The organism is Dysgonomonas sp. 520 (genome assembly GCF_010501095.1).
GTDB lineage: Bacteria > Bacteroidota > Bacteroidia > Bacteroidales > Dysgonomonadaceae > QVMP01.
The window spans coordinates 115,343-159,308 of record NZ_QVMP01000003.1 but is presented as its reverse complement, the minus strand read 5'-3'; the positions used below and the strand labels follow the sequence as shown (position 1 = coordinate 159,308).

General features: G+C 39.8%; 41 protein-coding genes and 2 pseudogenes (1 of these 43 only partly in view). 14 read left to right on the top strand and 29 right to left on the bottom strand.

Annotated elements, in window-relative coordinates:
* Both D0T56_RS03120 and D0T56_RS03115 read left to right on the top strand, forming a co-directional pair.
* A partial coding sequence (locus tag D0T56_RS03120; protein WP_255491008.1) for a hypothetical protein occupies positions 1 to 513 on the top strand: 513 nt, incomplete at its 5' end.
* Positions 514 to 542: 29 nt separating this feature from the next.
* Positions 543 to 1,076, top strand: a complete 534-nt coding sequence (locus D0T56_RS03115; protein WP_163318666.1) for a hypothetical protein — start codon at positions 543 to 545, stop codon at positions 1,074 to 1,076.
* A 63-nt stretch (positions 1,077 to 1,139) separates the two neighbouring features.
* Here the strand turns inward: D0T56_RS03115 and D0T56_RS03110 are convergent, their stop codons facing one another.
* Positions 1,140 to 1,673 (bottom strand): dihydrofolate reductase family protein, encoded by a 534-nt coding sequence (locus D0T56_RS03110; RefSeq protein ID WP_163318665.1) that lies wholly within the window; start codon positions 1,671 to 1,673, stop codon positions 1,140 to 1,142.
* Positions 1,674 to 2,369: 696 nt separating this feature from the next.
* Here D0T56_RS03110 and D0T56_RS03105 point away from each other — a divergent pair.
* A complete protein-coding gene (locus D0T56_RS03105) occupies positions 2,370 to 2,600 on the top strand; it encodes a hypothetical protein (protein ID WP_163318664.1) in 231 nt (76 codons plus the stop codon).
* Positions 2,601 to 2,707: 107 nt separating this feature from the next.
* A pseudogene (locus D0T56_RS03100) lies at positions 2,708 to 3,505 on the top strand (TraM recognition domain-containing protein); the annotation flags it as partial.
* Between the two features lie 104 nt (positions 3,506 to 3,609).
* On the opposite strand, the gene D0T56_RS03095 reads toward D0T56_RS03100, so the two are convergent.
* From D0T56_RS03095 to D0T56_RS03065, 7 genes are all read right to left on the bottom strand, one after another.
* On the bottom strand, positions 3,610 to 4,125 hold the full coding sequence (locus D0T56_RS03095; protein ID WP_370458778.1) for a flavodoxin: 516 nt from the start codon (positions 4,123 to 4,125) through the stop codon (positions 3,610 to 3,612).
* Positions 4,126 to 4,150: 25 nt separating this feature from the next.
* Positions 4,151 to 4,978 (bottom strand): carboxymuconolactone decarboxylase family protein, encoded by an 828-nt coding sequence (locus tag D0T56_RS03090; protein ID WP_163318662.1) that lies wholly within the window; start codon positions 4,976 to 4,978, stop codon positions 4,151 to 4,153.
* Entirely contained in the window at positions 4,975 to 6,003 is a 1,029-nt protein-coding gene (locus D0T56_RS03085; protein ID WP_255491011.1) for an alpha/beta hydrolase, read from the bottom strand. Before D0T56_RS03085 ends, D0T56_RS03090 begins: the two co-directional genes overlap by 4 nt.
* Before the next feature lie 57 nt (positions 6,004 to 6,060).
* A complete protein-coding gene (locus D0T56_RS03080) occupies positions 6,061 to 6,600 on the bottom strand; it encodes a flavodoxin family protein (protein ID WP_163318660.1) in 540 nt (179 codons plus the stop codon).
* Between the two features lie 20 nt (positions 6,601 to 6,620).
* Positions 6,621 to 7,115: a cyclophilin-like fold protein gene (locus D0T56_RS03075; RefSeq protein ID WP_163318659.1), complete on the bottom strand. Its 495-nt coding sequence runs from the start codon at positions 7,113 to 7,115 to the stop codon at positions 6,621 to 6,623.
* Between the two features lie 13 nt (positions 7,116 to 7,128).
* On the bottom strand, positions 7,129 to 7,689 hold the full coding sequence (locus D0T56_RS03070; RefSeq protein ID WP_163318658.1) for a sugar O-acetyltransferase: 561 nt from the start codon (positions 7,687 to 7,689) through the stop codon (positions 7,129 to 7,131).
* 78 nt (positions 7,690 to 7,767) lie between these two features.
* Positions 7,768 to 8,640, bottom strand: coding sequence for an AraC family transcriptional regulator (locus tag D0T56_RS03065; protein WP_163318657.1), 873 nt, complete (start codon positions 8,638 to 8,640; stop codon positions 7,768 to 7,770).
* 184 nt (positions 8,641 to 8,824) lie between these two features.
* Between D0T56_RS03065 and D0T56_RS03060 the strand changes: the two genes are divergently transcribed.
* Both D0T56_RS03060 and D0T56_RS03055 read left to right on the top strand, forming a co-directional pair.
* Positions 8,825 to 9,271: a DUF1896 family protein gene (locus tag D0T56_RS03060; RefSeq protein WP_163318656.1), complete on the top strand. Its 447-nt coding sequence runs from the start codon at positions 8,825 to 8,827 to the stop codon at positions 9,269 to 9,271.
* A complete protein-coding gene (locus D0T56_RS03055) occupies positions 9,258 to 9,653 on the top strand; it encodes a hypothetical protein (RefSeq protein ID WP_255491007.1) in 396 nt (131 codons plus the stop codon). The genes D0T56_RS03060 and D0T56_RS03055 overlap by 14 nt, the downstream gene beginning before the upstream one ends.
* Here the strand turns inward: D0T56_RS03055 and D0T56_RS03050 are convergent.
* The 8 genes and pseudogenes from D0T56_RS03050 to speD all read right to left on the bottom strand — a co-directional run bounded on the left by D0T56_RS03050 (position 9,610) and on the right by speD (position 20,690).
* On the bottom strand, positions 9,610 to 9,924 hold the full coding sequence (locus D0T56_RS03050) for a helix-turn-helix domain-containing protein (protein WP_163318655.1): 315 nt from the start codon (positions 9,922 to 9,924) through the stop codon (positions 9,610 to 9,612). The genes D0T56_RS03055 and D0T56_RS03050 overlap by 44 nt on opposite strands.
* Positions 9,925 to 9,936: 12 nt before the next feature.
* The gene (locus tag D0T56_RS03045; protein WP_163318654.1) at positions 9,937 to 11,982 is read right to left on the bottom strand and encodes a bifunctional DNA primase/helicase; all 2,046 of its coding nucleotides are present in this window, start codon (positions 11,980 to 11,982) and stop codon (positions 9,937 to 9,939) included.
* A complete protein-coding gene (locus D0T56_RS03040) occupies positions 11,972 to 12,292 on the bottom strand; it encodes a helix-turn-helix domain-containing protein (protein ID WP_163176784.1) in 321 nt (106 codons plus the stop codon). Before D0T56_RS03040 ends, D0T56_RS03045 begins: the two co-directional genes overlap by 11 nt.
* 189 nt (positions 12,293 to 12,481) lie before the next feature.
* Positions 12,482 to 13,837 carry a TolC family protein gene (locus D0T56_RS03035; RefSeq protein ID WP_163318653.1) on the bottom strand — a complete coding sequence of 452 codons (1,356 nt, stop codon included), beginning with the start codon at positions 13,835 to 13,837 and terminating at the stop codon, positions 12,482 to 12,484.
* Positions 13,834 to 17,024, bottom strand: a pseudogene (locus D0T56_RS03030) (efflux RND transporter permease subunit). The gene D0T56_RS03035 and the pseudogene D0T56_RS03030 overlap by 4 nt, the downstream one beginning before the upstream one ends.
* Before the next feature lie 5 nt (positions 17,025 to 17,029).
* Positions 17,030 to 18,118, bottom strand: coding sequence for an efflux RND transporter periplasmic adaptor subunit (locus D0T56_RS03025; protein ID WP_255491005.1), 1,089 nt, complete (start codon positions 18,116 to 18,118; stop codon positions 17,030 to 17,032).
* A 152-nt stretch (positions 18,119 to 18,270) separates the two neighbouring features.
* A complete protein-coding gene (locus D0T56_RS03020; protein ID WP_163318652.1) occupies positions 18,271 to 19,122 on the bottom strand; it encodes an RteC domain-containing protein in 852 nt (283 codons plus the stop codon).
* 11 nt (positions 19,123 to 19,133) lie between these two features.
* Positions 19,134 to 20,690: an adenosylmethionine decarboxylase gene (speD, locus tag D0T56_RS03015; protein WP_163318651.1), complete on the bottom strand. Its 1,557-nt coding sequence runs from the start codon at positions 20,688 to 20,690 to the stop codon at positions 19,134 to 19,136.
* Positions 20,691 to 20,914: 224 nt separating this feature from the next.
* On the opposite strand from speD, the gene D0T56_RS03010 reads away from it, so the two are divergent.
* The 5 genes from D0T56_RS03010 to rlmD all read left to right on the top strand — a co-directional run bounded on the left by D0T56_RS03010 (position 20,915) and on the right by rlmD (position 28,502).
* Positions 20,915 to 21,763, top strand: coding sequence for an AraC family transcriptional regulator (locus D0T56_RS03010; RefSeq protein ID WP_163318650.1), 849 nt, complete (start codon positions 20,915 to 20,917; stop codon positions 21,761 to 21,763).
* 685 nt (positions 21,764 to 22,448) lie between these two features.
* On the top strand, positions 22,449 to 23,645 hold the full coding sequence (locus D0T56_RS03005; protein WP_163318649.1) for an aminopeptidase C: 1,197 nt from the start codon (positions 22,449 to 22,451) through the stop codon (positions 23,643 to 23,645).
* Positions 23,646 to 23,769: 124 nt separating this feature from the next.
* Positions 23,770 to 25,293, top strand: a complete 1,524-nt coding sequence (gene gltX / locus D0T56_RS03000; RefSeq protein WP_163318648.1) for a glutamate--tRNA ligase — start codon at positions 23,770 to 23,772, stop codon at positions 25,291 to 25,293.
* Positions 25,286 to 26,521 (top strand): 3-deoxy-D-manno-octulosonic acid transferase, encoded by a 1,236-nt coding sequence (locus tag D0T56_RS02995; protein WP_163318647.1) that lies wholly within the window; start codon positions 25,286 to 25,288, stop codon positions 26,519 to 26,521. The genes gltX and D0T56_RS02995 overlap by 8 nt, the downstream gene beginning before the upstream one ends.
* Positions 26,522 to 27,092: 571 nt before the next feature.
* Positions 27,093 to 28,502, top strand: coding sequence for a 23S rRNA (uracil(1939)-C(5))-methyltransferase RlmD (gene rlmD, locus D0T56_RS02990; protein ID WP_163318646.1), 1,410 nt, complete (start codon positions 27,093 to 27,095; stop codon positions 28,500 to 28,502).
* A 28-nt stretch (positions 28,503 to 28,530) separates the two neighbouring features.
* On the opposite strand, the gene D0T56_RS02985 is transcribed toward rlmD, so the two are convergent.
* From D0T56_RS02985 to D0T56_RS02930, 12 genes are all read right to left on the bottom strand, one after another.
* Positions 28,531 to 28,938 carry a biopolymer transporter ExbD gene (locus D0T56_RS02985; RefSeq protein WP_163318645.1) on the bottom strand — a complete coding sequence of 136 codons (408 nt, stop codon included), beginning with the start codon at positions 28,936 to 28,938 and terminating at the stop codon, positions 28,531 to 28,533.
* The gene (locus tag D0T56_RS02980; RefSeq protein ID WP_163318644.1) at positions 28,928 to 29,647 is read right to left on the bottom strand and encodes a MotA/TolQ/ExbB proton channel family protein; all 720 of its coding nucleotides are present in this window, start codon (positions 29,645 to 29,647) and stop codon (positions 28,928 to 28,930) included. Before D0T56_RS02980 ends, D0T56_RS02985 begins: the two co-directional genes overlap by 11 nt.
* A gap of 125 nt (positions 29,648 to 29,772) precedes the next feature.
* Positions 29,773 to 31,200: an NADH-quinone oxidoreductase subunit N gene (locus tag D0T56_RS02975; RefSeq protein WP_163318643.1), complete on the bottom strand. Its 1,428-nt coding sequence runs from the start codon at positions 31,198 to 31,200 to the stop codon at positions 29,773 to 29,775.
* A 57-nt stretch (positions 31,201 to 31,257) separates the two neighbouring features.
* Positions 31,258 to 32,727, bottom strand: coding sequence for a NuoM family protein (locus tag D0T56_RS02970; protein ID WP_163318642.1), 1,470 nt, complete (start codon positions 32,725 to 32,727; stop codon positions 31,258 to 31,260).
* A 24-nt stretch (positions 32,728 to 32,751) separates the two neighbouring features.
* The gene (gene nuoL, locus D0T56_RS02965; protein WP_163318641.1) at positions 32,752 to 34,686 is read right to left on the bottom strand and encodes an NADH-quinone oxidoreductase subunit L; all 1,935 of its coding nucleotides are present in this window, start codon (positions 34,684 to 34,686) and stop codon (positions 32,752 to 32,754) included.
* 12 nt (positions 34,687 to 34,698) lie between these two features.
* Entirely contained in the window at positions 34,699 to 35,016 is a 318-nt protein-coding gene (gene nuoK / locus D0T56_RS02960; RefSeq protein ID WP_163318640.1) for an NADH-quinone oxidoreductase subunit NuoK, read from the bottom strand.
* 15 nt (positions 35,017 to 35,031) lie between these two features.
* Positions 35,032 to 35,535, bottom strand: a complete 504-nt coding sequence (locus D0T56_RS02955; RefSeq protein WP_163318639.1) for an NADH-quinone oxidoreductase subunit J — start codon at positions 35,533 to 35,535, stop codon at positions 35,032 to 35,034.
* Positions 35,536 to 35,680: 145 nt separating this feature from the next.
* Positions 35,681 to 36,241, bottom strand: a complete 561-nt coding sequence (locus tag D0T56_RS02950; RefSeq protein ID WP_163318638.1) for a 4Fe-4S binding protein — start codon at positions 36,239 to 36,241, stop codon at positions 35,681 to 35,683.
* 15 nt (positions 36,242 to 36,256) lie between these two features.
* The gene (gene nuoH / locus D0T56_RS02945; RefSeq protein WP_163318637.1) at positions 36,257 to 37,351 is read right to left on the bottom strand and encodes an NADH-quinone oxidoreductase subunit NuoH; all 1,095 of its coding nucleotides are present in this window, start codon (positions 37,349 to 37,351) and stop codon (positions 36,257 to 36,259) included.
* A 25-nt stretch (positions 37,352 to 37,376) separates the two neighbouring features.
* Entirely contained in the window at positions 37,377 to 39,005 is a 1,629-nt protein-coding gene (locus D0T56_RS02940) for an NADH-quinone oxidoreductase subunit D (protein WP_163318636.1), read from the bottom strand.
* A gap of 110 nt (positions 39,006 to 39,115) precedes the next feature.
* The gene (locus D0T56_RS02935) at positions 39,116 to 39,679 is read right to left on the bottom strand and encodes an NADH-quinone oxidoreductase subunit B (RefSeq protein ID WP_163318635.1); all 564 of its coding nucleotides are present in this window, start codon (positions 39,677 to 39,679) and stop codon (positions 39,116 to 39,118) included.
* Entirely contained in the window at positions 39,670 to 40,020 is a 351-nt protein-coding gene (locus D0T56_RS02930; protein ID WP_163318634.1) for an NADH-quinone oxidoreductase subunit A, read from the bottom strand. Before D0T56_RS02930 ends, D0T56_RS02935 begins: the two co-directional genes overlap by 10 nt.
* 963 nt (positions 40,021 to 40,983) lie before the next feature.
* Here D0T56_RS02930 and D0T56_RS02925 point away from each other — a divergent pair.
* Positions 40,984 to 41,370 carry a hypothetical protein gene (locus D0T56_RS02925; RefSeq protein WP_255491004.1) on the top strand — a complete coding sequence of 129 codons (387 nt, stop codon included), beginning with the start codon at positions 40,984 to 40,986 and terminating at the stop codon, positions 41,368 to 41,370.
* 32 nt (positions 41,371 to 41,402) lie between these two features.
* Positions 41,403 to 41,951 (top strand): RNA polymerase sigma factor, encoded by a 549-nt coding sequence (locus D0T56_RS02920; RefSeq protein WP_370458779.1) that lies wholly within the window; start codon positions 41,403 to 41,405, stop codon positions 41,949 to 41,951.
* 141 nt (positions 41,952 to 42,092) lie between these two features.
* On the opposite strand, the gene D0T56_RS02915 is transcribed toward D0T56_RS02920, so the two are convergent.
* A complete protein-coding gene (locus tag D0T56_RS02915) occupies positions 42,093 to 42,824 on the bottom strand; it encodes a hypothetical protein (protein ID WP_163318632.1) in 732 nt (243 codons plus the stop codon).
* Between the two features lie 361 nt (positions 42,825 to 43,185).
* Between D0T56_RS02915 and D0T56_RS02910 the strand changes: the two genes are divergently transcribed.
* Positions 43,186 to 43,966, top strand: the 5' portion of a protein-coding gene (locus tag D0T56_RS02910) for a helix-turn-helix domain-containing protein (RefSeq protein WP_163318631.1). Its footprint extends 77 nt past the window's final position; the window shows 781 of its 858 coding nt (coding positions 1–781); its start codon is at positions 43,186 to 43,188; its stop codon lies beyond the right edge, outside the window.

The following is a 43,966-nucleotide window of genomic DNA, read 5'->3' as shown; positions in this document are numbered from 1 at the left end:
CTCTTACGGAACTTGCTTCACAGAAGGAACAGGAAAACAAGCCCCGTAAGCGCATTGGTTTTAATGTTCAACAAGATGAAGAATAATATAATTATGGAACGGGGATATATCAAAATTAAAGAAAATGATGAAAATCAGCTAATTGTTGAAGCAAAACTCGTAAATTGCACCCTGTGGATGACAAAGCATGAGATAGCTGATTTATTCAACGTATTTGTTAGCTCGGTTGGTAATAACCTTCGGTCAATATTCAAATCAGGCTTATTGCGGGAAGAAAACGTTACGCAAATACACAAATACGAGAACAGCGGTCGTCAATGTGAAATGACTTTATACAATCTGGAAGCATTGATTTTTGTCAGTTATCGAATCGCTTCGTTTGAAGCGCAAGCGTTCAGGGAATGGGTAATGAAAGCATTAACCGAATATACCCGGACGAAACCGAAAAAAGAAGCGGAAGTTCTGATTGTATATAACTTGTCATCAAAACTCCCTGCAATAACATTGAATTAATTCAAACTCTTATAAACAGAAATATAGTCATGAAAAATGTAATCTATCTATTAATTGCGGTTTTCTTGGTTTCCTGCGGCTCAAACTCGTCAAAGAGTAATTACGAAAAAACCATTACTGGCTATCTGCTAAAAGGTAGCGACACAAAAGAAAATCTCAACTTCAAAATTGTTGAGATGAACGAACATGGCACTGTTACAGTTGCCGACAGTATCGCTTATCTTACTGACGAGTTCAGGAAAGATAAAGAGCTTATAATAAAACGTGTCGAGTTGGCAAAGAAAATGAGTGAGACGCTATTGGCTAAAGCAAAAAAGCAAAGCGATATTGATAAGTACAATACTGATATTGCTGAAATTAGCAACACTATTGATTCGCTTAAAAACCTTACGCCCGATAATCTGCGGGGATATGACAGCCGAAATACCAATGACGTACTTGCTGTAATCGTTCGTTGCAAATACTCGCTTGTTCCCCCGGGCAGAACAGCCGTTGAAGAAACATTTGATTTCTATTTATCGCCCGACGGAAGTAAATGCTATGGTAAGAAAAGAGCCAAATAATAATACATGCTACTCCAATATAACGAAGCCTGTTTCTGATATGGAAGCAGGCTTTTTCTGTTATTATGCGTATTGCAACGTCTTTTGATACGCTTTTCTAACAGCATTATTTTCGTATATTTTATCCTCGCTTAAAACCCAACCCATTTCTTCAGGTTTTTGAGAGAATAGTGATATTCCCTTTTCAAGTGTTTCGGGAATATACGTAATTATCATTTCGTCAATCAAATCATTGTCGAGCAGCATTGTCGTTAGTTCTGCACCGCCAACGAGCCAAATGTCTTTTCCGTTTTCTTTTTTAAGTCCGGAAACAGTTTCAAAGACGTTTTCCGTAATGAAATTTATGCTATCCCTTTCCATCATTGGATTACGAGTAACAATATGGACATTTTTATCCTCATATGGCCAGAGAATATCCATTATTCGCATATTGCGATAGGTGTTAGCGCCCATTATAACGGTATCGACCGAATCTACAAAGTTTTTGTGATCTTCTTTCGAAGGAACGGGATAGCCGATTAACCAATCCAAATCGCCGTCTGGTGGAGCGATATAACCATCATTCGATGCCGTAATGTACAATTTCAACTTTTTCATGCCCTTATCCTTTTATAAATCCATCCTTCAAGAACATTCGCCAGACCAAAAAAGAAGCGTGGAGCTCACGCCATTTCAAAGTAGAGGTACTGGCATACCCGAAGAATGAAAATGGGCAAGTCCACGCTATACAGTGTATAGCATGAACATTGCGCATCAGTCTCATTCTTCATGAAAAGTGTGAAAAGTGCCAGTTTTCTACTTCGAGACGTTCAGCGAACGTTATGTTATATATATGAATTGTAGAATATTGATTTCTACAATTATACTATCATGTTTTACTCCACAAAGATACTGATTTTATAAGATATATCATCATTTTCAATGTTTAAGTATTGGTGGCTTCTGTAAGCCCCTGTTTATGTTCTTTGTGAATCAAAGAACTTCTGCGTTTATAATAACAAACGCAATGTATTTGCCCAAATTCCTTTTTACTACACTTCTCTCCGGTATAATTTCTTCCTCATTAGCGAGTATCAAACCGGGTACTTATTGACCCCATGTTCAGGATACAAAGGTATTTCGGCTAATCCTGTCGCCAAATTGTTGCCTGAAAAATCTTCCTCTTTCCCTACAGGCGAGCGTATTTATTCCCTCAAAATTTGTCTTCGGCGGATTCAGCCGACCTTTTCACGTATCCGAAACATAAGGTCAGTACACCGGCTCCGATACGGCATAAAAAAAAAGTCAGAAATTATGAGAAGTATAGTAAAAAACAGGAAACAAGGTAGTAACCTTCCAATTAGCATAAAATTGGTTGTGAAAATCGTTCTCGTGGCTTTGGGTTGCTCCGTGTGGGGAACAGGGTTTATTTGGGCTTTAGTGGGCTTGTATCTCTTTCTTCCTGTTATTCGGGGTATCCTCTCCTTCTTCGTGGGTTTAGGTGCTATAATCCTGTTTATTCTCATTCTTTTCTCCTTTTTATAATCCCTTAAAATTTAGAGTTATGAGCAAAGTATTTTTATTAGGAGCAAATAAGGAAATTAACAGAGCCAAACAAGTGGTAGAGGTTAATCAAATAATCCAAATGGAGGGTTATGAGCGGCGACGAATTTACGCTTGACATAAACAATCCTGATGATCCGAAAGTGTTGGTTGTCGGTAACAATCCCGACAGACAGAATATTTACGGTGCGGCATTGGGACTTTACAACTCCCGTATCGTGAAATTAATAAACAAAAAGGGGCAACTGAAAAGTTCGGTAGTCATTGACGAGCTGCCAACAATTTACTTTAAAGGATTGGATAATCTGATAGCAACCGCCCGAAGTAATAAAGTTGCAGTACTTTTAGGGTTTCAAGATTTCAGCCAATTAACAAGGGATTACGGCGACAAAGAAGCAAAAGTCGTGATGAACACCGTCGGTAATATTTTCTCCGGTCAGGTTGTGGGAGATACGGCAAAAACGCTTTCCGACCGTTTCGGGAAAGTATTGCAGAAACGCCAATCCATGACCATTAACCGCAACGATAAATCGACCTCTATCAGTACCCAAATGGATAGTTTGATACCGCCTTCAAAAATTTCCAACCTTACACAAGGAATGTTCGTCGGTGCGATTGCCGACAATTTCGATGAATGTATCGAGCAGAAGATATTCCATTGCGAAATTCTGGTTGATATTGCAAAAGTAGCTGCAGAAACAAAGGCTTATCAATCCATTCCTGTTATTACCGATTTTACGGACGAAAATGGAGTTAATAAGATGAAAGAGCAAATTCAACTCAACTATAATCGTATCAAAGAGGAAACGAAACAGATTGTCGCTGAAGAACTGGAACGGATAAAGAATGATCCGGCTTTGGCTCATTTGTTGCAGCAACAAGAATAATATATAACAAGGAATGTTGTTATGCTAAAAATCCTGCAATCTTAATCAAAACAGATTAGAATTGCAAGATTTTTTAGTTTTAGACAGTTTCAAATGCCCTGTTATTATTGAACTGCAATTACCTTTTCAGCCCATTCCTTGACACAGGCAGTACCGTCATTGAATAGTTTTCCAGTGTGCCAATTGATTTTATTATACTGCTGCTTCAATTCTTTTACACTGTTCTCTATAGTACTGCTGCCCGATGTGGCAAACGGTATGACCGTCTTGCCATCCAGCTTATAGCATTCGATAAACGTGTTGATGATATGCGGACACACGTTCCACCATATCGGATAACCAAGGAATATCACATCGTAGGTTTCCGCCTTCGCATTTTTATCTGCCAGTGCGGGGCGTGAACCGATGTCGCTCATCTCTTTACTGCTGCGGCTCTCTTTATCACGCCAGTCAAGGTCAGCAGATGAATAAGCTGTTTGAGGTTGAATACGGTATAGCGTTGCGTCTGTAGCCTGAGCAATGGCTTTAGCCACTATCTCGGTATTACCTGTACAGGAGAAATAGGCTACCATTACTTTCTTCTCCTGGGCGTATGTCAGTGTCGCCGACAACACACACATAATAGTTATAATCAGATGTTTTAAATTATTCATTTCTTGTTAATTTATCATATTCTTCATCACTTACAACTTCCAGCCATTCGTTGCTTCCCTTCTCGCCCGGCACTTCAATAGCCAGGTGCGCAAACCAACTGTCGGCTGTTGCTCCATGCCAGTGCTTTACGCCTTGCGGTATGTTGACCACATCGCCGGGTTTGAGCAACTGTGCAGGTTTGCCCCATTCTTGATACCAGCCTTCTCCGGCTATGCAGACAAGAATCTGTCCTCCGTGTTTGGCAGCGTGGTGTATGTGCCAGTTGTTGCGGCAGCGGGGTTCAAAGGTTACGTTATAAATACCGACCTGCTCCTGCGATAACGGAGCAAGATAACTTTGACCAATGAAATATTGCGCAAAAGCATCGTTGGGCTTACCGATAGGGAATAGCATCTCCTGCTCAAATGCGGCCTTTGCATCGGCGGCATCTGTATCCTCTGTCCAAACTTCTTTCGCCAAACGAAATGCCGCCCATGCTTTCGGCCATCCGGCATAAAAGCCGATATGAGTAAGCATTTCGGCGATTTCCGTGCGTGTAATCCCATTGTTCTTAGCCGACTGGAGGTGATATTTCAAAGAAGAATCGGTAATACCCATGCTGACAAGAGCAGTTACGGTAATCATACTTCGGTCGCGTAAACCGAGTTTATCTGTGCGACTCCATACTTCGCCGAAAAGAACATCATCGTTCAGTTCTGCGAATTTGGGTGCGAAATCGCTCAACTGCTCCTTCCCGGCTGTCTGTTTTACTTTGGTCTGTGCCATAATCGTTGTTGTAGAAATGGTTACGATTAATAATGTGCAAAATAAATATTTCATTTCAAATACTCTTTAAAGAATGACTCCAACTTATCAAACGGTATAATGTCAGTGCGGTCATATAAGTCCACATGACTGGCGCCCGGGATTATCATCAGTTCTTTGTTATCCCCTTTGAGCATTTTGAAAGCATCTTCTCCCATATAGCGAGAATGGGCTTTCTCCCCATGTATAATCAATACTGCATTGCGGATTTCTCCGGCATAGGATAGCTGCTGCATATTAATGAACGAAAGCGAAGATGTTATATTCCAACCCTTGTTCGAGTTAAGCGAACGTTCGTGATAGCCGCGTTCTGTTTTATAATAGCTGTAATAATCTTTCACAAACTGCGGCGCATCCTCCGGTAGTGGGTCAATCACACCACCGGCCAACTCATACGTACCGTTTTTGGCATCAGCAGTACGCTGAGCATTGAGTTGCTCGCGAAGCTCGTAACGAGCATCCTCGTTCATTGAATAGTTGTAGCTGTTAGCACTTACACGGCTTATATCGTACATGGTAGATGCTACGGAAGCCTTGATGCGGGTATCCATAGCTGCGGCATTAATCGCCAGACCTCCCCAACCACAAATACCCATGATGCCGATACGCTCTGGGTCTACATTATCCAATGTGGTAAGAAAGTCTACGGCTGCACTGAAATCTTCGGTATTAATATCGGGCGAAGCCACATAGCGAGGCTCACCTCCGCTTTCACCAGTATAAGACGGATCAAAAGCAATAGTCAGAAAACCACGTTCCGCCATCGTTTGTGCGTATAAGCCGGAAACCTGTTCTTTAATTGCACCGAAAGGCCCGCTTACGGCAATAGCCGCCATTTTTCCGTTCGCATTTTTGGGTACATACATATCGGCAGCAAGCGTAATGCCGTAACGGTTGCGGAAGGCTACCTTACTGTGATTGACTTTATCGCTTTGGGGGAATACTTTATCCCATGCTGTTGTTAATTCTAACTTTTCCATATTCTTATCGTTTGTTTGACTATTGTCGGTCGTTTTATTGTTTACGCATGCCGTAAGCATTCCGCCCACGAGCAAAGCTATTGTTGCTATTTTCTTCATATACTATATTTTATTTGTTTATACTTTAAGACCGGATTCGTAGGCCTCCTGCATTGCCGGATTATCTTTCACTTCCCCAAGTACGTGTACCCCCTGACCTAAAATTAATCCCACTTCCCGTACATTTTCAAGACAGTCGAGAAAGCCCCGGAAAGAGGTAATTGTCCCTTCCATAGCTTGCATTCCGTCTTCTCCCGCTGTTGCGATCAGATAGGCATCTTTGTCTTTTATTTCCGTGTAACGGGCTACTGTGCGGTCAATTACTGTTTTCAACTGTGCGTTCATGCAATAGAAATAGACTGGAGTGGATAATACCAATACATCTGCATCAATCATTTTTTGCAGAAGTTCGGGCATATCATCTTTATAGGCACACACGCCGTTTGTCTTTTCACAAGTATAGCAGCCGGAGCAATACTTGATATGCTTATCTCTTAGAAATACTTTCTCTACACTATGTCCAGCTTCGCCTGCACCCAAAGCAAATTGGTCGCATAGAATATCCGAATTTCCATTACGTCGTGGAGATGCGGATAGAATTAAAACTCTTTTACTCATATAAATTGTTTTTTAGATTGTTATTCAGCTTCAAAAGTAACGGTTACACTTCCGGAACCTAATGCGGATGCTAATCCTGTCGCATCATCTACTTTGCCCAATCGGGTGTAGCTGTACGATGTAGAGAAACTTTTGTAGAACAAAACTAATGTTTGTGAGCCATAAAGCATTAAATCTCCGTTTTGTATAGTTCCCGGATTGAACGAATTAGTCGGTAAACTGTTTGGTAGGCTGTAATATTTTTCATTTCCGGCATGTTCGGTCATACTTATTGTCATCGGCAACAGTTTTTTGAACGCAGTTGTTGTCGCATTATCTTGCAGAGTTGCTGTAAATACTGCTGAATCTACTGTTATTTTCAATTTCATACTTTCTTCTGAATCATCCTCTTCATTATCATCTTCGGTATTCTCCGGTTGTTGTGGTACTTCCGGATTGTTTATGTCAACGGTATCACAGGCAGAAAGACCTGTTATCATCATAAAAGAGAGTATTATTATTACGAACTTTCTCATTCCTATTCTATTATTAGATTGTTTTAATGACTTTCGCAGGAATACCACCGACTATGGTATTGTCGGGAACGTCTTTCGATACAACTGCCCCAGCGGCTATAACGGCATTCTCGCCAATCGTTACTCCTTGCAGAATAGTTGCTCCCGCACCAATCCAAGCGTTCCTTTTGATATGAATAGGTTTAGGAATAAGTGAGTGCCTGTTTTCAGGCGAAAGAAGATGTCCTTCGGATAATAGACTGACATTAGGGGCTATCAACACATTGTCATCAATGGTGATACCGCCTAAATCCAAAAAGGTACAATTGAAATTGATAAATACGTTTTTGCCTATCTTGGTATGCTTCCCGTAATTGATATACAGGGGAGTAAATACCCCTACGCTCTCGTCGATAACACGATCCGTTATCTGACTTAATAAACTCCTTATTTCTGCCGGGTCGGCTGAGTTATTCATCTTCATTAACAGTGCTTTCGTACTGTATGAAGCCTCTCGCATTCTATACCCTTGAGGGTCATTAGGAGGAATGGTTTCTCCGTTTCTTAGCCGCTCGAAAATATCCGTCTTATCCATCTTTGCATTACTTTAATGCAAAGATCGGGGCTAATCAGGCTTATCGGTTAACGATATTCAAACCGATAATTAAGAAATTCAAACCATCGCTTCCCGAAGTGCCTTAGGGTTTGTCCCTGTTTGTTTTTTGAAGAAGTTGTTGAAATAGGTTGGATATTCAAAACCGAGAGCATAAGCAACTTCCGAGATATTCCAGTCGGTATGTTGCAACAAGGCTTTTGCTTCCGCAATAATACGTTCAGTAATATGTGTAGTGGTTGACTTTCCTGTAATCTCTTTTACCGCGCGGTTCAGATAGTTAGTGTGTACATTCAGGTAGTTGGCATAATCCTGAGCTGTCCGCAGTTGTAATGGACTGTCGAATGTCTCAATCGGAAATTGCCTTTCCAACAGTTCAAGGAAAACGGAGGTAATCCGGGCGGTAGCTTTCTTCGCTTGATGATAATGCTCTGAGGGTTGTAGTTTTAATGCTTCATGGATAATCAGGCTGATATAATTGCGAATCAATTCATCCTTAAACGTATAGTCATTCTCCTGTTCTTCAATCATCTTTTTGAAAAGAGAGTTTAGAAACAGTCTTTGTTCCTCTGATATTTCCAAGACAGGTGTTCCGTCTATTTTGAAGAATGGCGATTGAAGCAGGCTCTCTGAACGGTCGGATTGTTTCAGGAAATCTTCTGAGAAAAGACAGGTATAACCTTTGTAAGTAGTCGATATGGTCTCCCATGAATAAGGGATATGCGGGTTGCCGAAAAACAGAATGGTTCCTTCCTGCTCAAAACTTCTGTCGGCATAGTTGATAATACTTTTACCGGTAGTAAGACAAATCTTATAAAAATCCTTGCGGCTGTAGGTACGCGTTTCCTTACAGTCGTCGTCGATCTGAAATGCTTTGAAGCCTTTTAGTTTAAGCTCGTTGTTAAACTTTGATAGTATGCGTTCTGTTTTCATGTTGCAAAGATAAGAATTTCAAACTAACTATACCAAAGTTTCCCTTTTTTACTTCGTTTAACGCCACACCTACCCAAATCGAAGTCACAAGCGTCCACCTGCCGACAAATCCACTGCTAACCATCTGATTAAGCCTACTTTTATTCTGCATTAATAGTGATGCAAAACAAAATTAGTAATCAGTATGAAATACAATTCAAATTTAGAGCCAGCGGAAATGTCTTATTTCCGGCTCAATCTACTATCTTATTTACGAGATTCACACCCTGACAAAGCCAATGACCTTTCCTTTATCGCTGGGCGTGGTGATATGGCAGCTGAAGCGTATAGTGAAGCTATTAAAAGCGGTTTAGACCATATTCAGGCTGCCGAAATCGCAAACGAAGCCTTATTCAAAGGCTTGCACTTCTCTCCATATAATACTGTTATCGAAATCCTTTGGAATGAGTTTTTCGATGAAGTTTCGCCAAGTGAAGCCCATGCGAAAGCAAAAGAATTACTGCCCGAATGTCAGGCGGTATTTGCTAAATACAACCTGAATGATGATTATGCCGAAACGACCGAGTACCGGTCGCTCTATACGGAGCTTGTCGGCACAATCCTGATATTGCTCGAAAATGAGTTACAATAAGCGAACTCATTTGCGTCAGAACATTGATGCAATTAAGTTAGCGTTAAGGCTCGATAAGGAACAACGACAGGCAATACCCGAAGAACGGGAAATACTCGCTAAATATTCAGGGTTCGGAGGAATAAAGGCAATTCTTAACCCTGCCGACAAACCCGAAGATATTCAGCGGTGGTCTAAATCCGAAGTCGAGCTTTTTCCGTTGGTGCAGGAACTTCACGAGGTACTCCGTGAAAGTTCTCCCACTCCGGAAGTTTACAAACGCTATGTCAGTTCCCTGAAAAGTTCTATCCATAAAAACTTCAACTATGAACATAAAAGATTGAAAATAAGTATCGCCCTCACGGGTTTTTATTTTTATTGTTGTTACCCCTTTTCTTATTAAAGTTTGTTCTAATAAAAGCATGAACATCACTTTCCTTATAGTAAGTTTTGTGATATAGCGTTTGAAAAGGCAATTCGCCCGTAGCACGATATCGTTGTAAAGTCCGTTTGCTGACATTAAGCAGCATACATAAATCCTGATTATCAAGCAGGAGTTCTCCGTCTAACATATTGCGATGTTTACTCATTTTATCAAGTGTTTTATCTTGTTTGTCGAAGCGATCTATGATTCGTTCCATCCACGCTTCAAAATTATTTTTGTCTATATACATGGCTGTTGGGTTTTAGATGATGTGCCCTATCATGAAATAATTCTGATTGGACGGGTCTTTTATGATTATTTCTTTCTCTCGCATAAATTTGATATAGCTTTTGGCTGTACGCTCCTTTACATCCATTATCTGCTGAATGCGGTCGCACAGGTCGATATAAGTCAAGTGTTTTTGTACATTGAATATCTCACAGGCAACATTCGCCAGTTCTTTTTCTTTGCGTTTTTCCTTTTCCTCTCGTGGCTTTTCGCCTATATAGATGTGCATTCCCAATTCTTTGTCCCATGAGAACTGCATTAGAGGAACATCAAGAGGGCTGCCGTCCCTTACTTTGAGAGCCTTTACCACCGATACCGACGGTTCGCTGTCAAGTTCTATACTCATAATTGCAGCAGCTTTACGTTGCAGTTCTGAGCCAAGATGTCCCCGTAATTTCAAACCATTCGGCACATAATGAAGTACACAAACTATGCAGGTGCGGTATATTCCCGCTAAACGATATAGTTCATCTACAATCCTGATACTTTCCGCTTCGTCATTGGCAGACAGCACCAAATCCGCAATGCCGTCAATCACGACCAAACGAATACCTTCATACTCATAATGATATTTGTCCATACTCTGAACTATGGCTTGCAGTCGTTCTTTTCGGGACATCCCTGTAAGTGAGAACGCCCGCAGTTCTTCCGGCTTTTCGTTTAGTTTGGCACGTTTCAGTAGGTTGGAAACATTTTTAAATAACTGTACTTCGGATTGTTCCGTATCATAAAGCAAGACAGCTTTACTGTCTGAGTTATCACGGACGCTCACGCCCAGTGTATCTATGGTACGATTATCTTTAATTATCGAACCTGCAATCAGCGCAGCAACATAGTTGCTTTTCCCTGTACCCTCTCCGCCAGTAATACAAAGGATGTTACCTTGCGTACCGAGTGGTACATCTCCGGCTGAAATAACTTCCTCGGCTTTCGCCGGAGGATTATTGAAATCAATTTCACAGGATTTTAGCATGGTCATTGTTTCGTTATATAGATTATCAAGAAAATCAATGAATAGTTGGCGGAACTCTTTCCGGCTATTTCCTTTGCTGAAATAGTCCGTTATATCTTTGTCTTTTTTCTCTCCTGAAAGCGGCAGCATGAGCCGTTTAACGCCGTATTCAGCTAATGCTTTTTCGTGCCTGATTGCAGCTTCTATTCCTGTTTTATCTGCATCGTAGAGCAATACAATATGTTTGAATCGGAAAGTGAGTTTATAAATTATTCCTGCCGGAATAGTCGAGGTTTCGCTGTTGAAGCTGATTGCATGGAAACCGTGAGCAGCCAATGTCATTACATCTTTTTCTCCGCCTGTGATGAACAAAGTATCTCCTTTGGCGGGTAACTGTTCCAATCCGAAGCAGTAGCTATCTCCGATATTTCCACCATACAGAAAACGAACTTCAGAGAATGGTCGGTAGATTTTTACATACCGTTTACCCATATATCCGAAAATCGGTTCGCTTTCCGATGAAGCATAAAAGAATGGCTTACCGTCTTTATTCTCACTTCTAAACTCTTTCAGGGATACGGCTTTATATTGTTTCAATACTTCGGGAGTAATGCCCGACTGCATCCAAAAACCCAGTTCTTTTAGAGAGAATCTCTGTTGTATGATGTTATAGGGTTTTGGTTTCTCTTGTTGCAGTTCTGGTACAGCTTGTTTATTGGTAGGTTGTTCCTGTTGTGGAGAAGTGTTATATTCTGAATCACCCAACCCTAAACATAAATCCCTATTTATTATTTTCAGTATTTCTACGAAATCCGTTCCGTTACCACAATCCAGACCTTTCAACTTACCGACATAGAAAAAACAGTCGCCACTATAAGCATCATTCCCGAAATCTTTTATTTTATATATACGGCTGTTCCGGTCGAAATAGATATTGCATGATGCTTTTTTATCTTCATATAATGGGTTAAGAAAGTTTTTCCCTAATTGCCATTTTGTGGAAATATAAAAACGGAATATCTCAAAGCCGTTATTTGTTCTATCTAATAGAGCCTGCTTACTTATCATTCTTGTAATAATTATCTAATAATTCTTGAAAACCATTAGGATTGCTCTTGATGAGATTTTCATTAAGCATCCGTTCAATCTCACTTAACTGATAATAGGTTTTCCCTCGTATTATTGAGAAAGAGATAAGTTTTTGTGAGCGTAAGCGTTGTAATGTACGGGTGCTTACATTTAAGTATTTACAAACATCGTGATTGTCTATCCAACCCTCGTGTTGGCTTTCAGAATGTTTTTTTACATAGCGTGCTATTTCATCTAACTTACCTACGATTTCTTTGTAAGCCTTTGCTTCTATTGTTATGACCTCCATATCTATAACTATTTGATTCGCTGCAAAGGTCAACCGATAAATTCATTAAAATTGCCAAGTTGGTTGATATTTATTTTAAGGTTTTTTCTCTAAAAAGAACGGTTTTAGGGGGTTTTGCATGGGGCGTATATGGGCAAAAAAAAACTACCAAGTTGGTAGTTTTTTTTAGTAGATTATGTATTTGGGATTTTATATTCCTCCCCCCAAAGCATGATATAAGTTGATAATTCCCTGTATCTTATCGAAATTATTTTGGGCTTGCGATAATTCTGCCAATAGTAAATTTTGTTGGGCAGTTAGTACTTCCAAATAATTTACAGAAGAATATCGCATTAATAGTTCTGTTTGGCGAATAGTTTCCTGTAAGGTTGTTATCTGACGTTCGCCTAAGTCTAATTTCACATTGGCAGATTGCCAAAGTATGAGAGCATCATTTACTTCTTTACCTGCATTCAATATGGTCTGCTGGAACATGAGTTGTGCTTCCTCTTGTTGTGCTTTAGCGATTTTGAGGTTGGCTGTATTGGTTCCTTTATTGAATATCGGTTGAGTTAATGAACCTATTACCGACCATATCAAGCCGCCGGGATTGCTTATAATTCCATTTCCATTGTTTGTCCAACCTGCCGATCCACTTAATGTAATGCTTGGATAAAAGGCTGCACGTGCAGCATTCGTTGCGTAAAATGCTTGCGCAAGACTAAATTCTGCCTGTCGAACATCCGGACGATTACGTAACAGTTGCACTGGGATACCTATTGCCAACGAATCGGGGAATGATTGAGTAAATAGTACGCTACGCTCAATACTATGAGGCACTTCGCCCAAAAGAACAGATAATTGATTTTCGAGTTCTCTGATAGTTTGCTTATTTGAAACAATAGAAGATTCCAACGCAAGTCTGTTGGCTTGCGCCTGCAATACCGCCGTTGTGTTCGTTTCTCCTGCTTTTTTCAGGGCTTCAAAAGTTTTAATTGTCGATTCCCAAGTGACTAACGTTTCTTGATTAATAGCCAACTGCCTGTCGAGCATAAGCAACGTGTAATAGCTGTCTGCTATGGAAGCTATCAGTTGTGTCTGGACTACTTGCCTATACGCATGGCTACCTTCAAGAGCAGCCTTTGCTCCACGCTTTGCGTTGGTTGTTTTGCCAAAAACATCCAGCTCCCAACTGGCTGAAGCCGATAAATTGTAAGCCTTTGCCGCTTTCGAACCATCAAATCCGCTTAGCGACCCTTCGGGAGTAAGAGACACCGAAGGAAGATAAGAAAGTTTGGCATTAAGCAAAAGCGCTTCGGCTTGCTCTACCCGCAAACGGGCAATATTGAGGTCGGCATTCTGTTCTAATCCTTTTTTGATAAGGTTCTGCAACAAAGGATCAGTAAACAGTACTTCCCATGAAATACTTGCTAATGATAGGGTATCCGTTGTTTCCATATCCCGATACAAACTGTCCGTCTTAACATCGGGACGTGAATATTTGCTATATACGCCACAACCGCTAAATAGCAAACATACGATTGATATTAATAGTATTTTTTTCATTTGTCTTTATTCTTTTTTTTCTCCTTTACTTCCTCAATTTCCGCTTGAATAGCCCAATCTTCTGTATTTCCAAAAGGAATTTGCGGATTGAATTTCTCTTGTAATGTTTGGAACACAATAAATAATGCCGGAACAAGGAATAATAGCACCAAAGTTCCTACAAACATACCACCCACTGCTCCTGAAGCCAAAGAACGACTTCCATTTGCTCCAACGCCTGAAGCAAACATCAAGGGCAATAATCCGAAAATCATCGTTAAAGCCGTCATTAAGATTGGACGCAAACGGATTTTAGCTGCACCGTAAGCCGCTTGTGTAAGCGACATTCCTGCTTGACGGCGCTTTGTTGCGTACTCTGTTATAAGAATAGCCGTTTTAGCAAGCAATCCGATTAGCATAATCAATCCTGTTTGCATATAGATATTGTTTTCCAGTCCTAACAAAGTGGCAAATAAGAAACTGCCCATCAACCCAACGGGAACTGCAAGCAAAATAGCAAACGGAAGAAGAAAGCTCTCATATAATGCACTCAAAATAAGATATACAAGTACAATACAAATAATAAAGATAATGATTGTATTGTTGGAACTGTTGCTTTCTTCCCGTGTAATACCTCCAAATTCGTAGCCATAACCATGCGGTAATGCTGTCTCCGCTGTTTCACGAATGGCATTGATTACATCTCCCGAACTATACCCGTCGGCAGGAGAACCGTTTATGGTAATAGAACTGTACAGATTGAAACGGTCTAACGTTTGTGTTCCGTAAGTTCTTGTTAGTGTTACAAACTGGCTGATTGGAGCCATTTCATCACCTATCCTTACATAGATATGGTTGGCAGATTCAGCAGTTACACGATATTCAGGCGCAGCTTGTTGTATAACACGATACAATTTAGAAAACCTGTTGAAGTTCGAGATATATTGTCCGCCATAATAACCCGAAATAGTTTCGAGTATTTCCGCAGGAGATATACCTGCCTGCTCACATTTTGCAGCATCGACTTCCACTTTGTATTGCGGATAATTGATTTCAAATGGAGAATAAACCATCATAATTTCCGGTCTAAGACTTAGTTGCTCCACATAAGCATCAACAACATTCTTGAATACTTCAATATCTCCGTCATTTTTATCTTGAACATATAGCTCAAAACCGGAACCTGAGCCATAACCCGATATAATTGGCGGTGTCATAGCAAATATGGAAGCATCGGGAATTGTAGCTGCTATTTCATAAATCCTACCGATAATTTCATCGGTTGAACCTCCTTCGCCTTTACGCTCATCCCAGTGTTTTAACTCGATGATAAACATACCGTAAGAAGAACCTGAACCGCCGAATGAATAGCCCGGTACTGCCGCATAATGCCTGATTGCTTCGATTTGTTTCAGTTCTTCTTCGAATTGGCTCATCACTTCACGTGTGCGGTGTAATGACGTTCCGGGTTGCGTATTAAGGCTTATCATAATGTTGCCTAAATCTTCGTCAGGCACAAGCGACGTTTTTGTTGTATTCATAAAAAACACTAATAAAATCAGCCCTATAACAAGCGTTCCCCACATCAACCAACGTTTTCTGATAAATGCCAAAACACCACGCATATAACGACTTGTCATTGCATCGAATGTTGCATTGAAAGCATTACGGAAACGTCCTGCGAAGTTCTGTTTCGTTTGCCCACTTTCGTCTTTGTATGGTTTTAGTAACATTGCACAAAGGGCAGGCGATAATGTAAAGGCATTGATTGCGGATATACCTACCGCTACTGCCATCGTTATACCGAATTGCTTATAAAATTCGCCCGACGTACCACCCATCATGGAAACAGGAATAAAAACCGCCATGAGAATTAGAGTAGAACTCGTAATCGCCCCCGATATACCTTTCATTGCATCATTTGTAGCCATGTAAGAAGATTGATAACCTGCATCGAAACGGGATTGTACAGCTTCGACTACAACAATGGCATTATCAACCACAACGCCAATTGCTAATACAAGAGCAAACAGCGTCAAGAGATTAATACTGAATCCGGCAATAAGCATAAAAGCAAACGTACCCACTATGGATACAATAATGGAAATGGCAGGTATCAATGTCGAGCGTATGTCTTGCAAGAAAACATAAACGACCAGAATAACCAATAAAACGGCTAACAGCAACGAAATAACAACTTGCTCAATAGAAGCAAAAAGAAAGTCGTTGGTATTCATCAACGTAATTAATTCCACGCCTCTCGGCAATCCACTTTCTATTTCTTCCAACACTTCATTAATACCATTGATAACTGCTGTTGCATTTGAGCCTGCCGTCTGATAAAATTCGGCAACTGCGGCATGGTGTCCATCTGTTGTTGTCAGATAGTTGTACGCTTCATCACCCAATTCTATATCAGCAACTTCACGCAGACGCAATATTTCTCCACCGGGTAATGCCCGAACTACGATATTCCCAAATTCTTCAGGAGTAGAAAAACGTCCGGTGTATTTCATTGCATATTGAAATGCGGTTTCTTGATTTTCACCAAATGAACCTGTTGCCGATTCTAAGTTTTGACGTGCAAGGGCGGCTGAAATATCAGATGGGACAAGTTTATAATGCGCCATTGCATCGGGTTTAAGCCAAACACGCATACTGTAATTGGAGCCTAATACCATTACTTGTCCAACTCCTGCAACTCGTTTTACCCGTGGTTCAACATTAATTTTCATGTAATTATTGAGGAACTGCATATCATAAGAATCATCCGGGCTATAAAGTGCAATCTGCATCAGACGGGAATTTTGCTGTTTAAGGGTTGTTACTCCAATTTGAGTAACTTCAGCAGGCAGCAATCCCAAAGCAGTGGAAACACGATTCTGAACGTTAACGGCAGCCATGTCGGGATCTGTTCCTTGTTTGAAATAAACTATCATAAAAACTTCTCCTGTATTTGATGCTGAAGAAGTAATATAATTCATGTTTTCAACCCCGTTGATTGCTTCTTCCAAAGGAACAATAACTGCCTTTTGAACTGTTTCGGCACTTGCTCCGGGGTATGAAGTTACCACCTGAATTGTTGGGGGGCTATGTCTGGGTACTGCTCAACCGGTAATGAGAATACTGATATGATTCCCAATAACACAATTGTAATTGAAATGACCAATGAAAAAACTGGTCGGTCAATAAAGTATTTTAAGTTCATATATCTTACTGATTTTGTTTGATTGAAATTTCTACTCCATCCTGCAATAAGCCTACGCCTTCTGCAACAATGGTGTCGCCTGTTTGTACTCCTGTTTTAATAATGTAGCTTTTCCCGTCCGACAGGCTTTCAACGGTAATTTGCGTTGCGACGGCTTTCCCATCCACAACTTTATATACATAGATTTTATCTTGTATTTCAAAAGTTGCTGATTGTGGAACGGATAACACATTTTGCAGCCTGTGCGGAATGATTACATTGCCCATACCGCCACTGAAAAGAAGTCTTCCTTCATTCGGGAAAACACTGCGTATTGAAACCGTTCCCGTTCTTGGATTAATAACCCCGCTAATACTCTCTATATGTCCTTGTTGGTCATATATCGAACCATCGTTTAGCATTAGATTAATTGCAGGCATTTTTTCAATGGCTTCATCCAGTGAGCCGGATTGCTTAATGTTTGACCGCAACTGATTCTCCGTCATAGAGAAATAGACAAACATTTGTGAGTTGTCCGAAACGGTTGTGAGTGGTTGTGAAATTTGAGGATTTACCAATGTTCCCACTCTGAATGGTATTGTTCCGACAACTCCGTCGGCAGGACTTCTGACTTCTGTAAACGTAAAGTTGTTGCGAGCATTCGCCAATAATGCTTCTGCCTGTTCTTGTTGTGCTTTTGCCGTAAGCAGAGCATTCTTCGCATTTTGTAGTTCATAATCTGAAATTACATTCTCGTCATATAATTCTTTCTTGCTGTTATAAGCTAATTCCGCAGTAGCGGTATTTGCTTTTGCAGCATTGAGATTGGCAACAGCGGTATGCAGTTCGGATTGATAAGGAATTTGGTCAATCGTAAAAAGAGATTGTCCTCTTTTTACCCGTTGTCCTTCTTTAACGCTTACTTGCGTGATTGTACCTGATACTTGGGGATAAATATCTATATCCTGCCTACCTTGTATTGAAGCAGAATAAGATTCTGTTATCTCCATTTCAGACGGAGCTAATGTAATTACAGCATATTGCTGTGCTGACTCTTCGTTAGAATTATTCCGGCAAGAGCCGAAAAAGAAAATGGCAGTAATACTAACTGCCAAGATTAATTTTTTTATCACTTTTAATTATTTATATTTATCTGTCTTTATTGCAGTATTTTTTTTGCGGGTGCAAAGGTATGTCGATTGCACAGCTTGTTAGCAAGAGTTTTCTTGCCAGAATCGGTACTTTTCAAAACAGTTTATCGAATTACCTATTTTGAATCATCATCATCCATTCGTTTGGTCATGGAATCGATTAGTGATTGCAAGAATGGCGTTCTGTCTTTCTTGCGTTGTTTTATGGAAATGTAAGTTCTATAATACTCGCCTAAGTCTATGTTAAAGCAGGTCTCTATTAGGAGCATGATTTCTTTAATATCTGCATTTCCTCTGTTTATAAAACGACTTGATTCGAGAGCGTATCCTAATTCAACGGCAGCAACTTTTGAACCTGTCCATTTGAGGTTGTTAAATGGAAGTACTGCTCTGTTCTTATTTATTGTCATCTGCTTTTCTATACCATTCATTTTCTTTATTAAGTAAATGCGTAGCATTTCATTACAGTTAATTTTCGCAACTTTATAGTCATATCCGGGAGAAAAGTCGGTGTCAATAACATAATATATGCTATCCATACACAGTTTATGCGGTTTCTTTATTCGTTGGAAATAATACTCGTCCATGTAGGTTGCACCTGATCTATAATATTGATAGAAATCAAGATTGCGATCAAAGAAATAAGTTAAATTCTTTAGTTCTGTTTCGTAATACTCGCGGAGGGTTTCGTTGCTTCCTGTGGGGCGTTTAAGTTCAATTGCATGTGTCTTATTGAAAAATAATAGAAGCCCAAGAATTTTAGGTTTGTATTCTTTAAAAAACCGTATCTCATTTTCAACAGGTATTGACTTTTGTGATATGAAACATGATTTTATTTCACTCAAACAGTCATCAATATAATCTATCATTGCTGTTGATTCCTCAATAGAGATATTGCTGTTTTCTATATCAATCGTTTCCAATTCCGAGTGAATAGACTCTATTTTTCGTGTAAGATATTCGTTCATATATAAAAATATTATGTGTCGAAATATTGAATGTCACTTAAATGTCCTCTCGAAATATCGCTAAATTCCACATGGTCGCTTTTAAGCATTATTTTTAGGTAGTCAAATGCAGTCCATGCATCAACGTCCTCCCCACAAGTAAATAAATCGACGGAAGCGTAGGAATACTCCGGCCATGTATGAATTGTTAAATGCGATTCTTGGATCACGATAACTCCACTAACGCCCCAAGGACTGAACTTGTGGAAATCTTCCTGCACAATAGTTGCTTTTGCTTTGATTGCAGCATTACGCATGGCATTCTGTATATAATCCGTATCATCTAAGTTTTTCACTTGACAACTATAAAAATCAGCCAGAATGTGTCTTCCTAAAGGCTTTGACAACAAGTGTATTTCTTGTTTAGTATGGTTGTTTAACTGCTCGAATTTATTATACCCGCAAAACGGACAACCATTGGACTTCAATTCTTCTATCGTAAGAAACTCTTCAGTACCACTCATTAGGAATGTTTTTTTACAGTTCTTACAACTGTATTTCTTGTTCTTCGGCTTATTATCTCTTGTATAAATTGAACGATTGCTGTTTTTATCGACCGGAATTACAGCTCTTGTTTGTTCCGTTGTTTCAAGTATTATCATCTGCCCTCTATTGCCTAAAAGAGAAGCACCTTCGTATTCGTTAAATGTGTGGTATATCTGTTTTACGACCAATCCATGTAATTGAAAACATTTCTGCAAAGCATAGGTCTCGTTGATCGGCTTATTGGCAAAAGAGAAAAAGATATTTAATCCGAATTCTTTTTTCAATGCACTAATCCCACGGGATAAAAACAAAGACGCACCTTGAACTGTGTAAGGAGGGTCTGCGAAAAAACTATCGAAATAGTTTAGGAATGGCAATGGCAACGGGTCTTTCAAATCAACCCTTTCGCATTGCACCGGTAAAGAAAAACTATCCGACAGTTCGTCGATATATTTAACATATCTCTCGTCCATTTCAAAAATGCATATTTCCGTTTTTGATTTATGGTTTTCATGAAAGATATGCTTTAACAGAAGCCCCATAGCAATACTCACTAAGTCGTCATCCCCAACGCACAATACTTTCTTTCCGATTAACGAGCCATTGCAAAGGCACAACATCGCCCTTCTGAAAGATGTTTCTACGGTGCATTTTACCTGATCTATCGTAACATCTACTATTGGTCTTGAATCAAATACATTTCGGTATTTATCACTCAACTCATGTATCAGTAGTTCTCGCTCCCGTTCGTCTTTCATCAAATGCAAATAAGTGTCCTTGCAGATTTCTCCAAAACCTAAATCTTCTTCAAAGTATTGTTTTCCTTTCCCAGTAGTCTTCAGCCCACCACCTTGCTCCCAAAGTCCAAGTTTTTTACATTCGTTTTTCAATGCTGTTAAGACAGGTACTGGAATAAGTAGTTCGCGAGCTAATGTTTTACTTGAATATGAGCCATAGAAATACACGTTGTGAAGTGCTTTTTCTATAACCTTCTTCCCATCTTTACAAGCTATGCGTTTATTTATTTCGTCTATATAATTCATACTACAATGCCATATGCTACATAGTATTTCAGTTTCTTTTGTTGCTAAAAATCGAAACCTGAACTACTTTTCTTTTTTATAAAATTCACGATTATGCAGCCTGCAAAACTACCTATATGTTTAGGTATCTAAAGAATAAGAATATTGCCAAAGTCGGTACTTTTCAAAACAATTTGCACGTAAAATAATAATGGACTTCGTATCTTTGCACAAAATTATGCTGCATGAATTTTAACAAGGTCGAATTTTTAAGAAATGGCGAAGATTGTAGAATCGGAAATACCGATATGAAAGACTGGGTTGGCAAGTTGCTGAACCCAACGGGATTCATTATACTTATCTGTACGCAAGGAAAAGCTATAATATCCATCAATCTACACAAACAGGTTCTAAAAAAAGGAGATGTTGTTTTCTCTTTTTGGGATTCAGGTATTATTTTCAATCAAGTATCCAACGACTTGTCGGTGTTCTATTGTGCCTTATCTACCGATTTGGTTGATGATGCTTCGTTCAAAGTTCCAAAAGATTTCTATAACTATATTTTTGATTATCCTTTATGTCGCACTACTGATAGGCAGTATCAGTTACTGATTGCATGGAAGGAGCAGTTAAGATACATAATGGAAGATTGCCATATTGATTTACAGAGAAATTTACTCCAGAACATGATTCAAAACATTCTGCTTATGGCGTACAACGAATATAAAAGTTCTCCGATTCCAATGCAACAAATTTATAAAAGGAGCAGAAGCTGGGTAATCGCAAATAAATTCTCTACTCTATTGTTGGATTATTGCCACAAGCAACGAAGTGTGAATTTTTACGCCAATGAGTTGTGCATATCTCCTTACTATTTGTATAAGACAATTTTTGATGCAAGCCAATTAACCCCGAAAGAAATAATTGACCAACAAGTAGTAATGGAGCTGAAACACTATTTAGCTAATACAAATATGTCAGTCAATGAAATTGCTGATGAATTTAGTTTTGAAGACCCCTCATATATGAATAGATACTTCCAGAAGAAAACTGGTGTATCACTGACGGAATATCGTCGGAAAATGCAGGAGTAAAAAATAAGGTGTGAATTTTTTCATTTCATAGGTTAGGAGCAAACTAACGTTAGTGCAAGGTGCAAGTATCTATATAGATAGACTTGCACCTTGCACTAAGGCTAAATAATTAGCATTCAGAATAGTTGTTTATTTAAAAAGAAGTCGTAATTTTGAACCCGAGTCATGTGCGGACATATCTGCCCATTTTGACGACAAAAATCGTTCTTTTACAAGCGTTACCAAACCATTACCTATGGGTAAGTTTGGAGAGTCAAAATACTGGTAGATAACGGGTTATGCGATTAGGTTCACATTCCGTCCATACCGCAAAAAAGGGTTTGAAACCTTAGAAGAGAGTTAAACTTTATAAAGTTTGGCTCTTTTTTTATTTGCCAATATATAGTAATTGAATTGAATCAAGAAAAAACGGGGATCAACGGAAAAATTTGAAGGACCTAGAGACAGTGCACCCTTCCGTGTGAGTTTATCATCTCCGAGATAAATTGATTTAGCAAAAACAGTTATTAAAACAGATTAATTAAATAAATTAGATTCTAAAAAAACTATGTTTTAGGCATTTATAAACACTTCTGTTTCTGGTTATATTTTCCATTAGTAATATAACCGAATCAGAATTGGGTGTAGTATTTCTCTTGCTCAACACTTTCTTCACTACATTTGTATTAAATAAAATTTAAACACAATGAAATATTTAACTTTAGCCCTTGCTCTAACATTAACTTGCGCAGTATGGGGGCAAACCGAAACGGAAGAGCCAAAACAAGTTGGCTACGAATTTACTGTTGTTAAAGAAAATCCGATCACATCAATTAAAAATCAGGGAAGCAGTGGCACTTGCTGGAGTTTTTCCGGAGTCGGGTTTCTCGAATCGGAACTTATACGGACGGGAAAAGGTGAACACGATCTTTCGGAAATGTATATAGTTCGCCGAAATTATGAAGATAAAGCTCAAAAATACGTACGCTTGTCCGGCAGCCTCAATTTTGCACAAGGAGGTTCTTTCGCCGACGTAATAGAAACCCTCGATGAATATGGAGTGTTGCCCGATAGTGAAATGACAGGCTTTACGTACGGAGAAACCCGCCACATACACAGTGAAATGGAGGCTGTATTGAACGGTTATGTGAAAGCTGTAATCGAAAACAGAAACAAGAGGTTGTCATCAGCCTGGTTCAATGGCTTCAAAGGGATACTTGATGCTTATCTTGGCACTATCCCTCAGAACTTTACCTATAACGGAAAGAATCTCACACCACAAGGATTGGTTAAAGACCTTGGATTGACATCCGACAATTATATATCTGTAACATCGTTCACGCATCATCCGTTCTACACACAGTTTCCGATAGAAGTTCCCGACAATTGGCGCTGGGCAAATTCTTACAACGTGCCTATGGACGACATGATAAAAATTATAGATAATGCAATTGAAAAAGGTTATACGATAGCTTGGGCAACCGATGTTAGCGAAAACGGCTTCACACGGAATGGCATAGCTGTTGTTCCTGACGAAAAATCGGAAGACGTGATTGGCTCGGATCAAGCTCATTGGCTAGGACTTTCTGCAATGGAGAGGAACAGTACGATCAAAAGAAAAGCAGATAGAGGGCCATTGAAAGAACTCGACATTACGCAAGAGATGCGCCAAAGGTCGTACGACAACTACGAAACCACCGACGATCATGGCATGCAAATCTATGGCATAGCTAAAGATCAGAACGGAAAGAAATATTACATGGTAAAAAATTCGTGGGGAGAGACAGGCAAATATAAAGGAATTTGGTATGCCTCGGAAGCCTTTGTGAAATATAAGACAATCAGCTTCGTTATCAACAAAAATTCTTTACCAAAAGATATTGCAAACAAACTGAATTTATAAAGGATATTAAGCGATACCCGATACCTCCAGAATTGTTAATCCCTAACAATTTGGAGGTATTGTTATGAAAATTTAGCCTTTTTTATTTACTTTTGTATCTTCTTTTCAACACCAAATATTATTTATGGAACAAAAAGTAAGAGTCCGCTTTGCTCCCAGTCCTACGGGTCCATTGCACATTGGAGGAGTGAGAACAGCATTATACAATTATTTGTTTGCAAAACAACACAAAGGAGATTTCGTTCTCCGGATAGAAGACACCGATTCGCAACGTTTCGTACCCGGAGCTGAAGCATATATAATTGAGGCGCTGACATGGTTGGGGCTCAAGTTTGACGAAGGAGTACATTTAGGTGGCGATTTTGGCCCTTACAGACAATCGGAAAGAAAAGGTATCTACAAACAATATGTCGATCAGTTGATAAATGACGGACTGGCATATTATGCGTTCGACACGCCTGCCGAATTGGAACAAAAAAGAAATGAAATAAAGAACTTTCAATACGATGCTTCAACCAGAAGCATGATGCGTAATTCGCTGACCTTATCGGAAGAAGAAACAAAAACCTTGATAGAGAACGGAGAACAATATGTTGTAAGGTTCAAGATAGAACCTCACGAAGATGTTGTTGTAGACGATTTGATAAGAGGCGAAGTGGTGATTAACTCATCCATATTGGACGATAAAGTCTTGTATAAATCGGCAGACAGCCTGCCAACTTATCACTTGGCTAATATTGTTGACGACCATCTGATGAAGATAACGCATGTTATCAGAGGAGAAGAATGGTTGCCGTCCGCACCTTTGCATGTACTTCTGTACAGGGCATTCGGATGGACGGACACAATGCCAAGGTTTGCGCATCTGCCATTGTTGTTGAAACCCGAAGGCAACGGAAAACTCAGCAAACGGGATGGCGACCGACTAGGGTTTCCTGTATTCCCATTGGAATGGAAAGACCCTAAAACGAGCGAAATTTCGTCAGGCTACCGCGAAAGCGGCTATTTGCCCGAAGCGGTTGTCAATTTCCTGGCTCTTCTTGGATGGAATCCCGGAAATGATGAAGAAATATTGTCAATGGAAAGATTGATTGAATTATTTTCTCTTGAAAAATGCAGCAAAAGCGGTGCGAAATTTGACTACGAAAAAGGAAAATGGTTCAATCACCAATATATTCAATTGAAGCCAAATGCCGAAATAGCAGAACTTTATACTCCTTATCTGAAAGAACATCAAGTATCTGTTGATATAGAATACGTTGAGAAGGTTGTCGGACTGGTAAAGGAAAGGGTAAACTTTGTGAAAGAATTGTGGGATCAGTCTTTCTTTTTCTTTGTAGCTCCAACATCTTTCGACGAAAAAACGGTAAAAAAACGCTGGAAAGAAGATTCTCCCGCACAATTGGCAGAATTATCAGAAGTATTGAAGAATATTGACGATTTTTCGGCTCATAATCAGGAAGAAATTGTAAAAGCGTGGATAGAGTCGAAAGCATATCACTTGGGAAATATCATGAACGCTTTTCGTTTGGCTATTGTTGGCGAATCGAAAGGACCCCACATGTTTGATATCACGGAGGCAATAGGCAAGGAAGAAACTTTGAAGCGTCTCGATTATGCAATAAAAAATATTTCGGCAAATGTATAATCTCGCGATATTTCTGTATGCTTTTGTAGTCCGGCTAATAGCTCCTTATCATAAAAAAGCCGGATTAATGGTAAGCGGACACAAAAGGATATTCGATACACTTCAAGCAAAAATTGATCCTTCGTCCAAATATATCTGGATTCATGCTGCGTCTTTAGGCGAATTTGAACAGGGAAGACCTATTATCGAAAATATCAAAAAAAATCATCCTCAATATAAAATATTGCTTACATTCTTTTCCCCGTCGGGATATGAAATAAGGAAAGATTATGATTTGGCTGATGTTGTCACATATCTGCCTTTTGACAAGCCGAGAAATGTGCGACGCTTCCTCGATCTGGTTAATCCGCACTCAGCTATCTTTATTAAGTATGAGTTTTGGATGAATTTCATAAGCCAGCTTTATGCCCGCAAGATACCTGTTTATATGGTTTCCGCCATATTTCGCCCATCGCAACTGTTTTTCAGATGGTATGGAAAGCCGATGAGAACGATTCTTCACAAGTATAAGACAATCTGTGTGCAAGATGAAAACTCCAAAGAATTGTTGGCTGAAATAGGAGTCAAAGACAATGTTGCCGTATGCGGGGATACTCGCTTCGATAGGGTGCTAGACATAAACAAGGCAGCCAAAGTGTTGCCTATTGTGGATGTTTTCACGAAAACAAATACAGGAGAAAAAGTAAAAACCCTTGTTGCTGGAAGTTCATGGCCTAAGGATGAAGCTATTTTCATACCCTATTTCAATGCAAACAAGGACATTAAACTAATCATAGCCCCTCACGAAATACACGAATCACACCTGCAAAAAATAGAGGCATTACTCGAACGCCCTTCCATTCGCATATCGCAATCGAGGGTTGACGATATTGAGAAATACGACTGCCTCATTGTCGATGCTTACGGTATGCTTTCATCCATATACCGTTATGGAGAGGTTGCTTATGTTGGTGGTGGTTTTGGCGTAGGTATTCATAATGTATTGGAAGCTGCGGTGTACGGAATGCCTGTGGTATTTGGACCCAACTTCAAAAAATTCAGGGAAGCCCGTGAACTGATTGAATGTGGAGGTGGTTATTGTATTTCCGATTATTCTTCGTTCCACAGCCTGATGGACGAGTTTATCAACTATCCCGAAACACTAAGTGCTGCGGGAAAAGCATCCGATAATTATGTGAAAAATAATACCGGAGTGGTGGACAGGATAATGGAAATCATAAAGTTATAGACCAATATATAGCTAAAACGTTGGTTTAAATTCAACAACATGCTGCGCGGAATTAAAATTCCTTGCATTCCTTTTGCCCTAAGCCGCAAAAGGAATCAAAAAGGCTTTTTGTGACTCAGGCTTCTTGCCGACCCACTTTACAGCTTAATAAGCTGAACAAAAAATAACTCGCACCAGAAGACTGCTAAAATCAGAATGGTTCGGCTATGCTCAAACAGCTTTTTGTTCTGGTCGCTTATCTGCGCTGTGTGGGTACCCCGTCAATCAGCCAAATGTCACGTTTGCACCCGTTAGGCGAAACGGCATCTGTAAGAGGCGCGGCAGCAAAAAAACGTCGAATAAAAAAGAACACTTTTCAACTACTGATTCACATGAATAATAAAAGATATTGAGAGATTGCCTTAAACAGGTAATCTCTTTTTGTTTGAATGAAAGATAATTTCCGTATTTTTGCAATGAAGTCATTTTGACTTTCTATTTTGTCTTGCCGAGGGAGTATCGAAGCATTTGTTTTCCTTAGATGTTTCATTTCATTCGACATAACAAAACCTTTAAATATCAACATCTTAAAATGAGTAGAAAAAAGAAACCATTCCCACTGATAGAAAATGTAGAGATAGTAGACATTGCCGCAGAAGGTAAAGCAATAGCAAAGGTCGACAACATGGTAGTCTTCGTGCCTTATGTTGTTCCCGGCGATGTGATTGATCTGCAAATAACCAGAAAAAAGAATAAATATGCAGAAGGCAAACCTGTGAGGTTCGAGAAATATTCGGACAATCGAAGCAATGCCTTTTGTGAGCATTTCGGCATTTGTGGTGGTTGCAAATGGCAGATTCTACCCTATCAGGAACAATTGAAATATAAGCAGAAACAGGTAGAAGACAACCTTACAAGGATAGGAAAAACGGATTTGCCGGAAATACAACCCATTCTGGGATCTGAAAAAACAGAATTTTACCGCAACAAGTTGGAGTTTACATTTTCCAACAAAAAATGGCTGACTCTGGAGCAGATAAATTCCGGAGAATCTTTTGACAATATGAATGCTCTTGGATTTCATATTCCGGGAATGTTTGACAAGGTTCTCGATATAAATAAATGCTGGCTGCAAGACGATATTTCGAACAGGATAAGGAATTTCGTTCGCGAATATTGCTACGAAAAAGGTTATACCTTCTTCGACCTTCGCAATCGTGGAGGGTTGATGCGTAACTTGATTGTCCGCACTTCAACCACAGGAGAAGTTATGGTTATAGTTGTCTTTTATGATAACGAAAGAAGTGAGCGGGAAGACTTATTAACTGCAATTGCTGACAAATTTGAAGAAATTACATCCCTGCTCTACATCGTCAACCAAAAAGCAAACGATACCATTACAGATCAAGCAGTTGCGACATGGAAGGGTAATGATTGCATCTTCGAGCAAATGGAAAACCTGAAATTCAAGATTGGTCCTAAATCTTTTTATCAGACAAACAGCGAACAAGCATATAACCTATACAAAATCGCCAGAGACTTTGCTCAACTAACAGGCAGTGAGTTGGTTTACGATTTATACACAGGAACAGGAACAATTGCCAACTTTGTGGCGAAAGACGCGAAGAAAGTAATCGGGATAGAATATGTTGAAGACGCTATTGAAGATGCAAAATTCAATTCTAAGAACAATAAGATTGAAAATACGCTCTTCTATGCAGGCGATATGAAAGACATTCTGACTCAGGATTTCATTAACGAACATGGTCGTCCTAATGTCATCATTACCGATCCTCCCCGTGCCGGGATGCACGACGATGTTATAGAATCTATCCTGTTTGCCGAACCTGACCGGATTGTTTACGTCAGCTGTAACCCTGCAACTCAAGCCCGTGACTTGAATCTGTTGGATAGTAAATACAGGGTTGAAAAAGTACAACCTGTGGATATGTTTCCCCATACCCATCACGTTGAGAATGTGGTACTACTGATAAAAAAATAAGGATTTCAACCGAAATCCTTATTTTTCACTAATCTTTTTGGGTAAACAAGACAATCTTAACCTGAAGCTTGTTTCCTATGTCTATCACATTCACCACATCTTGAAGGTTCAAAGACCTGTCTGCCTGAAGCAGTACGGTATATTCAACCTCTTCCGGTTTTGATGCCAGAATAGAGGCCAACGTAGGTTCTATTTCATCGAATGTGACCTGCTTGTCGTTTACAAAATATTGGTGATTATGATTGATTACCAAACTTATATTCTTCTTGGTCACCACATTTTCGGCAGTGGAAGAGTTTGGCAACAACACCTTTATCGCCGCAGGCGTCACCATTGTTGATATAATGAGGAAGAACAACAAAAGAAAGAACATAATGTCATTCAAAGATGCGGTATACACCTCTGCTGTCCTTGCCTTTCGTCTTTCAATCTTCATTTTTCACTGTTTTAGCCAAGTTACGCCCCGATTTTATAGCCCTAAGAGCATCATTCGCATCTTTGTCCATGCGAAGCACCACTTTGTCTATCATGCCGTTTAGGATATAAAATCCGGCATAAGCAATGATACCAACAAAAAGACCGGCTCCCGAACAGATCATCTTTTCGTAAAGACCTTCTGATATGGTTGAAATCTGAATATCTCCTTGTACCGATATATTATAGAATATCTTGATAACCCCGAAAATCGTTCCTAAGAACCCAAGCATGGGCGCAATAGATGCTGTAATTCCCAGATAGTTCATCAATTTTTCCATCACCGAAATCTGCTGCCTCGATTCTATTTGCATCGCATTTTCTATATCCTCCAGCGAAGCATCATCACCCTCTTTCAATCCTGCCGCAACAACCTTGCCTGAGGCATAGGGTTTTTCTAGTGCAAACTTAAGGGCTTTTTCGGTCTTGTTTTCATATATCAACTCCATCACCCGCGACAACCAGGATGAATCTTTCTTTCCCATCTTACGGATAACAAACCAACGGTCTATAATAATATATATTGCCAAAAGTGAAAGCAAAAACAGAGGGATCATTATCAGTCCACCTTTCATCAACAGGCTTAGGTAGCTTTCTCCCCCACCCTGCCCATCTGCAACCGGTGGCACATTTGTCGCTACATCTTGTAGCAAAACGAACAATAAATTCATAAATTTTGATTGTATTGATTTTTACTTTTATCTATATTTTCGTTATTTTCATAAAACAACAATCGACAAGAATCCATGATATTTGTGCAGGAAACTTGTCGATCGCTAAATTATAACTTTATAGTTTATATTCCAAAACTCACGCTTGCAAAATATTCATAAATACAACTAACAAGTCCTACCAGTCCAATACCTATCATCGACAAAACCAAAGACGCCTTCAGGTAACCGTCTGTTTTAACACATTCGATAGGCGAATTGTTCTTCTTTATGAACATTGCTTTCACCACCAACAGATAGTAGAACAAGGATATGACTGTATTGATAAGGGCAAAGAATACCAAGAACGTATGCCCCTGATCCATTGCTGCAATGAAGACGAAAAATTTGCTGAAAAATCCGGCTGTCGGAGGAATACCTCCCAACGAGAACATCGCAATCATCATCGCCAGAGCTAGTTTCGGATTTGTATAGTATAGTCCGTTGTAATCGTCCATATTCACTTTTCCGGTTTTATTCTCAATAGCTGTGATAACTCCAAACGCCGCCAAGTTTGAGAATACATAAACGAATATGAAATAAATTGTTGCCGACATCCCCAACGATGTGCCCGAAAACACACTCAACATGATATATCCGGCCTGAGATATAGATGAGAAAGCAAGGAATCGCTTCATATTCTTCTGACGTAGGGCAAACAAGTTACCCACCAAAATCGTCAACATTATGATGATAGAGATCACATCTACCCAAACATTGGATAGCACAGGGAACACTTTATATAAGATTGCCATCAAAGCAAATGCTGCTGCTCCTTTCGATATGGTTGAAAGATAAAGCGTAACATTTGTTGGCGATCCTTCGTATACATCGGCTGCCCACAGATGGAAAGGTACAAGTGCAATTTTGAAGAACAAACCACACATAAAGAATATCATTCCCATTATCAACAGAGGATCGTATAGCATATTCGCTCCCAATTCGGCAAAATACAATGTTCCGCAAGCACCATAAATAAAGGAAATTCCGAAAATCATCACTGCCGAAGAAAACACGGCGTTGAATATATATTTGGCTCCTGCTTCTGCCGAATGATGCCTGTATTTATCGAATGCCACCAATGCTGCAACAGGCAACGATGCCATTTCCAGACCGATGAAGAACAGAAGGAAATTTCCCGACGAAACCATCAGATACATACCCAACAGGGTTAATATTGTCAACATAAAAAATTCACCCCTTTTGAATATTGTATCAGGTCTTGACAACCATGTGTTCGCTTGCAGAAATATCAGAAACAGACCAATATTCAAGACATGCTTTATCGTTATTTGTGCCGGACCTGTAATATACATTCCGCCAAATGCTGTTGCCGAATCGGGCACACAGAAAAAGAAACAAACGATTGTGTGTACCAGAAACAATCCGCAAGCCACCGGGAAATAATGTTTTTTTGCCTTTTCAGAAGCAAACAAATCGTAGAAAATAAGTAACAGAAAAACCACAATGAGTGATAGTTCAGGCTTCATCAACAAATATTCACTTAATTTCATCTTGATATATTGGTTATTTTATAATTTCTAATAGTTTGTTAATAGTGTTCTCTGCAATTACAAATACGGAATACTTTCCCTGATAAGGTTCGAAATCCATCCGGGAAACATACCCATACCGGCAACGCAGACAATCAATCCGGCCGTAGCTATTTTTTCGTACCAAACAGCATCCGTCAATTCCAAATGATGATCATCAATAACCGGACCGTATAATATTTTTCCAACTACTTTCAGTATATAAACAGCAGTGATAACGATTGACGATACTGCCATGATTGTCAACACTCTGTGGAACATGTCGGCATGTTCGAACGACCCTACGAAGATTGTCATTTCGGCCACAAATCCACTTAATCCCGGAAGACCCAGTGAAGCTAACCCCGCCAACACATAACAGACAGAAAGGAAAGGCATAATCTTCATCAATCCTCCCAACTGGCGAATATCTCGCGTATGAGTACGTCCGTAAATCATACCGATCAGGGCGAAGAAAAGAGCTGTCATCAAACCGTGCGAAAGCATTTGCATCACCGCTCCGGTCAAGGCTGTTTTATTTACCATCAATATAGCGAACAACACCAATCCACAGTGACTTACCGAAGAGTAGGCATTAATATATTTCAAGTCTGTTTGGGCAATTGCACCGAATGCCCCGTAAACCACACTTATACCTGTCAACACTAAGAATATCCATCCCAGTTCGTCAGCAGCTTCGGGCATCAAACGCATAGCGATACGGAAACATCCGTAACCTCCCAATTTCATTAGTACTCCTGCGTGAAGCATAGATACTGCCGTTGGCGCAGATGCGTGACCATCGGGCGACCATGTGTGGAATGGAAATAATGCTCCGAGTACACCAAAACCAAGGAAAGTCATCGGGAAAATCCAGCGTTGTGCTTCGATTGGTATTCCTCCGTTTTTAGCAATCTCTACGAAGTTAAACGACTCTATTCCTGAGTTGTAGAATATTCCGATAATCCCCACGATTAAAAGAGCAGAACCACCCATCAACATCAGGGTCAGTTTCATTGCCGAATATTCTTTTCGTCCTGTTCCCCAAAGTCCGATAAGCAGATACATCGGTATCAAAGCTATCTCGTAGAAGAAGAACATGGTGAACATATCCAACGAAATGAAGAACCCATATACCCCAACTGAGAGGAGTGTGAGCCACATAAAGAAATCTTTGGGTAGCGGGTTCATATTCCACGAAGCAAATGTACCTGTCAGTATGATGATTGATGTCAGCAATATCATCAACACCGAGATACCATCTACTCCTATAGCATATTTGATATTCAATGTTTTGAACCATGTGATGGAATCGTCATAGAATAACATTTCGCTAGTCGGATCAATCGCTCTTTCTTTATAAAACAGGAACAGAAGAGCAACAGCCATTATCAGTTCAACAACTGCCCCTATCACTGCAACTGTCCTTACTTGTTTGATATTCTTACATGGAATAAATCCAAGAAGCATCAACACGGGAACCAGAATAAATAATGAAAGAATATTCATTTCAATATATTTTTATACTTTGAATTAACTCAACAAAAATGCAATAAAGAATATAAATATGAACACAAGAGATAAAGCTCCTATCAGGTATACGAATATATATTGCTGTATATGCCCCGATTGCAAACCTTTAATCTTATCTGATGCTGCTTGTGTTACATAAGCCAACCCATCCATAAATCCGTCTACAATATGACGGTCGAACCAAGCTATTGGTTTAGAGATGCGGTCGAATATAATCTTACGTGTCACGAACAACCATATTTCGTCAAAATAGAATCTGTCAGATGCCCATTTATACAACCTTGGGAAGGTTTGTGTAAACTTGTTCGGTGCATCTTTCTTCTTGGCATACATAAGCGTAGCTACCACAATACCACCAACCGCAGCCAATGTGCTCAAGCCTGCAACAAGCATATCGATGTGTGCTTCGAACGCTTTTCCGTCCGATGTTATATATTTTGAGAACGGCACAAATCCGGAGAAAGCCGCAAGTATTGCTAATATAATCAACGGAATGGTCATCGTCGGACCGGCTTCGTGCGGTTTGTGATGATAGTCTTTATTGTTGTCGTACCAGAATATCCTGTAATATAGACGTGACATATAGAATGCAGTCAGACATGCAGCAAAGAACAACAATGCAAAAATAGCTTTGTTATGATGGAAAGCCGCCGCCATTATCTCGTCCTTACTCCAGAACCCGGAGAAAGGAAATATTCCGGCTATCGCCAAAACGGCTACGGCAAAAGTTATGTGTGTTATCGGCAGATACTTACGCAAACCTCCCATATCTTTCATTTCGTTGCTATGAACAGCATGTATAACTGCTCCTGCTCCCATAAACAACAAGGCTTTGAAGAATGCGTGAGTAAACAGATGGAACATAGAAGCCATATAACCCAAGCCATCGTGACCTCCATAGCCCGAAACGCCAAGCGATGTTATCATAAATGCAATTTGCGATATGGTAGAGAATGCCAGAACCCGCTTAATATCGGTCTGCGCACAGGCTACAATAGCCGCATAAGCTGCTGTTATCGCTCCCACCCATCCAATTATTTCGAGAACCGTTGTCCCTACATAGATCGGGAAAAGTCGCGCCACAAGAAACACTCCGGCAACAACCATTGTTGCGGCATGGATCAGCGCAGACGCTGGGGTCGGCCCTTCCATCGCATCAGGCAACCAAATGTGGAACGGCATCATTGCCGATTTTCCCGCACCTCCGATAAAGATAAATGCCAATGCCCACGATAATGCTGTACCACCCAAGAATGTAGCACCTACAGCCGAACCGATAAACGGAGCGTCAGGGTCGGTCAATGTTGCAAAATCGAATGTTCCGGCAAAATATGATATGATTAAAATACCTATCAAGAAAAATAAGTCGGCAAAACGGGTAACGATAAACGCCTTTTTGGAAGCGGCAACCGCACTCGGTTTTGTGTAGTAGAAACTGATAAGGGCAAAAGATGATACCCCCACAAGTTCCCAGAATATATACATCTGGAAAATGTTGGTTGCCACAACCAATCCCAGCATAGCAAAGGTAAACAGCGATAGCAAAGCATAGTAGCGTTGAAAGCCTCGTTCACCTTTCATGTATCCTAAACTGTAGATATGTACCATCAACGATACGGTTGTGATAACAACAAGCATCAACGCCGATATAGGGTCGAGCATGATACCCAGATTTATTTTCAGCTCACCATAAAATTGCAACCATTCATAGTTGAAGACAGGCAGAGACTGATATACTTCCCCAACTTTGCCCACAACAAAGAAATACTGATAAGCCGTATAATAGGCAACTGCTGCCATTACGCCCAGCGACAACGTGCCCAGCACTCCTGCCACAAGAGGCTTCATTTTATTGCCCAACAACCCCAAAACCAGAAACATTAAGAAAGGCAGGGCAAGCAATATTAACGTATAAGACATATTTATATCGTTCATTTTATTTTTCTCTTAGTGTTTCAACTCTGTTATATTTTCGTCAATATATATACGCTTCACATTACGATATATATTTATTATGATTGCTATCGCTATGGCTGTTTCTGCAGCAGCAATGGCAATACCGAACAAGGCAAAGAACATTCCTTCCATTTGTCCGGGATACAAGTAGCGGTTGAACACCACAAAGTTCAGGTCAACTGCATTGAGCATCAATTCTAATGAAACAAGAACCATTATCATGTTCTTGCGAGACAAGAATCCGTAAACTCCTGCAAAAAACATTAGTGTACTGATAGCCAAACAAGCCTCCATTGGAATATTATTCATATCTCTTTATATTTTTTAGCGTTTACGCGCAATCATTATACCTCCTATTATACATGCCAGAAGCAACAAACTGATAGCTTCGAACGGAAGCAGATATTGGTGCTGATCTGTGCCCATCATGGCTGTCCCTATTGTTTGCATGCTTATATAGTCTATCTCTGCATATTTAAATATTTTTGTCACATTATAAAATATAATATGCCCGCAAATAACTAAACCTGACAAAGCAGCCAAAGCAGCCAGAAACATCCGCCAGGGCTTTTCAAACTTCACATTAACTCCGGGTTGATTGGTCAACAATATGGCAAAGATAAACAAGACCATGATGCCACCGGCATAAACTGCTATTTGCACCATTGCCAGAAAGTGATAATCGAGCAGAAGGTATATCCCTGCAGTAGCCAATAGCACAAACAAAAGAAATGTTGCCGCCCTGATAATTTTCTGTGTAGTAACAGCCAAAATTGAACATCCGGCTATTATTGCTCCCAGAATTAAAAATACAATTTGTTCTCCCATAATCAATATATAAGTAATTGATCGAATTTAATGATATATTTTATATAGTTACAAGTTACTTCGTCCTTTGGACAGTTGCGAGTAAACGAGGTCAGCACTTTGCAGACTTGTTATTCGTCTACTTGTAACTCGAACTGATTAAAGATTACTCTTTTGTTTCGTTGTCCTTATCTGCGCTCGCTTCTGCCGGTGGCTCTGCCGCTTTTTCAGGAGCTGGTTTTGCAACAGGAGCAGGCTTTTTCTTCTCCCGCAACTTCGATCCTTCCTTATTCAGCCTCATTCTTAAACGGCTATGTGTAAATACAGAATTTTCGAAATCCTGATCAAATATTATCGCATCTTGAGGACAAGTAATAACACACAAATTGCAGAATGTACACATTCCCAAATCGTACTGATGCTGGTCAAGTATTTTTTTCTTTTTACCATCTTCCGTCTCAATCATCTTCGACAGAACTTTTATAGTTCCATTAGGACAATTCATCTGACAAATACCGCAAGCCGTACAAGCATGTTCGTTGTTTTCGTCATGAGGCATTATCAATACCCCTTTGAAACGTGGCGACATCTCCAACGTCTTCCTGTTTTCGGGATATTGCTGTGTTACTTTCTTTGCAAAAAGTTCTTTCAGGGTGACGGACATACCGGTCAACAAAGACCAGATGCCTTTAAACATTCCTGAAAAATATTGTGATACTGAACTCATTTCTATATTCTAAGTTTAGTGTATATATAATCCGTAAATTACGATGATTACCATCAAAATAAGGTTCACCATATTGATTGGCAACAGATATTTCCACTCCAGATTCAACAACTGGTCGATACGCAAACGAGGGAATGTCCATCTAACCCACAAGCTAAGCATAACGAGGAATCCTGTTTTTCCGAAGAACCAAACAAAAGACGGTATAAAGTTCATTGCAGTATTAAATCCGTCCCAACCTTCAACCTGAATCGGTTGCCATCCTCCTAAGAATACGGTTGTTGCAATACCTGCAATGATAAACATATTCAAATATTCGGCCAGATAATAGAACCCGAATTGTAATCCTGAATACTCAGTATGGTAACCGGCAGTCAACTCCGACTCTGCTTCGGGCAAGTCAAAAGGTCCACGGTTTGTTTCGGCATGACCTGCAATCAGATAGATAACAAATGCTATTACTGCAGGAATGTGTCCTCTAAAAATATTCCAATGATAAACATATTCTTGTTGATCTACAATTGTAGATAGCTTCATCGTTCCTGTCAAGACAACGATTGTCATCAACGCCATTGCTGCAGAAAGCTCGTAGCTGATAAACTGAGCACCGCTTCGCATTGCTCCGATCATCGAATATTTATTGTTACTTGCCCATCCTGCTAGTAGTACACCAATAATGCTTAATGATGAAACTGCTATAAGATAGAAAATTCCGTTGTCAAAGTCCACTACGTGAAGGCCCCGTCCAAAAGGCAATGCCCCGAATGTAAGGAACGAAGACACGATCATGAAGAAAGGCGCAAGATAGAACAGGAACTTATCAACGTTGTCGATGCGAATAATTTCTTTTAGCAATATCTTGATCATATCGGCAACACTCTGAATGATACCGAAAGGCCCTACACGGTTCGGGCCCAAACGTGCCTGAAAAAATCCGGTGACCTTACGTTCAACATAAATCAATGCCAAAGCTATTACTGCATAGGCCGTTAACAAAACAAGACCTATTAATACATACTCAATAGCCAAAGCCGCCCATTCCGGCAGATTTGTTTTCAAGAAATTATCGAGTAAGTCAAGATAATAGGGTGCTTCAATATACTTTATCATATTGTTTAAATATAAATAATCAAAATTAACGGTCAATATCTGGTATCACATAGTCCATAGACCCTCCGATACCAATAAGGTCTGATAGTTTTTCTTCCCGGCAGATCAATGGCATAGCCGAAACAAGTGCCATAGATGGCGAACGGAATTTCAGGCGATAAGGAGTTTTATCTCCACGGCTTTCGATGTATACTCCAAATTCACCACGGGCAGCCTCAACACGCTGATAATATCGACCTTCGGGCAATTTGATAATAGCCTTTGTTTTCGCTTGAAAATCTCCATCCGGAATATTGTCTACCAATTGTTCCAATATTTCCAACGATGTTTCTATCTCGTCCAAACGATTCAGGTAACGGGCATAAGCATCGCCTTCGGTGCGAATGATTTCCTTGAACTGAACCTTATCGTAAATTGAATAAGGCTGATGTATACGAAGGTCGCAAGACCAACCCGAACCTCGTCCGGCAGGACCTGTAACTGCATACGAGATAGCATCTTCTTTGGTCATGATTCCGAGGTCTTTCATACGTCCAAGAGCGATAACGTTTCCTGAGAATAGTTTGTGATATTCTTTCACACGTTTTCTCATCTCGATGATGAAAGCATGGATGTCTTTTTGGAAACCATCATATATATCGAACATCACACCGCCAATCACATTGTAATTGATGATGAGACGCCCTCCACTAAGTTTTTCGAATATTTCGAGAATCAATTCCCGCTCACGCATTCCGTAGATGAAGGCGGTTGTTGCACCCAAGTCCATACACATGGTTCCCCATGCGATAAGGTGCGACTGTATGCGGTTCAATTCGTCCGTAAGCACACGGATATATTGCGCCCGTTCGGGCACTTCTATTTCGGCTGCTTTTTCAACGCACATACACAACGCATGGCGGTTGATGTTTGCCGAAAGATAGTCAAGTCGATCTGTGAAATGCAATATCTGAGGATATGTAAGGCTTTCGCTCAGTTTTTCTATTCCACGGTGGATATATCCGCTATGCACATCAATTTTTTTCACTATTTCGCCGTCCAGCGATGTGCGAAAGTGCATAACCCCGTGCATGGAAGGGTGCTGCGGACCAATATTGATGATATAATCATCTTCTTCAAAAATCCTCACCGTTTCCTCTTTCAGTCCCTGTTCGGTTTCCACTATGCGGGGAGCGATATCAATAATATCACGGCTCTCAAGATTTACCGGATTGATTGCCGGATCTGCATCGTAATCTTTTCTCAACGGAAAACCAACCCAGTCTTGGTTAAGGAAAAATTTACGCATATCGGGGTTGTTTATGAAACGTATACCCAACATGGCATAAATTTCACGCTCATTAAAATGAGCAGTCTCCCACAGATCGGTAACAGAATACAGAAGCGGTTTTTCCCTATCCGTTGTCGAGGTTCGAAGAACAAGTTCTTTTGACACATCTTGCGAAGCTGACAACATATACAATACGCCCAAAGCCTCGCCCTGATCTTCCCCGATCATCATAACGAGGAAATCGAAAGGCATGGCTTCATTGTAACGCAATGTTTTTGCCAGAAGATGTAGTTTGTCAGATGTTACTGTAACCGTCAACTTTTGCGTTTCATCAACCACCGCATCCGGTACAGTTTTTAAGATTAGCTCCTTTATCTTTTCCATTGATACTTTGTTAAGGTCTCAGACCTTTTTATTGCTTTGGCAAGTATAACAGCTTAAACCGGTTATAACTTAAATGCATTCATTAATATTATTATTAAGCTATAAGCTACTTATTTTTTCACTTTAAAAAGAAAGCGTTCCATTTTTATTTTTCGTTGCAATTGCATCAACCCATAAAGCAACGACTCAGGGCGTGGAGGGCATCCGGGCACGTACACATCAACAGGCATAAACTCGTCAATTCCCTTCACCACATGGTAAGAGTTGACGAACGGACCTCCCGATATGGCGCAACTTCCCATCGCAACCACATATTTAGGCTCGGCCATCTGGTCGTATACACGTTTCAACAGTGGCGCCATTTTGTGCACGATAGTTCCTGCCACCACAATACAGTCGGCCTGACGAGGACTGTTACGAGTAACCTCCATACCAAAACGTGCTATATCGTGCTTTGCCGCCGCAGTTGCCATAAATTCAATACCACAGCAACTTGTGGCGAATGCCAAAGGCCAAACAGAATTTGAACGTCCCCAATTGATCAGGTCGTCCAACACACCTACAACAACAGGAACCCCGTTTTTGCGAAGCTCTGCCACCATTTCTTCCAAAGACTGGTTGTCTTTGAATTCATCGTTGGGTATACCCTTTATATAAATGTTTTTTACTTCCATTTCAATGCTCCTTTTCTCCAGGCGTAAGCTAAACCCAGTCCCAGAATTAACAAGAAAAATAAAATACTGATTAGCCCCGGTGTGCCTAGTTGTCTGACAACGGTTGACCAAGGGAATAGAAATACTGCTTCTACGTCGAACAAAAGGTAGAGGATAGCATATAGATAATATCCCACCTTGAATTGCATCCAAGATGTTCCGTGAGTGGGTATACCACACTCATAGGCCTGACCTTTTTGTGCGTTGAAAGAACTGGGCGATAAAAGTATTGCTATGCCTAATCCGGCACAAACCAAAAACATCCCAGTGATGAGGACCGTTAAAAAAAGAGATTCTTCCATGTTTAATCCTATGAATTAATCCACACTTCTCCAAAAGTGTTATTTCATGTTCTATTTTTAGCCATTATTGATAGTTCCAGTTTGCAAATCGGAACAATGTCGCAAAAGTAAAATATTATTTTCGGACGCCCAAGAAAATACCTATTAAAAAAGTGCCAGATATTTTTTAGTTTCTTAAAAGTTGTAAACGAAAGCCGTTTTTGCTTTCATTTTGTCAAAATGTGGCAGATCATGAAAATTCACCCCTACTTTCGGGCAGACCACCCCCTCTCTATTGGAGAGGGTTAGGGAGAGGTGTATTCAACCACTGATTCGCACAAATAACCGAAAAACAACATTTTGTTCGAGACTTCCAGCTTATTGTTAAAATAACAAAACCGATAAAATATCCCATTCACTCGCTCGTCTTCAATAACAGAACGGCACGCCTGATAATTTTTTATTATTCAATGTGAATCAGTAGTTGAAAAGTGTTCAATTATATTAGTCGTTTCGCCTAACGGGTTTAAACGTGACATTTGGCTAATTGACGGGGTACCCACACAGCGCAATAAGCGATAAGAACAAAAAGCTGTTTGAGCATAGCCGAACCATTCTGGTTTTAACAGGCTTTTGGTGCGAGTTATTTTTTGTTCAGCTTATAAGCTGTATAGTGGGTCGGCAAGAAGCCTAAGTCACAGAAAGCCTTTTTGATTCCTTTTGAGGCTTGGGTCAAAAGGAATGCAAGGAATTTTAATTCCGCGCAGTGTATTATATAATAAAAAGGAACACTTTTCAACTACTGATTGACATTACTATAAAATGTAGAGGATTAATACAATTTGAAAATTATGTTAGACGAAAATTATGAAAAAAGGAAGGATGATACTTTAGAATTACCGATATTAGTATCCTTGATAACAATTCTGGGACTTGTTATTCATTTAATCTTAGTAGGAGTATTTATTTAGAAAAAGAAAAATTATGAAAAAAATAAAAAGAATTTGGCACGGATTTGCATTTATAGCAGTTTTTGCCGCAGCCATAGCAATCGTAATGTTATTATGGAATGCCTTGATTCCGTCAATCATAGGGTGGTCTGCTATCAATTATTGGCAAGCAGCAGGACTTATGATACTTTGTCGCCTCTTGTTTAGCGGATTTGGTAGAGGACGCATGCACAGACACAGACACGGAAAATTTGGCAAACACTATTTCAGCCAAAGAGAGAAATCGGAATTGCGAGACAAATTGAAGGGCATGTCTCCTGACGAAAGGCGTGAATATATACGCAACCACATGCGTGGAGGGTTTGGCAGATTTTGTGGCGAAGAAGGATGCTCTACGCCCGGCGAAACCGACAATAAATGAGGACTGTCATAAACGTAAAAGAGGATTTTCCTATGGAGAACAATGTTTCGGATATATTTATGAAATATCAATCGCAATTGAAGGGATTTATAAACAAGAGAGTCCCCTCGAAAGAGGATGCTGAAGATATTTTGCAAAATGTATTCTATCAACTGATGAAGGTTGACCTGAAGGAAAATCCCATCAATCAGATGTCTGCTTGGCTCTATTCTGTTACGCGCAACCAAATAATAGACTTTAGCCGCAAACACAAGGAGGAAGAAATGCCTTACCTCAGAGACAACAACGGAGATGTATCTTTCATTAAGGAACTTACCGACATGATATTGGATGAAGATTCTTCTCCCGAAATGGAATACCTGAAATCTTTAATCTGGGTGGAGTTGGATAGCGCACTGGGCGAACTACCCGTCGAACAGCGCGAAATTTTTGAACTGACGGAGCTACAAGGATTCTCTTTCAAGGAAATTTCCGAATCGACAGGAATAACCGTCAACACACTCATCTCAAGAAAAAGATACGCTGTGCTGCACTTGCGTGAAAGGCTGTATGATTTATACAATGAGTTATTGAAAGATTAACTAACCTTATTACCATTTTTCGGCAAATGATAAAATCGGCAAACGAACCCTTTGTATATCTCCGGGTTCGTTTTTTTTGTTACTCTCGAAATAGTCTCATTTCTAAGTTGAGTATGCTTTAAGTTCTTCGGACACCCAATTCTAAAAGCTCTGAATTCTCAAGGCATAAAAATAGCCATCTGTTACCGCTACTCTTGTATCATGAATGGTTCTACTGGAGTTACTGGATGCCCATACGGATACATCCATAGTAGAGGTTACGTCTAGCAAGAAATTGACCGACACAAAGGCCTGATAACCTGGGGCGGGTTCTGGCAAAGCAGCAGCATGATAAAGATATGCATTTGTATCATCGCGTCTTAAATGCAACCACGAATGGAGACCGGTATGTGGGACTGCACCCGCCGTTAAGGGTATATTCCTAGTTGTTATCCCGGCAAAAATAAGCCATTTACCCGGAGTTAGCCTCAGTGGCGTTGCTGTTATATTGTCGGGAAAGCTCCAATTTCCTGATATTGAATCCGAAACGATCAAACGTCCCTCCGTTAAATCCAATGGACTTCCCCAGCTTCCATTTCCATTTGCATCCGATATCAGAACCTTACCTACCGATTGTGTTCCGTCTCGCAGACGAAAACCACCTCCGGCTGTTGAAGATCGGATATCAACTTTTGTCTGAGGCTTATTCGTCCCTACCCCAATTCTGCCTAGAGTATCTACCACCACATCGTCTGCCACATTCACATTTCCATTTGTGTTTCTTCTTCCATCAATGTGAAATACTCCCTGTGGTGATTCCGTGTTCACTCCTACCTGCCCATAAGCGACGGAACAGGCAATAAATAATAATAAAAACAATAATTTTTTTTTCATGATTTTTAACGTTGTTTGTCGTGTTTGTTTTTCCGATTCCAGTTTGCTCCCACAAATTGAAAATTGTGTTTAATAATTGAATACTTGATAGATATTAATCTGTCACTATGTAAGTGACGGAGGGGTGATAGTTGGTATGATATTCTTTTTATTATCAAACAATTAAGAAAGCAGACATTCCGACATGTGAAACATTAGTAAAACATTGGGAAAGATTTCCTATTTACATAGAAATTTATCTCACCTTAAATACATAAACAACAACAAGTTACAGTCAGAAACAGAAATACACCTCTGAAAAATATTTGTTACACATTGGTTAAACATGCACAAATACAAACACTTAAACAAACATAGAAAAATGAGTCATAATTATAGAAAGGAAGAGCCTTTGATCAGATTTCGAACTTTTGAACAAGGCTCTGTGTGGGAAGAAATGGATAAGGAAAGTAAAATCATTCTGATCACAAAAGGGCAATTAGATATTTCCCTCAGCATGCAAAATTCGTTAATGATATCAGAATCAGGATTGTTTTTTCTGCCTGTGGGAACTAGCTTGTCTGCAAAAATTTTAGATAAAAGTTCGGTTGTTGTAATAACAATAGGGGAAAACAACTATCCTGCAAATCTGAATATCAGCGGTATGCACGAACAGAAACCGGATATTTACAGTTTGCGAATGAACCGTGTATTGAATGCTTATGTACGTTCTCTTCAAATATACGAGGAAAACAAAGTTTATAGCAATGCTCTGTATACCCTAAAAGTCAGAGAGTTAATATATATACTCAGAGCCTCATATTCGGATGAGGAACTAAGCGATTTCTTCCGGTCGCATTTGGCGAATGACTTTCATTTTTCGGAACAAGTGTATAAGTTATCACAAAACACGCTAAATGTGAAGCTGTTGGCTAAGAGCATGAATTACAGCTATTCGGGATTTAACAAAAAGTTCAGGAAAGTTTTCGGCACAACTGCCTATTTGTGGCTTCGACAGAGAAGAACGAATATGGTATACTATGAAATTTATTATACTAATAAAAGCCTGAAACAAATATCGGCGGATAATAAATTCTGCACCTTGTCTCACTTCAACGAATTTTGCCACAAAAATCTGGGGAAATCGCCCTCCGAAATTCGTA

Bases quoted from the DNA above. Each gene is read 5' to 3' on its own strand.
- D0T56_RS03115 (WP_163318666.1), top strand. From the start codon at position 543: ATGAAAAATGTAATCTATCTATTAATTGCGGTTTTCTTGGTTTCCTGC.
- D0T56_RS03110 (WP_163318665.1), bottom strand. From the start codon at position 1,673: ATGAAAAAGTTGAAATTGTACATTACGGCATCGAATGATGGTTATATC.
- D0T56_RS03105 (WP_163318664.1), top strand. From the start codon at position 2,370: ATGAGAAGTATAGTAAAAAACAGGAAACAAGGTAGTAACCTTCCAATT.
- D0T56_RS03095 (WP_370458778.1), bottom strand. From the start codon at position 4,125: ATGTGTGTGTTGTCGGCGACACTGACATACGCCCAGGAGAAGAAAGTA.
- D0T56_RS03090 (WP_163318662.1), bottom strand. From the start codon at position 4,978: ATGAAATATTTATTTTGCACATTATTAATCGTAACCATTTCTACAACA.
- D0T56_RS03085 (WP_255491011.1), bottom strand. From the start codon at position 6,003: ATGCTTACGGCATGCGTAAACAATAAAACGACCGACAATAGTCAAACA.
- D0T56_RS03080 (WP_163318660.1), bottom strand. From the start codon at position 6,600: ATGAGTAAAAGAGTTTTAATTCTATCCGCATCTCCACGACGTAATGGA.
- D0T56_RS03075 (WP_163318659.1), bottom strand. From the start codon at position 7,115: ATGAGAAAGTTCGTAATAATAATACTCTCTTTTATGATGATAACAGGT.
- D0T56_RS03070 (WP_163318658.1), bottom strand. From the start codon at position 7,689: ATGGATAAGACGGATATTTTCGAGCGGCTAAGAAACGGAGAAACCATT.
- D0T56_RS03065 (WP_163318657.1), bottom strand. From the start codon at position 8,640: ATGAAAACAGAACGCATACTATCAAAGTTTAACAACGAGCTTAAACTA.
- D0T56_RS03060 (WP_163318656.1), top strand. From the start codon at position 8,825: ATGAAATACAATTCAAATTTAGAGCCAGCGGAAATGTCTTATTTCCGG.
- D0T56_RS03055 (WP_255491007.1), top strand. From the start codon at position 9,258: ATGAGTTACAATAAGCGAACTCATTTGCGTCAGAACATTGATGCAATT.
- D0T56_RS03050 (WP_163318655.1), bottom strand. From the start codon at position 9,924: ATGTATATAGACAAAAATAATTTTGAAGCGTGGATGGAACGAATCATA.
- D0T56_RS03045 (WP_163318654.1), bottom strand. From the start codon at position 11,982: ATGATAAGTAAGCAGGCTCTATTAGATAGAACAAATAACGGCTTTGAG.
- D0T56_RS03040 (WP_163176784.1), bottom strand. From the start codon at position 12,292: ATGGAGGTCATAACAATAGAAGCAAAGGCTTACAAAGAAATCGTAGGT.
- D0T56_RS03035 (WP_163318653.1), bottom strand. From the start codon at position 13,837: ATGAAAAAAATACTATTAATATCAATCGTATGTTTGCTATTTAGCGGT.
- D0T56_RS03020 (WP_163318652.1), bottom strand. From the start codon at position 19,122: ATGAACGAATATCTTACACGAAAAATAGAGTCTATTCACTCGGAATTG.
- speD (WP_163318651.1), bottom strand. From the start codon at position 20,690: ATGAATTATATAGACGAAATAAATAAACGCATAGCTTGTAAAGATGGG.
- D0T56_RS03010 (WP_163318650.1), top strand. From the start codon at position 20,915: ATGAATTTTAACAAGGTCGAATTTTTAAGAAATGGCGAAGATTGTAGA.
- D0T56_RS03005 (WP_163318649.1), top strand. From the start codon at position 22,449: ATGAAATATTTAACTTTAGCCCTTGCTCTAACATTAACTTGCGCAGTA.
- gltX (WP_163318648.1), top strand. From the start codon at position 23,770: ATGGAACAAAAAGTAAGAGTCCGCTTTGCTCCCAGTCCTACGGGTCCA.
- D0T56_RS02995 (WP_163318647.1), top strand. From the start codon at position 25,286: ATGTATAATCTCGCGATATTTCTGTATGCTTTTGTAGTCCGGCTAATA.
- rlmD (WP_163318646.1), top strand. From the start codon at position 27,093: ATGAGTAGAAAAAAGAAACCATTCCCACTGATAGAAAATGTAGAGATA.
- D0T56_RS02985 (WP_163318645.1), bottom strand. From the start codon at position 28,938: ATGAAGATTGAAAGACGAAAGGCAAGGACAGCAGAGGTGTATACCGCA.
- D0T56_RS02980 (WP_163318644.1), bottom strand. From the start codon at position 29,647: ATGAATTTATTGTTCGTTTTGCTACAAGATGTAGCGACAAATGTGCCA.
- D0T56_RS02975 (WP_163318643.1), bottom strand. From the start codon at position 31,200: ATGAAATTAAGTGAATATTTGTTGATGAAGCCTGAACTATCACTCATT.
- D0T56_RS02970 (WP_163318642.1), bottom strand. From the start codon at position 32,727: ATGAATATTCTTTCATTATTTATTCTGGTTCCCGTGTTGATGCTTCTT.
- nuoL (WP_163318641.1), bottom strand. From the start codon at position 34,686: ATGAACGATATAAATATGTCTTATACGTTAATATTGCTTGCCCTGCCT.
- nuoK (WP_163318640.1), bottom strand. From the start codon at position 35,016: ATGAATAATATTCCAATGGAGGCTTGTTTGGCTATCAGTACACTAATG.
- D0T56_RS02955 (WP_163318639.1), bottom strand. From the start codon at position 35,535: ATGGGAGAACAAATTGTATTTTTAATTCTGGGAGCAATAATAGCCGGA.
- D0T56_RS02950 (WP_163318638.1), bottom strand. From the start codon at position 36,241: ATGAGTTCAGTATCACAATATTTTTCAGGAATGTTTAAAGGCATCTGG.
- nuoH (WP_163318637.1), bottom strand. From the start codon at position 37,351: ATGATAAAGTATATTGAAGCACCCTATTATCTTGACTTACTCGATAAT.
- D0T56_RS02940 (WP_163318636.1), bottom strand. From the start codon at position 39,005: ATGGAAAAGATAAAGGAGCTAATCTTAAAAACTGTACCGGATGCGGTG.
- D0T56_RS02935 (WP_163318635.1), bottom strand. From the start codon at position 39,679: ATGGAAGTAAAAAACATTTATATAAAGGGTATACCCAACGATGAATTC.
- D0T56_RS02930 (WP_163318634.1), bottom strand. From the start codon at position 40,020: ATGGAAGAATCTCTTTTTTTAACGGTCCTCATCACTGGGATGTTTTTG.
- D0T56_RS02925 (WP_255491004.1), top strand. From the start codon at position 40,984: ATGAAAAAAATAAAAAGAATTTGGCACGGATTTGCATTTATAGCAGTT.
- D0T56_RS02920 (WP_370458779.1), top strand. From the start codon at position 41,403: ATGGAGAACAATGTTTCGGATATATTTATGAAATATCAATCGCAATTG.
- D0T56_RS02915 (WP_163318632.1), bottom strand. From the start codon at position 42,824: ATGAAAAAAAAATTATTGTTTTTATTATTATTTATTGCCTGTTCCGTC.